The sequence below is a fragment of the Natronoarchaeum mannanilyticum genome (assembly GCF_039522665.1).
Taxonomy (GTDB): Archaea; Halobacteriota; Halobacteria; order Halobacteriales; family Natronoarchaeaceae; genus Natronoarchaeum; species Natronoarchaeum mannanilyticum.
Genome location: NZ_BAAADV010000008.1, coordinates 111,010 through 164,821, shown reverse-complemented (window position 1 = coordinate 164,821; position 53,812 = coordinate 111,010). Strand labels below are relative to the sequence as shown.

Sequence of the window (53,812 nt, the reverse complement as noted above, 5' to 3'; positions counted from 1 at the left end):
CGTCTTCGCCGACGTGGACAACGACATGACGATCGCCCAGGAGGAGATCTTCGGCCCGGTGCTGTCGATCATCGAGGTCGGCGACGAGGCGGAGGCGCTGACGGTCGCCAACGACTCGCCGTTCGGGCTGACCGCCTGCGTCTGGACCAACGACCTCTCCCGTGCACACACCGTCGCCGACCGACTGGACTACGGAATGGTCATGGTCAACGAGACGCCGAACACCTGGCCCCAGACTCCCTTCGGCGGCACCAAGCAGAGCGGCCACGGCCGCGCGCAGGGCGAGGAAGCCATCGACTCCTACACCGAAGTCAAGAACGTCCACGTCAACCTAGAGTAGACCGTCACCGGGAACGAGGGAGGGTCTGGCGGGGCGCTTGCGGCGTCGACGCCGTCGTCCGGCGGGTCCCGACGGAACCAGCAGCCGAAGATGTCTGCGGCGGGGAGACTCGTCGGCGTACGATTTGTCGAGGGCGGCGTCCGGACTGTCCCCACTCTCGGGCCGTTCCAGTTCCGCTTTCGGACGGAGATCGTCGGAACCGCCGCCCGATTCATATCGCGGCTGGTATCGTCCCCTAGAATGTCAAATTATTATCAGATTAAACGATCGTTACTGTACGGTCAAGCGGGACAGAGATTGCAGGGAGAAGGCCTTCACGGCGGAGCCGGAAGGCGACGCACGAAACCGTGCGTCACTCGAACTTCTTGAACTGCTGGAGACACTCGTTGCAGTAGTGGATGGACTGACACCGGGACGGTCCGCGGGGGTGTTCCCGTTCGGTGTCGGTCGACCCGCAGTACGGGCACTCGGCGCCCGTCAGCTCGCCGCTGGTCGTGACGCTCGGGTCGGGTTCGCTCATCACTCGAAGCTCAGTCCGAACTCGCGTAGCGCTTCCTTGCCCTGTTCGGTGACGAGGTCGATCGACCAGTCGGGCGACCAGACGAGCCGGACCTCGGCGTCGTCGACGCCGTCGACGCTCTCGGCCGCTTGCTCGACGTCGTCCAGGATGAGTTCGCGCGCGGGACAGCCGCTGTAGGTCAGCGTCATGTCGATGGTGACCGACCCGTCGTCGAGTTCCAGCCCGTAGATGAGCCCCAGGTCGACGACGCTGATGGGCATCTCGGGGTCCTCGACGTCGTACAGGGCCGCCCAGACCTCGCGCTCGAGGCCGTCGGCGCCCTCGCCGGTCGCGGGGACGTCGCCCTCGGCGCGGTCTTTCGTGTCGTACTCGGTGTACGAGCACGGTTTCGCGTTCGAATCGGCCCGGGGCCGGTCGTAGTTGCTACTCATCTTCGGCGTCCATGATGCGGGTGGCCTTGTGCCGATCCAGGTTGTGGTACGTCTCCGTCATCTCCTCGTGGAGGTCGTCCCAGTGGTCGGTGTGCTCGTTGTCCCGACCGATCGGCGTCGCCGGGTCGGCGTCCGTCGGCACCTCGAATCCGACGCCGGTGAGGAAGTCGGTGATGCGGTCGGTCCACTCCTCGCGCATCTCCGCCAGCGTCATCGTCCGGACGCCCAGTTCGTCGATGTCCTCCTCGACGTCGCCGGTGGGTTCGAAGATGGTCAGCGCGTACGGGTAGAGCCGATCGATCGCCGCCTGGACGCGCTCGCTGGCGTCGTCGTCGTTCGCCATCCGTTCCAGCCAGCTCTGGGCGTGTTCGACGTGGTAGCCTTCCTCGCCCTGGATCCGGCTGGTCCGGTCGCGGATGACCTTGTAGCTGGACCCCTCGAGCGCCGACAGGCGGACGTCCTCGGCGACGTCGTAGAGGTAGGCGCGGACCACCGCGTCGGCCCAGTCGCCCTCCTCGAAGGGGAGTTCGACCAGCGTGCTGTGCTGGAAGTCCGACGGGTCGCTCTCCCAGAGCAGCGACTCCTCGGAGTAGCCGAACTGCTGGATCGCGTCGTACCACAGGCGGGCGTGGCCCAGTTCGTCCTGCGCGTTGTTCGAGACGGCGAGGTCGGACTCCAGCGTCGGCGCGCGGACCTGCCAGTAGGTGAACCGCTCGGCCTGGATGAACTCGTCGTCGGCCAGGCGGAACAGCTGCGCCTCAACCGCGCGCTGTTCGCGCTCGGTGAGTTCGTCCGGGCCGCCGAGGTCGCTTCCGGTCGCCGCCATCAGACCTCACCTCGCTTGCGCTCGGCCTCGACCTGCTCGCTCTCGGAGGCTTCGACCTCCTCCGCGGCCGGGGTGACGTTGTACGTCTGCGCGAACCGGTAGGACTTGTCCGTCGTCCCGCCGAACGTCACGTGCTCGCCGGTGACCTCGCCGACGTACTGGCTGCGGACGACCCACAGGCTGTGTGGCTCGTCGTCGCCGTGCTCCTCCATCGCGGCGTGTTTGGCCGACTCGGCATCGGTCGCCGAAACGTCGCCACAGTGGGTGTGGTAGTCGCCGGCCTCGTCCTGACGGAACACCTCCCAGTCCGTCTCCGTCCCGTCGACGTCCGTGTCGGTCGTGTCCTCGTCGTAGGAGACGCCGCTGACTTTCTCCTGCGGGGCGACCCACAGCGCGTTCGTCGGCTTGCGCCGGCCGTGCTGGATGACCGAGAACTGCTTTGCCATCTCCCGGTCGGGAGCGTGGACGTTCCCGCAGTGGACGTAGGGCTTGTCCTCGGCTCCCTGGCGGAATACTTCCCAGATCATGGTTAGTCGGCCGCCTGTGGGGTCGGTCCGTCGCCGGTGGTCGTCTGGCTGTCCATCATGTCGCGGACCCACTCGACGGCCTCCTGCGCCCGAGCGCGGCCGTCGATCTGCTGGATGCTGCCGTCGTACTCGTTTTTCGAGACGGTGAAGAACTCGTCCCAGTCGAGATCGTCCTCAACGACCTCGTAGGTGCCGTCGCCGTTGTCGCGGATGCGGGGCTCGTCGGGGATCTCCAGCCCGTACTTCTTCGCTTTGGGCATGTAGGTGTTGAGGAAGGCGTTCCGGAGCGTGTCGTTCGTGGCGGTCTTCAGCCCCACGTCCGCGGCGAAGTCGTGGTGGGTGCTCTGATCGTCGGTCGGACCGAAGAACTGCAGGATGCGCGGCCACCACTCCTCGAAGGCCTCCTGTGTCATCTCTTGTTCCTTCTTGGAGCCACTCATCAGCTCGCGGAGGATGGACTCGCCGTGTTTGACGTGCATCCCCTCCTCGAAACAGATCTTGTCCATCGCGTGGGCGTACGGTTCCCAGCTGGACTTTTTCAGCGTCGCCTGTCGGCGCATCGCCGCGCCGTCGACGAAGAAGGCGATCATCGGGGTCTCGACGTAGCTCTCCATCGGGTAGTGGAAGCAGTTGAGGAACTTCCCGTCGCCGTTCGCCAGGTCGTCGAGCATCTCCTCCCGCGTCTTGATGCCCAGCGACTCGGCGGCCCGGTAGAGCATCTGCCCGTGACCGATTTCGTCCTGGGCCTTCGCGCTGAAGGCCATCTTCCGCTCGAGGCTCGGCGCTTTCCGGATGAACGGACGCTCGAGGTACGCGCCCATGATCTCGCTGTTGGCGTGGAACTCCAGCATGCGCGTCGCAGCTTTGCGGTACTCCTGCGGCATGTCGTCGTTCGGGTTGAACTGCCGCGGACCCGCTTGTTCTTTGACTTCGTCGATGTTCATTGTACACATATAGATAGCGCGGCTCTCCCCTTACTAATTGTGCAGCCTATAGACGGGTTTTATAAATCGGGCCGCAGTATTACGGGTCATGATAGATGAGTGTCTGATGACGGAGTTCCGCATCGAGGGCGACGACTGTCCGCTGGCGGACGCGAGTCGGGCCACGAGCGCGGTCGTCGACGTCGCGCCGCCGCTGATGCGCGACGACGGGAACGTCCTGCTCCGGTTCAGCTCGGCGCCCGACGACGAGCTATCCGACTATCTCGACGAGGACGACCGTATCCGGTATCTCTACCAGTCACACGACGGTGACCGCTACAACTACCGCTGTCTGTCCCTGCACCCCTGCGTCGTCCACGAACTGGTCAGCGCCGGGTTCATGGTCGAGTCGTTGACCTACCAGAACGGCAACGCCATCCTGACCGGGGCCGTGGTCGGTCACGAGGTCATGCGGGCGGTGATGGAAACCGCCGGGGAGACGGTCGGCGTGAAACTGGAGCGGGTCTACGCCCTCCGCGCCGAGGAGGAAAACTCCATCGCCAAGCAGTGGGACCTCACCCCCGCCCAGGAGGAGAGCCTCCGCTACGCCGTCGAGATGGGCTATTTCACCGTCCCGCGGGAAGCGACGGCCGACGACGTCGCCGCCGAGATGGGCATCAGCAAGTCCGCGTTCATCGAACGCCTCCACCGCGCCCAGCACGCCCTGTTCTCACAACTGTTCCCCGAAGGGCACGTCGACGACAACCCTGGGGACGGGGCCGACGACTGACACGTAGCGAGCGGAAGCCCACGGCGGGAACTAAGTGGTCCCCGGACACGTGTACAGTCATGCAAATCGACGACGGACCCGTCCGACGGATCACGTTCGACCGGCCAGACGTGCGGAACGCGATGACGGCCGCCGTCGCCCGCGAACTGGCCGACGCGCTCGCCGACCTCGACCCCGAGGAACACGACGCGGTGGTCATCACCGGCGAGGGCGACGCCTTCAGCGCCGGCGGCGACATCGAGGCGATGGCCGAGCGCGCGGAGACGACGCCGGAGGCCTACGAGCGCGTCCGGACCACTCTCGGCCGCGTCGCCGAGAACGCTCTCTCGGCGCCGGTCCCGATCGTCGCGAAGGTCAACGGCGACGCCGTCGGCGCCGGGATGTCGCTGACGGCTATCTCCGATTTCGCCTACGCCGGCGACTCCGCCCGCTTCGGTGCCACGTTCGTCAACGTCGGTCTCGTGCCGGATATGGGCGCGACGGCGATCCTCCCGCGGCTCATCGGGCTGCGGAAGACGAAGGAACTGGCCTTCACCGGCGACCTCGTCGACGCCAACGAGGCCGCCGAGATGGACCTCGTCAACGAGACGGTGCCCGACGACGATCTCGACGACCGCGTCGCAGATCTCGTCGAGACGCTCCGGAACCGCCCGACCGCGAACATCGGCCTCGCGAAGGAGGCCATCCACGACAACCTCGGCCAGCCGTGGCGCGACGGGCTCCGGCGGGAGGCGCGCCTCCAGTCGATGGCCTACGACACGCCCGCACACGACGAGGGCGTCGATGCGTTTCTGAACGGGCGAAAACCGGATTTCGACTGACTACGGATCGGAGACGTCCTCGGCGTTCTCGGAGCGAATCCCGACGTAGAGACATTCTCTTTTGCGGTGTGTCTTCCTGAAGACCCTCTTACATATCAACCGAAACAACTTGGTTGTTCCCTGCTCTCTATTGAACTGAGAGCATCCATGTCCGATAGCGCGAACAGTGCATCCGAGGTCGCGTACACGCCCGCCGACCGATTCGTCGAGGAGAGCAACGTCGCCGCGTTCATGGCGGAACACGACATCGAGGACTTCGAGGAACTGCACGAGCGGACGGTTCGAGAGGTAGACGGCGAACCCGCATCGGGGCTGGACTGGTTCTGGGACGAGATTATCGAGTACATGGACCTCGACTTCTTCGAGGCGTACGACCAGATCCGGGACGCGTCCGACGGCCCGCAGTTCACCGACTGGTACGTCGGCGGCGAACTCAACGTCGCCCACAACACCGTCGATCGGCACGCGGCCCCCGACTCGGAGACCCGCAACAAGATCGCGACGATCTGGGAAGGCGAGGACGGCGAGGTCCGCGAGATAACCTACCACGAACTCCACCGGCAGACCAACCGCGTCGCCAACGCCCTGGAGGTGCGCGGTATCGAGACCGGGGACACTGTCGGCCTGTACATGCCGATGGTCCCCGAGATCGTTCCCATCCTCTATGGATGTTTCAAGGTCGGCGCCGTCGCCGTCCCCATCTTCTCGGGCTTCGGCGTCGACGCCACCGCCACGCGAATCGAAGACGCCGAGTGCACGGTGCTGTTTACCGGCGACGGCTTCTACCGCCGGGGGAGCGAAGTCGCGCTGAAGGAAAGCGCCGACGAAGCGATCGAGGAAGCGGGCCACGTCGAGCACACCATCGTCTACGATCGGCTCGACTCAACCACCGAGAACCTCCCCTGGCACGACCGCGACGAGTGGTGGACCGACGCCGTCGCCACCCAGGACGACGAGTACGAGACCAAATCGCTGCCCTCCGACCAGGAGTCGATGCTGCTGTACTCGTCGGGAACCACGGGGAAGCCGAAGGGGATCGTCCACACGCACGCCGGCGCGCTGGTTCAGCCGGCCAAGGAGATCTTCTTCTCGTTCGACCACAAGCCCTCCGACCGGTTCTTCTGGGTCAGCGACATCGGCTGGATGATGGGGCCGTGGACGCTGATCGGCAATCACGCCCACGGCGGCACGGTCTTCCTCTACGAGGGCGCCCCCGACCACCCCGACCCCGACCGCTTCTGGGAGATGATCGACGACCACGGCATCACGACGTTCGGCATCTCGCCGACGGCGATTCGGGCGCTGCAGAAACACGGCGACGAGTGGCTGGAGGGCCACGACCTCTCGACGCTGCGCCTGCTCGGGTCGACGGGCGAACCCTGGGACCCCGACTCGTGGCGGTGGTTCCTCGAGAACGTCGGCAACGGCGAGGTTCCCATCATGAACATCTCCGGCGGGACCGAGATCTTCGGCTGTTTCCTCCAGCCGACGCCCCTGCACGCGCTCAAGCCCGGCACCCTGGGCGGGCCGGCGCTGGGGATGGACGTCGACATCGTCGACGCCCAGGGCGACTCCATCGCCGACGACCACGAGAAGGGCTACCTGGTCTGCAAGTCCTCGGCGCCGTCGATGACGAAATCGCTGTGGAGCGGCGACGAGCGCTACCTCGACGAGTACTGGTCGCGGTTCGACGACATGTGGGACCACGGCGACTGGGCCCAGAAGGACGAGGACGGCTTCTGGTTCCTGCACGGCCGCGCCGACGACGTGTTGAACGTCGCGGGGCGGAAAGTCGGCCCGGCGGAGGTCGAGGGCGCACTCATCGACCACGAGGCGGTCAACGCCGCGGTCGCCATCGGCGCCCCCGACGACACCACGGGGACCGCCGTCGTCACCTACGTCATCCTCAACGAGGGCTACGAGGAGTCCGTGGACCTGCGCGACCAACTGCGCGCCCGGGTCGGCGAGGAACTCGGCAAGCCGTTCCGGCCGCGCGAGGTGCTGTTCGTCGACGAGTTCCCGAAGACCCAGTCCGGGAAAATCGTCCGCCGTATCATCCAGAGCGTCTACACGGGCGAAGAGGTGGGTGATCTTTCCAGCATCGAGAACCCCGGCGCCATCGACGAGATTGAAGCGGCGCGGTGATACGAGCATTCGTGGGGACCTCCACTCGTAGGCGTCCGTTCCCGCTGCCGCTCGCACCACCCATTGGACGGGTAGACTTTTGTGGTGGTACCCGCATCCCTACGGTATGAGCGGAGCGCTACCGGGTACGGACGAGAATCGGTTGTTCGATACGCACGCCCACCAGCCCACCAGCGAGTTTCTTCACGACGCCGGCGGCGAAATGATGCAAGATGCGGCCGATCGCTTCGGAACGGACCTGGAAACGTGGGATTACGAGGAGATGATCGACGAGTACCACGAGGCGGGCGTCGGTCGCACCGTCTTGCTGGGGTGGGACGCCGAAACGAACACCGGGAATCCGCCCGTGCCGAACGACTACGTCGCCGAAGTCCGTGACGAGCACCCCGATTTCTTCGTCGGGTTCGGAAGCGTCGACCCCCTGAAAGACGACTGCGTTCGGGAGGCTATCCGATGCGTTGAGGATCTCGATCTCTCGGGGTTCAAGTTCCAGCAGATCGCACAGGGATTCGATCCGTCTGACGACCGCCACGACCATCTCTGGAGCACGATCGAAGATCTCGGCGTCCCCGTCGTGTTCCACGGCGGGAACTCCACGTTGGGCGCCTGCAGTGCCGGCGGGCGCGGTCTCAAGGTCAAGTACGGAAATCCCATGCTCATCGATGACGTCGCGGCTGAGCACCCCGACCTCCAGATTCTCATCGCTCACCCCGCCTACCCGTGGGAAAAGGAACAACTCGCAATCTGCCAGCAGAAGGGCAACGTCTACATGGACCTCTCGGGCTGGATTCCCAAGTACATCGACGACCAGGTGCTTCAGTACGCGGGATCCCTGCTCAAAGACAAGGTGATGTTCGGAACCGATTATCCGATGATCGACCCCGAGACGTGGCTCGACTCGTTTGCGCAGGATACTGACTTCAGCGAAGAGATCCAGCGGAAGATTCTCTTCGAGAACGCCGAGGAATTCTTTGGCATGTAGGAAGTCCCGCTCACACACTCTCAGACATCACATTCGAAGAGCACGACAGCACGATCCTCGACACCGAAGCGGCGTGGTTCGAGAGGCTCTCGGTGTCGGGGTTCTGTAGGGAACCTACCGATACGAGAGGTTGACCTGTAGCTCCCCCGAGATGCCGCGAACGAGATCCGTGAGTTCGTTCTCGATGCGCTCGCCGTCGAGGCGGTTGACGGGGCCCGAAATGCTGATGGCACCGTAGACGTTCCCGGAGTTGTCCTTCAGTGGAGCGCCGACGCCGGTGACCCCCTGGAGGAACTGCTCGGAACCGTACGCTACGCCACGCTCCCGTATCTCCGCGAGTTCTTCCTCGAGGTCGGAACGGGTCTGTCCATTGGCGAGCGGGAAGTCGTAGCCGTCCATGATCTCCGTACGGCGCTGTTCGGGAAGGGTCGCGAGGATCGCTTTCCCGGCAGCTAGCCGGTAGAGGTCGACGTGCTGGCCGATTCGGGCGTTGGTCTGAATGCCGTGGCGTCCTACGGATTCTGCCAAGAACACGGCCATTCCGTTCTCCTCTACGGTCCACCACACTTTTTCTTCAGTCCTGTCGGCGAGCTCGTCGAGTTTCGTCAGCACTTCGTCGGATATCTGCTGGGTCTCGCGGACCATCATTCCGATGTCCAAGAACTGCAGACTGAGCTGGTACTCCTGGGCGTCGTTCTGAACGACGTAGCCTCGATCTTTCAGTGTGGAAAGGTGCACGTGAACAGTGCTCTTCGGCATATCCAGAGTCTCAGCGAGTTCCGTCACACCTGCCGTCGTGTGTTCTTTCAACGCCTCGATGATGTCGAGCACCCGTTCATCGGAGTGCACCGTATTATCGTCTGTCATAGGAAGTGCTTCGGCTGAGGGCAAATAACTTTACTCGTATGCATTCATTGAGATCGAACGTAATCTAATGGCGTTAAATGAATCTTTGCGGTTGCTGGCCGCGGTATACGCCAAGATCTCCCCGTTCTTGTCCGTCCATTCACGTCGAATCTCTCAGGCTTTGTTTGTACACGATCCACCAATATTATCCCCGTCTGGTGATCGATCATGTTTAGTTGGGTGTGAAAAGTAGGATATGATAACTTCATAGTGCTCGTGCCAGAAATCCCTGCCTCAGCGGGCCGGAGACTGAATTCATTTCATGGAATGAGATCGGACACAATGCCGTGCGATGCAGCTCTGGTATCGGTGTTCGTGGCTGAATAATATATTTTACATAATGATAATATTATTTATGGTTAGAATGTCAACAGATCCTCAAAAGTCATCTATGACTCGGTCCAGAAGGTCCAGTACGACGCTTCGACTCGAGTTGCGATCGATCACGCAGTGAGTTCGTTTAACGATCGGCAATTCTGGCTGTACGTCGCTGCGAATCCATAGGCCAACGAAATCCTCAATTTACGGCTATTTTCGCCCGTAGAATCACTCTTTTCCGAGGAGTTCTCAGCCTTCGGCAAAAGTACGATGTCGAATTCCCTGATTTTCTTGCTAATGAGGAATTCCCGACTGTGCTACAACGACTGGACTCTGATTAAGACAGCCCATTATATAATTTAACTTATGTTTAGTACATAGTCTGAAAAGAAAAACGGTAAACCTATCTGTTTCCAAATTGCTCTAATCACGTCGAATCGAGGACCGGTCTGGCTGCAGAATCTCGATCACTGAGACAATTCTCTAAACAGCACTGTCTAGCTACGGAGTGAGCAGGTCGAAGGTGGGTGTTTATGCCACTCAGCGACTCCCTCAGGGAAATTTTAGGTATATAGTATTAATGTAAATATTATAATAACATAAACTTATAGTATACTCTACTCTCTACCTCTATACTGTTCAACGCTGAATCTTGCATAGGATGTTGCATCGATCAATCTACTTCCTCTGACTGTGTCTTGGCCTCTATTTATTCGTCTCTTGAACTGTCCTGACTGCGGCGGCATTCTCTGCAACGTCGTGAACGCGGACAATATCCGCTCCTCGCTCGGCCGCCATCGTTGTAGTCGCGATTGTCGGCGGGAGTCGCTCGTCGATACTGCAGTCGATGCGTTCGAACAGGGACTTGCGAGAATGGCCAACCATGATCGGGCAACCGAGAGCGCGCAGTTCTCCCAGTCTGTCGACTAACTCGAAACACTCTGCGGTAGACTTCCCGAAGCCGAGTCCGGGGTCGACGATGATCTGCTCACGATCGAGTCCCGCCTGTTCGGCAAGTCGTACTCGGTCATCGAGTTCGTGCGTGATGTCCTCGACGACATCGTCGTATGTTGGTGTCCGGTCTGGATTGACAGGTACATCTACGCTGTGCATGACGACGACCGGCGCGTCGTGGTCCGCAGCGACGAACCGCATATCTGGATCCGCCAGTCCGGAGACGTCGTTGATTATGTCTGCACCCGCCTCCAAAGCAGCGTCTGCGACGGCAGCCCGTCTCGTATCAACGGAGATCGACACGTCTGTATCGGCGATACGTTCGATAATCGGGACTACGCGGTCGATTTCCTCGTCGACCGAGACCGGGTCGGCACCCGGCCGAGTGCTCTCCCCCCCGATATCGATGATGTCCGCACCCGAGGTGATCATTTCGTCGACTCGTCGGACGGTATCCTCCATCTTCTCGTACTGGCCACCGTCGTAGAAACTATCCGGTGTGACATTCAGGATACCCATGATCGCCGTATCGGCGTCCCATGGATATCGGTCGGCTGCCCCACCTTCGCTGATGACCTTCCTGACTCGTTCCGAAACGTACGAAAGCCCCAGATCACTGTTTTGTATCGTATCAGCCAGCTGTTCGTACTGAGCGACAGTACCGGACAGAATGACGGATACGAGTCTCTCGGGAGAATCGTCCTCCGAGATGACACTCGTTCCGCCGATGGATTGCATCGTTTGGTGTAGAGATTCCGCCTGTGCTTCGTGTAACTGAGTCTTGAACGTGTAGGTGACGGTGTCCTTAGCGACGTGGTCAGCGACTCCCTCTTGAACGTGCATTTCGGAGAGAACAGAGCGCGCAGCATCAAGCGTGTCCGTCTGTTTCGGGATCTGGAGTCGCATCCGTCGGTCCCGGACTTCGGCAACGACGTACAGTGACCCGGTAATCAGCACGCAGTCTGTGTCGTCTGCCGAGTCGAGCGCGCGTTCGACCGCCGTCTGGACCGTTTCGTCCTGCTCGACCTGCGCTGCGCGCGTCTCGAACGCGCCCGCGAGCGTCTCGAGCGATGCGGCCCGATTCACGTCCGGTTGACAGAGGCGAACCACGTCTGACTCGGGAAGCTGTGCCGCCATCCGCGCGTGATCCTTCTCCTTCATCGCGCCGAACACGAGCTGTAGCCCGTCGAATTCGTATCGATCGACGAGGTCGGCGATCGTCGCACACGCTGCTGGGTTGTGAGCGCCGTCGAGGATCACCAGCGGCTCCGTCGACATGACCTCAAACCGGCCCGGCCAGTGAACGTTGCGGAGGCCGCGTTCGATCGTCGCGGGATCGACGTTCGCCACCTGGCGGGCGAGTGTTGCCGCAATGCCGGCGTTGGTCGCTTGGTGTTGGCCGAGCAGCGGAAGCGTTGTTGCGACATCCCAGTCCGGGCCGATTATCGATACAGTTGTTTCGACCTGCGAGGCCATTTCTTCCTCCCGGGCGATAACGTTAGCCTCCGTTTTGCCCACGGTCACGACCTCCGTTTCGTCCCGGATCGCGTCAAGCGCTTCGCCGTTCGCACTCGTCACGAGCCGTTCTCCGTCTGGAGCCACCTGTGCTTTGTCGTGGGCAATCTCTTCGACCGTTTCGCCGAGGACGTCGGTGTGTTCGAGGCTTACGTTCGTGACGGCACTAGCCACTGGATCGACGACGCTCGTCGCGTCATGGCGACCGCCGATACCGACTTCGAGGACCACAACGTCGACGTTTTCGCTCGCAAAATGCTGCAACGCGAGGACGGTCAGTACCTCGAAGTACGTGGGCCGGTCGTCGCCGCGGAGTCGGGAAATGTGGGGCTCGATCTCCTCGACGAACGACCGAATGCGTTCTTTCGGAACTTTCCGCCCGTTGACCCGGATCCGCTCGCGAAAGCTGTTGAGCTCCGGCGAGGTGTACAACCCGACGTCGAGGCCTGCTTCGCGCAGCACCCGCTCGAGCATCACCGCCGTACTCCCTTTACCGTTCGATCCCGCTATCTGAACACAGTCGACTCCCTCGTGTGGATTCCCGAGGACGGACAGCATTCTGGCGGTCGTCTCCGTGCCGAGCTTCGGGCGAGAGCGGTCCAGACTCTCTAGGTAGTCGGCTGCCTCGTGGTACTCCATATCAAATAGAGTGACCGGTAGCGATATTAATGTGTTGTCCCGTCCCGTCGCGAGAGACGCCCTCTTGTGCCGGGGCCCCGACGCAGGACGGGAAACCGTCTACTCTTTTGTCTCGGGATCGATCCTGATTTCGAGCGACTCAGCGGTGCGGTATCGGTCTAGTCATCCGCGGAACTAGAGGACTCGGCCACGGCCGGATCGGAGCCTCTGGCATCCCAGACGGCGTACATCGCGATCGGGACGATCAACGTCATGATGAGGGCGCCGACGTTGCCGGCGATCTTGAGCGTGCCGACGAAGTTGCGGAGCCCGTAGAGGTAAAGCGCCAGCGGCGGTACCGTGGTCAGGGCCCACGCGACGCTCGTTGGGAGGCCGTTGTAGTCGACGTAGTTGTTCTTCTGGGCCAGGCCGAAGCCGATGAAACTGGTCATGACGGTGATCAACGGTAAGAGGTTCCCGATGATCCGGCCGCTCGTGCCGTAGATCTGTTCGAAGGCCTGCGGTCCGATCTGCGGAACTTCGCGCCCGAAGACGAGGACGAAGGCGACAGTCAGAATCGCGTAGAGCGTGAAGATCAGGACGAAGGCCAGGCGGATGCTCCGTTTGGCCGAGTCGTAATCGCCGATGGATCTGTAGACGTCCGGAATCATCGCGTGCCCGACGAAGGCAAAGAGTGCGACGCCGATGAACGCCTGCCAGGCACCCATGTCGACGGTATCGGCGTTGGAGAGATCCCCGTGGGGGAGACTCGTGAGCGCCACGACCAGAAACAGGAGGACGATCCCGATGACGAGGGCGAACTCCGTCTTGATCGAGGCCTCTAGACCCTGGTAGATCATGAACGAGGCGACGATCCAGAAGAGGATCGCGGCCATAACCTCGCTGAGCGGCGTGATAGCGGCGATCGTCTGCCCGCCAGCGGCGGTGTACGCGAGCAGCGCACCGTAGATGTAAATCATCATCCCGCCCATCATGAGGTACCCCCCGGGACGCCCCAGTAGATCTCTGGCCAGGGTGACGATCTGGCTGCCGCCTTTCTTCGCCGAGAACCGAAGCAGGATGATGGAGGTGGCGTACAGTAACGCACCAACGATCACCATGAGAACTAACGACGGGAACAGCCCGATCTGAGCGGCAGCGTACGGTATCCCGAGAACGCCGGCACCGATGATGCTCCCGATGATGAGACTTGCGCCGCGCAGTTCCTCTGTGAAGGTCATTATTGATCAATCACCACATGATGTATCGCATGGTGGTAACACTTAACAATTCGGTTACTCAGTTTAGAATTATGTTTTCTGGTCGATCAGTGGCCGAATTTCGCGAGAGGCAAAATCGATCCGGGCCACCTACGCGTGCAGAAGTACGGTGAGCGCCAGAGGTCAGACCGGTCTTAACCTAAGAGCCCATCATCGACGCGCAGAACCTCACCGTTCACGTATGATGCAGCGTCGCTCGCCAGAAATGCGATCACATCGGCAATCTCGTCCGGCGTTGCCAGTCGTCCGCTTGCCGTGCGGTCCGCTACCTCGTCCTCGTAGCTGGTCGTATTTTCGATAAGATTCGTGTCAGTGTATCCTGGCGCAACGGCGTTGACGCGAATGCCTTTCTCGCCCAGCTCTCGCGCCGCCGCGCGGGTCAGTCCGATCAGTCCGGCCTTGCTCGCAGCGTAGTTTACCTGTCCCGGCCAGCCGCGCTGTGCCGCGACGCTCGCGACGTTCACGATCCGGCCACCGCGGTTTCGGAGCATCAGTCGAGCCGCCTCACGCGTACAATAAAACGCACCGGACAGATTGGTGTCGAGAACATGTTGCCACTGTTCAGGCGTCATGCGAACGAGTAGCCCGTTCTCCATCGTCCCCGCGTTGTTTATCAGAATCGTCGGCGAGCCGTACCGGTCTGAGATCGTCTCGAATACCGCTGCCACCTCGTCGAAGTCGGTCACGTCGCACTGCTCGACCCTGGTGTCGGTCGGATATGCTGCTAGCAGGTCGGCTGTCCGTTCGGCCGCTTCCTCGTCGTCGTGATAGGTAACGATCACTGTTGCACCGCCATCAGCGAGACGCGTCGCTACCGCACGACCGATCCCCCGCGTGCCGCCGGTAACGACGGCGACGTCGTCCTGAAAGTCGACCATCACGCAACCACCGTCCGCGCATCGGCAGGCGTCTCGAGCGTGTAGCACTCAGCGTCCGGGTGGATACGCTCGACGAGGGCTGTCAGGATGCCGGCTGGCGGAAACTCGACGTAGCGGGTGACGCCGCGCCGACGTAACTCCTCGATAGCGCCGATCCAGTCGACGGACGACGTGATCTGGTCGGTAAGATCCCGTCGGGCGATCGCCGGATCGGTGTAGACTCGCCCGGAAACGTCCGAGGCGATCGGTATCGTTGCCTCCGCCAGTGGGATATCCTCGAAAACCCTCTCGAGAGGGCCAACAGCGGGTTCCATGATCGGGGAGTGAAATGCCGAACCGACTTGAAGTTCGCGGAACCGGGCTGTCGTAGCGTTAGAGAGGGTCGCTCGAACCTCCTCGACGCCCCCGGTCGACCCGCTAATCACGGTCTGTTTGGGCCCGTTGTACAGCGCCACACTCACGTCATCACGGTCCCGACAGACGTCGGTAACCGTCTCTGGATCAGCGAGCAACACTGCCAGCATCGTCCCCGGTCCAGCCTCTCGTTCGGCCCGTTCCATACATTTCCCCCGTCGCCGAACAACATCGACCACAGAAGTCGGTGACGTCATGCCGGCGGCCGTTATGGCGGTGAAATGCCCCAAGCTGTGACCGGCGACGAAAGTGGGCTCGACAGTAAATCGTGACGTGATACCGGCGTACGTCGCGTATCCGGCGGCCAGTAGCGCCGGTTGGGCATTGCGTGGTTGCGTGAGTTCTTCCGTTCCACCCCGGAAACAGAGTTCGTGCAAGTCACTATCGAGTGCACCGTCGAGACTGTCGAACGCCGTTCGGACCTCCGGCCACGCCTCGTAGAAGGTCTTTCCCATCCCGGGGCGTTGACTCCCCTGACCGGGGAAGATGAATGCCGTGTCTGCGAGCGTCGTGGTGCAACTGTTCTGGTTCATAGAGTGCGTTGGAGAGTGTTCACTCGTCGAGTGACGAGTCGATACTGAAGACGGTCACAGAGCCGATCGCGTACCCAGCGTCCTTGTCGTGACTGAGGCTGACAGCGAGTTCGACTGTCTCGGGGGACACGTTCCGTCGGGCGAGCATCCTGCCGAAGGCCTCGGTGGCCGGCGGTTCGAGACGAAGGTGCGGGTCGGCCCGTTTACGAACAACCGCAACTGAGTCCAGCGGAATCGCAGGCGATGCAGCGTCGAGCGTTTTGCAAAACGCCTCTTTGGCCGCCCATCGAGCCGCATAGTGCTGGGCTGGCGTTCCCTGGCGGTCGCAGTACGCTCGTTCCGACTTCGTGAACGCGCGGTCGCGGAACGACTCGCCGAACTCCGCGAGAAGGGAGGCGATCCTCTCGATCGAGACGAGATCGATGCCGTGGCGAACGACGGGACTGGAGTCGCTGGAGAGGCCAGTCCTCGGCTTGGCGTCGGTGAACGTCACGCTATCGACGGTGTCGGCGGTATTCCCTCCAGCATCGCCGTCTGAAGTGCCTTCCTCACGCATGGTCATGGTCGCTCGAAGACGAGTGCGCCGTTGGTTCCGCCGAAGCCGGCCGAGGTCGTCACGGCGACGTCGAGAGACGTGTTGCGCGCTTCGGTCACGACCGGAAGATCGCATTCGGGATCCGGGTTCTCGTAGTTCACCGTCGGTGGAACTGTCCGCTCAGAGATCGCCGTAGCGACGATCGCACTCTCGATGGCCCCGGCGCCGCTGAGAGCGTGCCCGAGTGCGCCTTTGACGCTCGTGACCGGCGGGACGGCATCGAACACGGACTGGAGTGCCGTCGCTTCGCGGGCGTCACCGGTCGGGGTACTCGTCGCGTGCGCGTTGACATGATCGACGGCATCCGGATCCAGCGTTGCATCCTCAAGTGCACGCTCGAGACACCGCTGGAGCCCCCGCCCCTCTTCGGCCGGCCGCGTCGGATGGTGGGCGTCGGCGGTCAATCCGGAGCCCGTAATGGCCGCGTACGGCGTGACACCGCGCTCGGCCGCGTGGCTGCGCTCTTCGAGGACGAGAATCCCACATCCTTCCGCGAGAACGAACCCCTCTCGATCGGCGTCGAACGGACGACTCGCTCGTTCCGGCTCGTCGTTTCGCGTGCTGAGCGCCCGCATCGCGTCGAAGCCGCCGACGCCGGTCGGGGTGATTGGCGCCTCGGTTCCTCCGGCGATCACGACGTCGGCGCGCCCGGTTCGGATGTCGGCGACCGCATCGGCAATCGCGTGAGCGCCGGCTGCACAGGCCGTCGCGGGCGATCGGTTCGGTCCTTGCGCGTCGAAACACATACTGACGTGGCCGGCCGCCAGATTCGCGAGCGCGGTGATGAGAAACCGCGGCGACGGGCGTCGACCGGTGGCCGCTTCGATCTCCGAAAGTCCGCCGAACGTCGAAGCGACGCTGGTACCGACTCGCCGCGGCGTCCAGGAGGGCTCACCGGGATCGAATCCGGCATCGGTGATCGCTTCCGCGGCTGCGGCAACGGCGAGCTGCGCGTACCGGCCCATCATCCGATCGTCGACCGTCTGATCCGCCGGACGCCCGTCGATTTCGCACGCGATCTGCGATCGGACGGCCGTCTCGTCGGGGTCGAAGCGGGTGATCGTATCGGCGGCGGCGGCGCCCTCACAAACCGCTTCCCAGGTTCGGTCCGCGGTCATTCCGAGCGGTGTGACCAGACCGATACCAGTCACGACGGCATCACGGTCCATGCTCAGACGCGTTCCCTGACGTACTCTTTGAGGCCACCCACTCGCTCGATCTCCGCGAGATCCTCGTCGGGGATGTGGACACCGAGGTCCGCTTCGATCACTTCGGCGAGTTCGACCAGATCGAGCGATTCGGCGTCCAGCGTCTCTCCTTTGAGCTCGGTCGAGTCGTCGAACGACTCCGTTTCGACGCGTAGTCTGTCGGCGACGATCGTATCGATATGCTCGCCCGTGTCGGTCGAGTCGATCATGTCTCGGGCTTTTGGGTCGGCGAGTAAAATAATACCGTTTATCGACGGTGGCGACAAGATCCCCTCACGGCTCGAGGACGAGTTTGCCGACGGTCTCGCGGTTCGCCAGTTCGTCGTGGGCCGCGCTCGCCTCGGTCAGCGCGAACGTGTCGCCGAGAATAGGCTCGACTCGGCCAGCGCGCAGGTGATCGAGGAGGGCCGGGACCGCAGTACGGACGCGGTCTGGAACGTGCTCGAACGCGTGCTCGAGATGGTACCCGATGATCGACTGGTTCTCGAAGAATAGTCGAGGCGCCGCCACCGTCGGGATCGACCCGCTGGCCATCCCGAACGAGACGATTCGGCCGTTCGGCGCGAGCGCCGCTACGCTTTCGGTGAACGCAGTACCGCCGACGCCATCGAGAACGAGATCGACGCCCTCACCGTCGGTTCGTGCCGAGATCGCTTCTGCCACGCTGGTTTCGGAGTAGTTGATCGCGTGGTCGGCACCGAGGTCTTTCGCGAGGTCGAGTTTCACGTCGGTGCTCGCCGTGGCGAACACCTCCGCACCTGCAGCGGCGGCCAACTGGACCGCTATCGAGCCGACACCGCCCGCAGCAGCGTGGATCAAGACGCGCTCGTCGGAAGCTAATCGACCCCACTCGTGGAGCGTGTTGTGTGCGGTCAGGCCCTGAACCGGAATCGCCACCGCCTCGCGGGCGGAGAGCGATTCGGGGACCCGAAACGTCCGCTCGATCGGTGCCGTTGCGACCTGAGCGTACCCCCCGGTAGAGGTCAGCGCCGCAACCCGATCACCGACGTCGAGGCTCGCTTCGCTCGGAGCAGCGGCGACGGTCCCGGCGATCTCGAGCCCGGGAACGAACGGCGGGGACGGCCCGTCCGGATAGGTTCCTCGTCGCTGCTCGACGTCAGCGAAGTTTACGCCGGCAGCGGCGACGCTGATTTGAACGTCCTCTCCGTCAGTATCGATCGTCGGGGGATCGCGATCAGTTACGGACAGAACGTCGCTGTCGCCGTGTTCGACGGCCGTGACGACCTTCATCTTCGGGTTCCCCCGTCCAGTGAGGTATCAGTACGTAGTTCCATGGACTCGGCGCCTTCTGTCAATCGGTGTTGTTTCTGTTTGCTGTTCGGCCGTGTGGGCTCTGATGCATCCGCTACGAAGGTATGCGAGATTCCTCTAACTGGGCCGTGACAGGAGATCAAGCACGGTTTCCGAGAGCACGGTGACGCCGGGCAGCAGACACTCCTCGTCGATATCGAACGTCGGCGTATGGTGTCCGTCGGTGTTGCCGCCGATTCCGACGAACGTCGCTTTCCCGCCGTTCTCTTTGACGGCCCGCATAAGGTAGGTCACGTCCTCGCTGGCACCTGCGCTAGCTCGGCGACGCACCGAGGAAACGCCATCGACGCCCCGCGCGAGGTCGGCGACGAGATCGACCAGCTCCTCGTCGCTGTCCTCGCGAATCGCCTCGCCGACGAGCGAGAGTTCCGCCTCACACCCGTGGGCTTGTGCCGCTGAGTCGACGTGCCGACGAACCGAATCGCACATGTACTCCATCAGCTCGTCCGATTCTCCCCGCACCTCGACTGTCGCGGTCGCTTTTTCGGCGATCACGTTGGCGGCGTTGTCGGAGTTGAGATCGCCGACGTTTACCCGGGTTGTACCGTCTCTGTGACGGGGAATGCCGTAGACATTGCTCGTGGCGTCTGCGAGCGCCTGGACCGCGTTGCGGCCCTCGTTGGGCGCGAACCCGGCGTGGGCGGACTCGCCGGTGACGGTGATCTCGTAGCGCGAGAAGGCGAGCGCCTCGTCGATGCCCGCGACCACGGTCCCGCTCGGGTGATCGAGCCCGACGTGCGTTCCGACCAGGTAGTCCACGTCGTCGATGTGGGGGCCGGCGGCCATCGCTTTCCCGCCGCCGAGCAGTTCCTCCGACGGCTGGAAAAAGACCTTGAACGTGCCGCTAAAGTCGCTGTCGAGAACCGTCTGGAGCGTTCCCAGGCCGAACGCGATGTGCGAGTCGTGGCCGCACGCGTGCATGTATCCCTCGTTCTCGGAGCGGAATCCCGCGGCGCTCGGCTCGTGATCCTCGTCGGACGCCTCGGTGATCGGGAGCGCGTCGATATCGACGCGGAGCCCCACCGTCGGACCATCACCGCGCTCGACGACCGCGACAACCCCGGTGTGTCCGCCCGCGACCTGTTCGAGGACGTCGGTTCGGTCCGTCCGAGCTGCCGCTCGTTCGTGCCACTCGGAGAGCTCTTCTTCGTCCGGAACCCCCAATCGTTCGTCGGGATCGAGCGCTTCGGCGCCGACGTGGATCTGATCGACACCCAGGCGTTCGAGTTCGTCGACGATTCGGGCCGTGGTCCAGAACTCGCGCCAGCCGGGTTCCGGGAATTCGTGGAATTCGCGCCGGAGATCGATGAGTTCCTGTTCCGCCGGGAGGTGCATTGTCGTTGTCATAGGTGATTTGTAACGTGTACTCGTTCGTCGTGCTATATGTGCGTTATTCGTCGTCCTCGTCGGGCGGCGAGATCATGTCGTTGTACCACATCCAGCGAGCGATGAGCGTCGTGCCGAATACGGAGACGATGATCACCGCGTACAGCGGGTAACTCGGGAGGAAGGCCAGGAATCCGAGTTCCAACAGCAGCGTCATACTCAACGCGATTCCGAATCCGATACCCGCAACTTTCGGGTAGTCTCGCCCGAACTGGGCGAAGATAGCGCCGAAGACCGCCGGTACCAGATACGATTCGAGCGCGTTTCTCCACAGCTCGGGGAGCGCCTGGAAGACGGATACGAGCGCGAATGCGCCGATTCCCAGCATCGCCGTGTTGACGAAGATCGAGGCCGCTATCGCCACCGTGGAGATGATACTCGCCTGCGGCGTTCCCGTCTCGACGTCCGCGGCCTCCTGGGCCGCTGCGGCACACGGCAGTCGCAGATTCGAGATGTTCCCCGAGAGGAACGCCATGTACGTCCCGGGGATGCCCAGTACCGGGTAGTACGACAGCGGTTCGATGACCCAGGCCCACCCGAACGTGACCGCAACCGCGGCGAACGCCCCGATGATCGCCGACGAAGGAGGCAGGATGTCGAAGACGACCAGCAGCGTCACCGCCGGCCCCAGCGAGAGCGCGACCGCGAGGAGGTTGGTCAGCCTCCCCCACTTGTTGACGTAGGGGATGAACTGTTCCTCGTAAACGTCGCTACCGTCCGCCGATTGAGATTTACTGACCTGCTTGCTCTGACCTTTTGCCATATTACCACCACCCTCCGACGGTCACTTGTACCGCGACGCCGGCCAGGAGACCGACGAACATCGCTATGCCGAGCGACCACTCTCTGATCCACTGAATGTCCCGACTATCAGCGAGGTGCAACAGCGCGAGCATCGCGAGTCCGCCGACGGCGACGGACCCAGTCTCCGGAGTCCCGGCCGTGACCTCACCGCTCAAGAAGTACGCGAACGCGCCGAGCATCGCCGCGGCGCTGATAACCGGCAGGAGTTTTTCGTTGCCGTTGCTGATCTTCGTTCTGAACGTCTCCATGTGCCGCGTGCCGAACGCCGAGACGAGGAGCCAGCCGGTGCCGCCGAGCGTCATCGACCAGACTGCCGTCGCGTACGCCGTTTCGGTGATGCCCTCGTCGCCCAGGCTGTATCCGAATTGACTGACGCCTAACTCGGCGGCCGGCAGCTCGAACGCTACCGATCCGATCACCGTGAGACGCATCCACGCCACGGGACCGCCGACAGTCGCGATCAGCGCCAGCATCCCAGCTAACACTGCGACCGAAGGACCGATAGCCGATATCAGCCCGGTTTTAAAACCGGTCTTTAGTTTCTCCTCCGAGAGCCCCATCTCCCTCCCATCATTCCACGCCCGCCGGAGGAAGAGAGTGGCCTGCAGCAGTACGGCCAAAACGACCGGCACCGTCGAGAGCCACAACCAAGGGCTGTTGGCAATTTCCATATACGCCGGTGCTATCGGCGCCAGCTCGTGCCATACCATAGCATGTACCCTATGAATTAAATCAACATATATAATTATCGATGGCGACTGCGGGGCTACAGGATTCCGGTACTGTAGAAATTCATATATGAATGGTGGTTCGGGTTAGTACACTTCGGGGCGTCGGTACGCCGGTCCGCCGAATTCGGCGCGATTGTGGCGGTTACCAGCGATCCCGGTAGATGTTCACCACATCACCTGTGCCGCCACGCTGTTGGCACTGCAGCCTCGGATCTCAGACGCCGCGACCCTGCAGCTTCTCCTCCTCGGGCAGGTCGGCGTTGGCGTCGCCCTTCATGCCCGAGCCGACGTTCTTGCTGATCTCGGCCAGCGCGTCGGGGTCGTCCCAGTTGTTGACGGCCTCGACGATCGCGGTGCCCATCGCCTCGGGGTCCTCGGCGCCGAAGATGCCCGAGCCGACGAAGATGCCGTCGCAGCCGTGGTGCATCATCAGCGCGGCGTCGGCCGGCGTCGCGATGCCGCCGGCGGCGAAGTTCACGACCGGCAGGCGACCCATCTCGGCGGTCTCGTGGACCAGGTCGGCGGGCGCCTCGTGCTCGCGGGCCCACTCCTCGCGCTCCTCGTGGGCCATCCCTTCGAGCTTGCGGATTGCACTCTTGATGTTGCGCTGGTGGTGGACGGCCTGATTGACGTCGCCGGTGCCGGCTTCACCTTTCGTCCGGATCATCGCCGCGCCCTCGTCGATGCGCCGGAGCGCCTCGCCGAGGTTGCGCGCGCCGCAGACGAACGGCGCGGTGAAGTCGCGCTTGTCGATGTGGAAGCGGTCGTCCGCGGGCGTCAGCACCTCGGACTCGTCGATCATGTCGACGCCGGTCGCCTCGAGGATCTGGGCCTCCTTGGCGTGGCCGATCCGGGACTTGCCCATCACCGGGATCGACACCTCCTCGATGATCGCCTCGACGTCGGCCGGGTCGGCCATCCGCGCGACGCCGCCGCGCTTGCGGATATCGGCGGGGACGGCTTCCAGAGACATCACCGCGACCGCGCCGACGTCCTCGGCGATCCGGGCCTGCTCGCGGTTCACGACGTCCATGATCACGCCGCCCTTCTGCATCCGGGCGAAGCCGCGCTTGATCAGTTCGGTTCCGTGCTCGAGTTCCTCGAGTTCAGCGTCTTCTGGCATTTTCCGTATTTGGTTTCACGTTCGGTTTCCGAATCGGTTCACGGTTTCGCGAGTTCGTCTCACGACTGGGCCCGGGCGCGCGAACGCGCCCGTTGGATATCCTCGCCGTCGAGTATCGCTTCGACGAACAGTTCGCCGGCGCGGTACGACGAGCGGACCATCGGCCCGGAGGCGCAGTAGAGGAAGTCCAGTTCCTCTTCGGCGACGCGCTGCCAGGTGTCGAAGGCGTCCGGATGCACGTACTCGCTGACGTCGAGGTGCGAGCGGGAGGGCTGGAGATACTGCCCCAGCGTCACGATGTCGACGCCGGCCTCCCGGAGGTCCGACAGCGTCCGGTACACCTCGTGGGCGTACTCGCCGACCCCCAGCATCAGGCTCGTCTTCGTATGGATGTCGCTCTCGCGCTCGACCTGCTCGAGGACCGAGAGCGACTGCTCGTAGCCGGCGCGGCGGTCCCGAACGGGCCACTGGAGGCGCTCCACCGTCTCGACGTTGTGGGCGATCACGTCCGGCCCGGCGTCGATGATCTTGCGGACGAGATCGGGCTCGCCCTGGAAGTCGGGGATCAAGCACTCCACGAGGATCGAGGGATCCCGTTCCTTGATCTCGCGGATCGTCCGGGCGAAGTGGCCCGCGCCCAGGTCGGGCAGGTCGTCGCGGTCGACCGACGTGAGGACGACGTAATCGAGTCCGATGTCGGCGACGGCGTCCGCAACGTTCGCGGGCTCGTCGGGATCCAGCGGCTCCATCCCGCCGGTCTCGACGTCACAGAAGTTACAGCCCCGCGAGCAGCGATCGCCCATCAGCATGAACGTCGCCGTCCCGGGGCCGTCCCGTCCGCTCCAGCACTCGCCCATGTTCGGACAGTTGGCCTCCTCGCAGACCGTGTGGAGATCACGCTCGCGGAGCGACTGCTTGATCTCCGTGAAGCGCTCGCCCGATGGCGGTCGGATCTTCAGCCAATCCGGTTTACGTGCCTTGCTCATAGCGTTCGACAACTGGTCGATGATCAGTCATAGATGGGATGCTCCGCACAGAGCCGGTCCACCTCCAGCGATACTTCCTCGGCCAGGTCGTCGTCGTCCGGATCGTCGAGGAGGTCGACGATGTACTGTCCGACCTGCTCTATCTCCGACTCGGTGAACCCGCGCGTCGTCAGCGCCGGCGTCCCGACGCGGATGCCGCTGGTGACGAACGGCGACCGCGACTCGCCCGGAACCGTGTTCTTGTTGACCGTGATCCCGACACTCTCCAGTCGCTCTTCGGCGTCTTTTCCGGTGACGGACGGATGCGAGTCGCGCAGGTCGACGAGGAGGAGGTGCTTGTCGGTGCCGCCGCTGACGAGCGACAGTCCGCGATCGGTGAACACGTCCGCGAGCGCGTTCGCGTTTGCGACGACCTGTTCCGCGTACTCGCTGAACTCGTCGGTGAGCGCTTCCCCGAAGCCGACGGCCTTGCCGGCGATGTTGTGCATCAGCGGTCCGCCCTGCGCGCCGGGGAAGATCGCTTTGTCGATCGCCTCGGCGTGTTCTTCCGTCGTGAGGATCATCCCGCCGCGGCCGGCGCGAATCGTCTTGTGCGTGCTCGCCGTCACGAAGTCGGCGTCCCCGACCGGGTTCGCGTGGACGCCGCCGGCGATGAGCCCCGTCACGTGGGCGATGTCCGCCAGGTGGTACGCGTCGACGGTGTCGGCGACTTCGCCGATGCGCTCGTAATCGAACTCGCGGGGGTACGCCGACGACCCACTGACGATCAGATCCGGATCGAATCGTTCAGCGTGATCGGCGAGCTCGTCGTAGTCGATGTACCCCGTCTCCGGGTCGACGCCGTACTGCTCGACCTCGTAGTACTGCCCGGAGAAGTTGACGTGATGGCCGTGAGAGAGGTGACCGCCGTGGGTCAGGTCCAGCGAGAGGATCCGATCGCCGGGGTCCAGCATCGCGAAGTAGACGCCCATGTTGGCCTGCGTGCCGCTGTGTGGTTGAACGTTCGCGTGGTCGGCACCGAAGAGCTCTTTCGCGCGATCGATCGCCAGTTGTTCGACGGTATCGACGTGCTCGCAGCCGCCGTAGTACCGCGATCCGGGATACCCCTCGGCGTACTTGTTGGTCAGCACCGACCCCTGCGCCTCGAGGACGGCCTCGGAGACGTGGTTCTCCGACGCGATCATCTCCAAATTCGACTCCTGGCGAGTTTCCTCGCCGCTGATGGCAGCCTGGACGTCAGGATCCGTCGCTGCCAGACCGCTGTCTGGTAACATACATTGATCAACTCCACCTGATAGTATAAAAATCCTTGGGAGAGGATGGCGGGCGGAACGACAGCACACCGTCATCCCTGCCAGTGAACTCGAGAATCCCTGTCGGAAAGAGGGTCGACTCCCGCGCTCCGCTCGAGCGCCGAGAACGACCGTCCGACTACCGGTCTCACCATGTTTTAAGTCGACGTGGGGGCGTGAGTGACGTATGGTGCAAACCATAGAGACAACCGAAGCGCCGGCAGCGGTCGGTGCGTACAGCCAGGCGACCGAGACCGACGACATCGTATTTACCGCCGGACAGATCCCCGCGACGCCCGACGGCGAACTGCTAGACGATGCGCCGATCGCCGAGCAGACGGAACAATCGCTCGATAACGTCGAGGCGGTGCTGGACGAGGCGGGCCTGGACATGAGCGACGTGCTCAAAGTAACCGTCTTCCTCGACGACATCGACGACTTCGACGAGATGAACGAGGTGTACAGCGGGTACTTCGACGAGGAGCCGCCCGCCCGGAGCGCCGTCGGTGTCGACAAGCTCCCGAAAGGCGTCGGCGTCGAGATCGAAGCCGTCGCCAGCAAGTAACGCAACGCCCTCTGGCAGGCCCCGGACAGCATTTTTTGATCCAAGAGGATCGACCGCGACAGTCGACGGCGGTACCGCGTCCCCAACCGACGGCGAGCGACCGCGTCGAACTGCCCGCGGCCGGGTCACCCGGTTGCGACTCAAATCGGCAGGTGGCCAGTTACCGGTCGAAGGTGTGGATCGGATGACCGAGCGCGCAGTCGGCCGCTTCCATGATCGCTTCGGAGAGCGTGGGATGCGCGTGGACGGTCGTCGCGACGTCCGAGAGCGTCAGTTCCTGCTCGACGGCGAGTCCGATCTCGGCGATCAGTTCGGACGCCTCGGGACCGACGACTTCGCCGCCGAGGAGCGTCCCGGATTCGGCGTCCGCGACGAGTTTGACGAACCCGTCGCGCTCTCCCGCTGTCAGCGCTCGGCCGCTCGCGCGGAACGGGAACTTCCCCGTAGTGGGTTCGTGGCCCTGCTCGCTGGCCTCGGATTCGGTCAGCCCGACGGTGCCGATCTCGGGATCGGTGAACACGACGCTCGGAACGGTGCGCGGCGGAGCAGGCGCCGCGCCCGCGATCGTTTCGGCGGCAACGACGCCCGCCGCACTTCCCTCGTGGGCGAGCATCGGTTCGCCAGCGACGTCGCCCGTCGCGAAGACGTGATCGACGTTCGTCCGGCCGAGGTCGTCCGTTTCGACGAATCCTTTGTCGTCGCGCTCGACGCCGAGCGCGTCGAGGCCCGCCGTGTCAGAGACCGGTGAACGGCCGACCGCGATCAGCGCCTTGTCGGCCGTGAGCCGTTCGAGAGCGTCCTCGCCCGCGTCGTCCGCGGCGGGTTCGGTCGTGATCCGGATCCGCCCGTCGCCGGTCTGCTCCCAGTCCGCCGCGACGCGCCCGAACTGGAAGGACATGCCGAGCTTGTCGGCCTTCTTTCGCACCGGCCGAGTAAGGTCGTCCGAGTACCGCGGTAGCGGCGCGTCCAGCATCTCGACGATCGTCACGTCCGTCCCCAGTTTGGCGAACATCGTCGACAGCTCCATCCCGATATACCCCCCGCCGACGACCACCAGTTCGTCGGGGACCTCCTCGAGATCGAGCGCGGCCTTCGCGTTCAGAATCGGCTCGTCGTCGAACGAGAACCCCGGGAGTTCGATCGGTCGGCTCCCGGTGGCGACGATCGCGTGGTCGAACGCGACGGTCTCGATGTCGCCGTCGTTACTGATCTCCGCGCGGTGATCGTCGACCAGCCGGGCCGTCCCCTGTTGGAGCGTGACGCCGTTAGCCTTGCAGAGTTTCTCGACGCCCTTCGTCAGCTTCCGGACCACGCGGTCCTTCCACTGGGTGAGTTGGTCGAAGTCGACTGCGACGTCCGCCTCGATGCCGCGATCCTCCGCGTTCCGGATCGAGTGGACGTCGTCGGCCGCGTCGATCAACGCCTTCGAGGGGATGCAGCCGTGGTTCAGACACGTTCCGCCGATATCGCCCCGATCGACGAGGGTGACAGTTCGGCCGAGCTGTCCCGCGCGGATGGCCGCGACGTAGCCCGCGGGCCCACCACCGATGACAAGTACGTCTGTCTCTTGCATAGATGTGCTATCCTCGTGATGTCCTCTAGGCTGCCTCCTGTTAATAGTTCGCAGTCGCGCCGCGGTCGCCCGAAACAGCCCCCGCGCTGTCGACGGGGATAGAACGGACCGCCGGAGCGGTTCCGGCGGGACGGCGCGAGCGTCGCGCTCTCACTCGAGCGCGTGCCAGGAGAGTCGCGGACTCCGGGCAGCGCTCGTCTGGTCGATGCGACGAGCCGATGTCGACGACGGCGCCGTCGACAGCGTCGTCTCGTCTTCTTCCGCCACCGCGTTCAACGCCGCGGCGAGCTGATCGAGGGTCTTCCGACTCTCCGTCTCCGTCGGTTCGGTCATGAGCGCTTCGGAGACGATATCGGGCCACTTCGTCGTCGGCGGGTGGACGCCGTAGTCGAGCATCCGCTTCGCGAAGTCGGCGGCGTCGCGGTCACCCGCGCTGGCGACGAACTCGTGGTGGAACGGCCCGAAGGGGATGTCGAGGTCGATCTTCGATCCGAGGTAGTTCGCGTTGAGCACCGCCTTCGTGCTCGTGTCCGCCAGTCCGTCGTCGCCGAGCCGTTCGATGTAGGCGTAGGCTTTCAGCAGGACGAGCCAGTTCCCCATCGCGCCGTGGACCTTGCCGATCGAGTGCTCCGGCTCGTAGAGTTCGTACTCGTCGTCGTCGGCCCGGACCTGCGGCGAGGGGAGGAACCCGGCCAGGTCCTCCGTGACGCCGATCGGGCCGGCGCCCGGTCCGCCGCCGCCGTGGGGCGTCGCGAACGTCTTGTGGAGGTTGAAGTGCATGATGTCGAACCCCATATCGCCCGGCCGGGCCTGCCCCAGCAGCGCATTCAGGTTCGCGCCGTCGTAGTACAGCAACCCGCCCGCGTCGTGGACGATCTCGGCGATCTCCTCGATGTCCCGCTCGAACAGCCCCAGCGTGTTCGGGTTCGTCAGCATCAGCGCCGCCGTCTCGTCGCCGACGGCCTCCTCCAGAGCGTCGAGGTCGATACGGCCGTCGTCGCTCGGCGGGAGTTCGACCACGTCGTAGCCCGCCAGCGCCGCGCTCGCGAAGTTGGTCCCGTGGGCGCTCGACGGGACGATCACTTCATTGCGGTTCCCCTCGTCGTTGTGCTCGTGGTAGGCCTTCGCGACGAGGATGCCCGTGAACTCGCCGGCGGCGCCGGCGGGCGGCTGGAGCGTCACCGCGTCCATCCCGCCGATCCGCCCCAGATAATCCTGCAGGCGGCCGTAGATCTCGAGCGTGCCCTGCGTCGACTCGGCAGACCGATCCCGGTGAACGGCCGCGTCGGCGAGCGCGGCGACGTCCTCGGTGAACTTGGGGTTGTACTTCATCGTACAGGACCCCAGCGGGAACACCCCGTTTTCGATGCCGTAGTTCATCTGGGAGAGGCGCGTGTAGTGGCGCGCGATCTCGGGTTCGGAGAGCTCCGGGAGGCTCACCGATTCTCGGGTCACCTCGTCGGGGAGCGAGGTCTGCTCCGCCACGTCGACCTGCTGCTCGTTTTTCTCCGCGAGCAGAGGTTCGTACCGATCGCCGTCCGTCTCGCTCCAGGTGGCCTGATCGTAGCGCTGCATCAGGCGACCACCTCCTCGACGGCCGCCACGAACTCGTCCCGCTCGGGACGGTTCGCGTCGGTGATACAGACCTGAATCCGATGATCGTCGACGGCGTGGACTGCGAACCCGGCGCTCTCGAGGTCAGCGGCGACCTGCTCGGCGTCCTGGCGCGTCTCCGCGAGGAACTCGCGGAAGTGGTGCCGGTCGTACACGGGCGCAGTGACGCCGTCGATCTCGTCGAGATCAGCCGCCAGATCCCGAGAGAGTTCGACGCACTCCGCGGCCAGGTCGACCAGCCCGGTCGCGCCGAGCCAGGCGATGTGAATCGCGGTTCGTAGCGCGACCCACGCCTGGTTGGTACAGATGTTGGAAGTGGCCCGCTCTCGGCGGATGTGCTGTTCCCGGGTCTGCAGGGTGAGCGTGTACGCGCGGTTGTCGCTCGCGTCTTCGCTCACGCCGACGAGGCGGCCCGGCACTTGCCGGAGGTAGTCCTCACGGCAGGCGAAGAGTCCGAGCCCCATTCCGTACGCCGGCGAGAGTCCGAGGACGCTCGCGTCGCCGACGACGATGTCCGCGCCGACGGCCGCCGGCTCTTCGAGCAGTGCCAGCGCGACGGGGTCGGACCCCAGACAGAAGGCGGCGTCGTGCTCGTCGGCGACGTCGCCCGCCGCCGAGAGCTCTTCCTGGATGGAGCCGATCGCTGTCGGGTTCTCGACGTACACCATCACCGTCTCGTCGGTGACGTGCTCGGCGAGCGTCGCCGCGTCGGTCGCCCCGTTCACGGTGGGATACGTCTCGACCGTCATGTCGGCACCGGCGAGGTAGTTCTCGAGGACGGACAGCCGTTCCTCGCGGACGAGGTCCGAGACGAGCACCTGCGATCCGCTCGTTTCGCGGACTCGGTCGGCCAGCAGCGCCGCCTCGCCCAGCGCCGTCGCGGCGTCGTACATCGAGCAGTTCGCGACCCCGAGGCCGGTGAGTTCGACCAGCATCGACTGGTACTCGAACAGCGCCTGCAGGAACCCCTGTGCGATCTCGGGCTGGTACTGCGTGTAACTCGTCAGGAACTCCGATCGAAGGGAGAGGTTGTCGACGAGCGAAGGGACGTAGTGATCGTACTGGCCGCGTCCGAGGAACTCCGTGAGCTGCTCGTTTTGCGCGAGCGTGGCCGATATATCCTGGACGACCGTCTGCTCGGACGCCGACTCGATCCCGAACGAGCCCTCGAACTGGACCGACGGCGGGATGTCGAACAGCTCCTCGACGGACTCGGCGCCGATGGCGTCGAGCATCGCCTCGACGTCCGCTTCGGTGTGCGGCGTGAAGGGGTTGCCTTCGGACCGGCGCTCGCTGCTCGCGTTCTGGCTGTTCTGTGTCATTTGGGTTTGCTGTGTCATCGGTAACTCTCTCGCATACTCATTCGATCTGCTCTCGGTACTCGTCGGCAGACAGGAGCGACCCCGTATCGAGATCTCCGTCGAGCTCCAGTTCGATCAACCAGCCGTCGCCGAAGGGAGCGTCGTTGACGAGCTCCGGTTCGGACTCTGCCGCCTCGTTGACGTCGGCGACGACGCCGGAGACCGGGGCGTAGATGTCGGAGACGGCCTTGATACTCTCGACGACGGCGAATTCGTCGCCGGCGTCGAGGTCGGTGTCGACCGCCGGCAGTTCGACGAAGACGATGTCGCCGAGTTCGTCCTGCGCGAAATCGGTGATCCCGATCCTCGCGGTATCGTCGGTCAGTTCGATCCACTCGTGCGATTCGGTGTAGTACAGTTCGTCGGGGACGTCAAATTCCATTGGTGTTACTTGAAGTTCGCTCGTAGTTCACGCGCGATGCTCCTGGAGGAACCGGTGGCTCACGACCGTCGCCGCCGCCGTCCGGTCTCGTATCTCGACGCCCAGCGAGGTGCCCTCGTCGGCGTACTCCGCGTCGACGTAGCCGAGCGCGATCGGCTCCTCGAGCGTCGAACTCATCGTCCCGCTGGTCACGTGGCCGACCTGCTCGCCGTCGTGCAGGATCGAATACCCGTGGCGCGGGATGCCCCGCTCCTGCAACTCTATGCCGACGAGCAGTTCGTCAGGGTCGTCCGCGTCGCGGAGCGCCTCCTGGCCGACGAAGAATGACTTCGAGTCGTCGACGACGAAGCCCAGGCGAGCCTCGTAGGGCGTGCGCGGTTCATCCTCGGGGTGGAAGTCCTGCCCGGAGAGTAGCAGCCCGGCCTCGAGCCGGAGCGTGTCTCGCGCTCCGAGCCCGCAGGGCTGGACGTCGTCGAACGCATCCCAGATAGCTTCGGAGTCGTCGGCGTCGAAGATCAACTCGAAGCCGCCTTCGCCGGTGTAGCCGGTTCGGGCGGCGAGGCAGTCGGCGCCGTCGATCGTCGTCTCGCGAGCGCTAAACTGGGAGATATCATCGAGGGGATCGGCGGCGGCCGCCTGGACGCGCTCGACCGCATCCGGGCCCTGCACGGCGAACATCCCGAGCTCATCGGTTCGGTTGAGGACGGTCGCGTCGAGGTCGTGGGCTGTCGCGTGATCGGTCCAGCGGTCGACCATCATCTCGTCGTTCCCGGCGTTGGGGACGAAGAGGTATTCCTCGCCGTCGGGGCGGAAGTAGATCACGGTGTCGTCGATGATGATCCCGTCCTCGTTCAGGATGCAGGCGTACTGAGCGTCCCCCGGATCGAGCGCAGTCACGTCGTTGGTCGTGAGCCGGTTCATCAGTTCCGCTGCGTCCGGGCCGCTGACCGTGACTTCACCCATGTGGCTGACGTCGAAGATACCGACCGAGTCGCGGACCGCCGCGTGTTCGGTCGTGATGGAGTCGAACGAGACCGGCATATCCCAGCCGCCGAAGTCGGTAAAGTCGGCTCCGGACTGCGAGTGCTTCTCGTAGAGTGGTGGCTTTCGTGTCGACACGTTTGGGGTAATTCCTTGCAGTGGTATATAACTTACCGTGAGCGCTGCCTCCGACGGTCCGCGGCTGTGCCAGGGGCCGTGACGAGCGCCGCGACGCACGACGGCATCGTCCGATCGCGTGACTGAGACTCGAACATCAGTTGAGGCGGGTGACTTCGTAGCCCGCATCTTCGATCGCCTGGATGATGTGCTGGGTGTGTTGGCCGCCGCTCGTCTCGATGCGGAAGTCGAGGTACGCCTCGCCGACCTTGAGCTCGTCGACGGCCCTCTCGTGACTGACGTTCCGGATATTGGCGTTCTCGTCGGCGATGATGCTCGAGATGGAGCTCATCCTCCCCGGTTCGTCGATGATGCGAACCCGGAGCTGGACGAGCTGCTGTCGATAGGTGAGCTCGTGCGTGAGCGTTCGTTGGAGCATCGTCGCGCTGAGGTTGCCGCCGCTGAGGACCGGGACGACCGTCTCGCCGGCAACATCGACCTGGTCGCTCAGGAGCGCTGCCACGGTCGCCGCTCCGGCGCCCTCGACCATCTGCTTGGTCCGCTCGAGGAGATAGCGGATGCTGTGTGCGATCTCCGTGTCCGAGACCGTCACCACCTCGTCGACGTGCCGGTCGATGAGCTGGTACGTGAGTTCCGAGATGCCACCCGTCGCGATCCCGTCTGCGATCGTCTGGACCGAATCGAGCGTCTGGGGCGCACCTTTCTGGAGACTCTGGGGGACAGTCGCCGCATCTTCGGCCTGGACGCCGATGACGCGGACGGACGGATCCAGCTCCGCGACGGCGGCCGAGATGCCGCCGATGAGCCCGCCGCCGCCGATCGGTACGACGATCGTATCGACGTCCGAGACCTGATCGACGATTTCGATGCCGAGCGTCCCCTGGCCGGCGACGATGTCGGGATCGTCGTACGCGTGCACGAAGACGGCGCTCTCATCGACCAACGACTGCGCATAGTCCATCGCCGCCTGGAAATCCTGGCCGCGGAGTTCGACGTCGGCGCCGTAGTCCCGCGTCGCGTCCACCTTCGACTGCGGCGCATTCGTCGGCATGACGATCGTCGCTTCGAGGCCGGTCTCCGCCGCGGCGAGCGCGACACCCTGCGCGTGGTTGCCGGCGCTGGCGGCGATCGCCCGGTCGACCGACGATCCACCGTCGCTGTCTTCGAGCTGGACGAGTTTGTTGTACGCCCCTCGCGTCTTGAACGAGCCCGTTCGCTGGAGATGTTCCATCTTGAGGAAGATCCGGGCATCGGTATCGCGGTCTAGCGTCCGGCTCGTCTCAATCGGCGTCTCTCTGGCGACCGATTCGCCGGCGAGGCGGTTCTGTGCTCGCTGAATGTCAGTGAGTTGTACGGACATAGTGTTCCTGAACCGGTGGCTGCCTTCCGAACGCTTCCTGACGGTGAACCGTTCGGTAGCGTACCGATAGTGGGTGATGATTACACAGAGCGATTTATAGGTACTGGTAGTCGGGACGACGGACGTGATACCACTGGCCGTTCTTTACAGTCCGGAATCTGGGGAACAGTGCGCATAACCCACATGGTAGATAATTATATAGCCCCGGATAGGCTATTAATCTACGATGGACCGGCTACCGAATTATATATCTCTAGTTTTTTGCCGATGAATTGGTATATCGTCGCCCTATTTAGTCTAAAACCCAACGTATGCATTCCCCATTTTGGGTAAGATTCCGTCCCGGGGTTTAAGTCTCTGCCTTGACAGTGCTAATGCATGGCTCGCCAGAACGACGGTGAACGACGGAAGACCACGGCAACGTCGCTCCACATCGTCGATACTATCGAGGAACTCGACGGTGCAACGCTCTCCGAGATCGCCGAACACATGGAACTCTCCACGAGCACCCTGTACACGCACCTCAACACCTTAGAGGAGTGTGGATACGTCATGAAGGTCGGCGATACCTACCACCTCGGACTGAAGCTTTTCCGCCTTGGGGAAGCAGCCCGCTACCGGGACGACCGGTACCGGTTGGCGAAGAGGAAAGCTTTCGAACTCGCGAACAGGACAAACGAGGAGGTCAACTTCGCCGTCGAGGAGAACGGTCGCAGCATCATTCTGTTCGACGAAACCAACAACCCCTCGATGGAAGGTTTCCAGGTGGGTCACCGATTTTATATGCACAACTCGGCCAGCGGTAAGGCCATGCTCGCTGAGTTCGACGAGGAGCGCCGCAATGGGATCCTGGACCGGTGGGGGCTGCCACGAGAGACGGAGAACACTATCGTCAACCGGGATGAACTCTACGACGAACTCGACCGCATTCGAGAGCAGGGGTATGCCGTCAACGATCAGGAATCACTGGAAGGGCTCCGATCGGTGGCCGTTGCCATTGAAGGCCCGGACGGCGGCGTGTTCGGATCGCTCGACGTCTCCGGGCCGCCATATCGGCTGCCATCCGATGAGGAGCTGGCCGAGCTGCTACGGGATGCAGTCGACGAACTTGAAACCAAGATCGCATCGTGAGAAGCCCTTCTGTTGAATTCTGCATGAACGGCACTCCTCATCGCATACGCTGAATCGAGGGGGAATCACACGTCACCGCTAAACAGGCTCTATCACGAGACCAGGCTCAAGAACCATCTTTACACGCATATCATTGTAACTGAATTGGTCGTATTCCTGTAGCAGTGTTTGATCGCGTTGCCCCCGCTATCAGTTCTGGCTAGCTTCGTGTGACATAGCTATCAGGAGCTTCTTATTAGTAACAGTGGGCAGCTCTCCTTATTCGAGGAATATAATGTATGAGCCTTCGACACCGGGTGAGGTCTCTCCGTAAATTCCAGGCAATAGAGTGCCATATATTTCCGGACCGGTATTTGCGATCAATGGGTATTCGGGGAGTCGATCGAATCGACCACACCGCGGCCGGCGAGGCGTCAAAACAGGTCCTCTGACGATGATAGTCTCCAGTCGCAGTGTCCACCAGAAGATCGACGAAACGATCGAAGTCAACGAGAACTCTCTCTAGAGATTTGCTGAGAACGGAGTCGGTATTTGGAGGAACCTCTCTATCTGTGGTTCGCAACGAGTCTGCTGACGAAAGTGAGTCACTCACTCTGCCAACTGCCTGATCTTCTTTACTTACGACATTGAACAGGCCCATTCGAGCGCTGTGTATTACAACCATAACTATGTAATATCCAGTCACGAATCCACTGGTCTACTTGTGTCAGATGGCCGCCTCATGATCAAAGGGGGGTCCTCAAGACTGGACTTCTGGAGTTTCTTCTCAAGCCCCTCGTCCGGCAACCGCACGTCAGGTTGACTCGTATTCGGGACCGCTGTGTTCATAAACTGATGGAATTCAGTGTTCGACTCAGCACAAGTCCCAATATAGTATCTATTAAAACGAATCCTGCAAATAGCGTCTAACATTCAGGGAAGGCTCTCCCCACACCTGGATACGGAAAGCCGATTTATAGCCGGTCAGTAACGCTCTGTTCCTCTCGTTCGACGAACCGGCAATCCCAAACACTTTGTGATGACTACGACGGCTCGCTACTCAGAGATAGCCATCGTCGTTAGTGAAACGTAGTGATGGTGAGATGGGGAATCCGTTGTGTTAGCTAGTCATACCCGTACTAGTGGCCATGCCTCTCGCTGGCTCTGGTGAATCACTAGACGGCGTCGGCTTCGACCGTCAGAACTAGGACGTTGAAGCGGGAAACCGCCGATGATCCATGTCGAAGATTTCCCGCTTCACGAAGAAAGCAGTGCGATTGGCTAAAAACGCTGTTGGTGGTCGAGGCGAAGTCGCCGCCCCCGAAGGGGGTGGCGGCTTCGCCGACTACGCCGTCGTGTCGCTGCACTGTCTGCGGATTCACCTGGCGAAACCGTACCGTGACGCGCTCGATCTGCTGAGCGAGATGCCACAAATACTGGCGGAGATCGGCCTTGAGAAGCCCGATCTCCCGGATCATTCGACGCTAGTGAAGGCGTTTGACAGAATCAAGATGGCGGTGTGGCGAGTGCTGCTGCGCCTGTCGGCGCAGCTGCACGACACCTCCGGACACGCCGCGATGGACGCGACGTTTTTCGACCGCGAACACGCTAGCAAACACTACTGCCGTCGAACGAATTACCGCGTTCAGACGCTCAAAACCACCGCGCTCGTCGATACAGCGTCACAAGCTGTCCTCGACGTGCACTGTACGACCGAGAAACGTCACGACACCCAGCTCGGCTGGCAACTCGCCCGCCGCAACACGGGCGAGTTGCACAGCCTCGCCGCTGACAAAGGCTACGATTGGCAGCAATTACGCGAGAAGCTCCGGGAAGAAGGCGTGAGACCACTAATTAAGCATCGTGAGTTCCGCCCCATCGATCACGCGCACAACGCGCGGATCGATGGGGCTCTCTACGGCCAACGAGCACTGGCTGAGACCGTCTTCTCGACGATCAAGCGTACGCTTGGCCACGCGGTGCGTGCCCGAGCGTGGTACCGCGAATTTCGTGAAATCGTCCTGATGTGTGCGGTCTACAACATCAAGCGTGCCGTGAAACAGTGAATCGAACGCCTTCTGGCGATTCACCAAAGCCCTCTCGCTCGAAAAACGTTCGTTGGTCTCGTGAATCGCCTCGGGGTCAAGCCCCGAGGCTTCCCGTTTCTACGACGTGACTTGCAGACACGGACTCGAAGTGAGTTGTGTCCGTAGCGGTCACAGTCTCCACGGGCGTGTCTTCGGGCCATCCCAGCCCTAGTTCAGAAAAGCCTCTCTGCAAGACGTTCATCGCCGCGTTCGCGTCTCTGTCCGTCTCGAACCCACAACTCGGACAGGAGTGTTCTCTGACCCAGATGGGTTTCGCTGTTTCCACACCGCACGATGCACACTCTTTGGTTGTGCCTCGTGCTTCGACCTGCTTGACGTGACAGCCGTACAGGTCGGCTTTGTATTCGAGAAGGGTGATGAATTGTCGCCACGCCGCATCCTGCTTGTTGCGAGCGTTGTGCGACTGTTCGAGCATCTCCTTCACGTCCAAGTCCTCAACGAATACAGCGTCATACTCTTTGACAAGCCACGTCGTAATCTTGTGCTGGTAGTCCAGCACCTTCCGCTTGATGTGCCGCTTTACCTTCGCCACTTCCCGGCGTTGTTTCTCGTAGTTGTTCGACCCTTCTTCCTTCCGAGACAGCTTGCGTTGTTCACGGCGAAGACGCTCGTACTCGTCTTCGAGGTCGAGCCAATCCACGGTCTTGCCGTCGCTAGTGTGGATGTAGTTCTGGATGCCAAGGTCAATCCCAACGCTGTTACTTGCGTCAAGCGAGCTCAGGTCGGGTTTCTCGGGCAGATTGGCGTCGTCGGTTTCGAGGGCGAACGAGACGAACCACTCGCCGGTCGTCTCCTTCTTGAACGTGACTTCCTTGATCGAAGCGGAGTCAGGAATCGGGCGATGGTAACGGATTTTGACCCGGCCGATTTTGCTGAAGCGAACGTAAGCGAACCTGTCACGGCCCCTCTTTTCATCGAGGTCGAAACCGGACTGGTTGTACGTCACGCTTCGGTACTCGGTAGGTGATTGCCGTTTGAGACGACCAACGTTGTACCCCTTCTCCTTCTTCTTGCGGAGATTCGAGAGGTTGCGATGGAAGCGAGCGACAGTGGCTTGCGCGGCCTTCGAGTGCAGTTCACTGAACACCGGCCATTTGCGCTTCCACTCGGGGAGTTTGTTGTTCTGGTCGTACTCGGATGGTTTGTCGTCCTCTGGACTGTTCTCGTAGTCCCAGCGGACGTGGTTGTAGAGTTGGCGATGAACGTCCAGATGATGTTCCAGTCGCTCCGCTACCTCTTGTGTCGGGTAGGCGTGGTAGCGGTGACTGTGTTCCATCGCTGTCTCTTGATTACCGATGTGTTCACTTAATGGTTTGTATCCCTGCGTGTCGGCTTCATCCCCGAGGTCAAGCCTCGGGGTATTCGCCTTGTCCGCTGATAAAGTCGTGTTCAGATAAGCTGATTCCACGCAAATGCGAACGATCTGAGCCACTGATCAGCAGTTTCTGTTTTGGCGTGGCTAAAGCTATTACTAAACGAAGAGGTTCGTCGTTTTAATTCTTGAACGGTACGTTCGACGCTGTTCCGGTTTTCCGCTTCTCGTATCTGAAATCGAGGCCGTGTCGTGAGCACGCTGTTTGGAGTGAGGTCGCGCCATCGACGAGAAACACTGCGTCCTCGACGTCGTGTTTCTCCTGTAGTGTGGCGAGAAAGGACTGCACAAGAATGGTCGTAGTGGTGGATTCAAGCTGTGTATGGAGCAATTCGTTGGTTCCGGATCGACAGCAGCGTACAGCCAGTACTGCTGCCCGTTGAGCTGGATCACGGTCTCGTCAACCGCTACGTGATCTGGACAGTGTCCGCTTTCGGGCTGTAGATCGGCCTTGTGGACCCAGTTGTGAACGATCGACCGAGCCCGCTCTACACCGTATATCTCAAGAATAGAATCTGTATTCGAAATTGATAGTACAGCAAGATGGAGCTGAATACCGAGCTTCATCAACAGCTTTTGTGTTGCCTCTCGCTCCATAAACCTACCTCGATTCGGTCGACACTCCCAGTGAGGCGTGCGTTTTCGAGTATAGATCACTTTGAAAACGCTACGCCTCACCCTTCAATCATTATCTGAACACCACCGTGAGCGGACGTCTGTCAGGGTGTTCGGCGTCCGCTCACGCTGCCAACACTCAAGAATCTCCGTCTCGAAAGTTTCTCTGAACAGGTCTGAGAGTGGCATGAACACCTAGCTCTTCGGCCTGCTCATTCCGTATCTAGACAGTGGCATATAGAGATGCAACTCGAAGCGCAGATAGCATTTACTCCGTGGCGGATTCATCCGTACGGTATTCGTCTTCGGTTGTGACTTCGAGGAACACGTCTTCGAGCGTTTGTTCTTTATCGATTGCTTTGCGGCTTGTGAGCTCGCTGGGGTGGCCCTCCGCGACGAGGTCGCCATCGTAGAGGATGCCGACGCTGGTCGCAATTTCCTCGACGACGGGGAGGATGTGCGTTGAGAGGAACACGGTGGTGTCTCCTGCAGCCAAGTTCGTAATCGTCTCCCGCACTGTTCGGGCGGCACGCGGATCAAGCCCGGACGTCGGTTCGTCGAGAAAGACCACCTCAGGATCGTGCATAATCGCCTGAATTAACCCCGTTTTCTGTCGCATCCCTTTTGAGTACGTGGCGATCCGCTGGTCGGCAGCGTCGGTCAACTCGAATCGGGCGAGGAGTGTTTCGATTCGGTCGTCGATGGCATCTGGAGTCATATTGCGTAACCCACCGTGGTATTCGAGTTGCTCACGGGCGGTGAACTCCTCGTGGATCGGTGGTGACTCGGGCAGATAGCCGATATGTTCGATGAGCGCCTCGCGGTCAGCGATTGACGCTCCCGCAACGCGTCCGGTGCCACTGGTCGGTGGCAGCAATGCCGTCAACATTCGGATCGTCGTCGTTTTTCCCGCCCCATTCGGACCGAGGAACCCGTACACCGCTCCCCGTTCGACTGTGAGATTGAGGCTATCGACGGCTGTCGTGTCGCTGTACGTCTTCGTCAGATCGTCCGTGCTGATTGCTGGTTGCGTATCCATTCCAGTGCGAGGGTCTCGGTCATCCGCACTCGGTGTGTCGTTTGTTCTGTTGGTCATCGTCTGGAGGTCACCTGAGTTGATAGTCTCGGAACCGCTGTACTGCAGCCCTGAACGCGGTTCTCGTGATAATGGCGGCAAGCAACAGTGTGAGGAGAAGCGCGCCGATCTGGACGACGGCGGTCGGCACCCCGTAGGCTGTGATGGCCTCGTAGATAGGCGGAGCGGTTCCCACGAAGGCTGGTATACTGACGAACACCCCGATGGTAAGAACCAGTCCGTGACGAAGGAATGCAGCAGCGCCTACCTCTGCGTAAATCGGTACGTCGGTGAAGAAAAACGGAACTGGAGCGTAGTTGAACCGCTCGACGCCCAGCCCGACCATAGTGGCGACTGCTGCGGTACAAGTACAGACGGCACTGCCGAGGAGCGCAATCAAGAACGTTTGTCCAAACCCAACGGGACCGACGATGCCAAGTGGAACGATGATAAGGGCGATGAGCGGGATACCGACTACGGTCGCGGCGAGAAGTGAGCTACCAACGAATTGCCGGCCCGTGACCGACGTGAACAGCATCGGCAATGCGCGATATTCGGTGCCGATTGGATCCGAACTGAACGCGACACCAGTGACGAGGCCGAGCGTAACTGCGAAAAACACCAGCAGGCTGGTTGTACCACCGGCAAGTGCGACCACTGGGAACCCAACCACGCCCATGAATAGGAGGGCATAGCCCGTGGATAGAAGTCCCTGTGGAACCCGGCGTTCCATCAGCCATCGCTCCCGAGCGACGGTGTACATCGCTCGCGGGATGCGTTCACCGACAAATCGCTCGACCACCCCTGTTTTGAGAAGTGAGTGTGAACCGCGAGTCCCTGTCGAACTGGTAGAATCGTGTTCCCAGACCTGGCGAGCGAGAAGCGTCGTCCCGGCCGTGAAAATCGGGACTGTGGTACCGAGGAGAGCAAATACACGCAGCGTGTGACGAGGTGAGCTGACCGTATCAGTCGGAGTACCGATGAGCGCTAGGTCCACGAACCATGCCAGCGGTAACGCACCGAAGAGTCCGGCCAACGGAGCAAGTGAGAATGACAGCTCTTGCAGAAGCATCGCAGCGGTGATGAGCGGAATCCAGCCGAACACGATGAGGAGATCTCGATAGTACCGTGCTCGCACGAGTCGAAGCGCGACGAGTCGGGCGGCGAGTCTACTGGTGGCTCCGAGTACAGCGGCAAGCATAGCTACGCACGCGCTTGCGAGAGTGATCGTGAGTACGACCGTTGGCGACCGGAGTCCGATTGCGGTGCCGATTGCGATCCCGAGCGTCGGCACGACGAGCGTAGTGAGCAGTCGCGCGTAGACGAACCCCAACAGACCCAGAGCAGCGGTTCTGGTGGAAACAGTCGTCAACAGGAAATTCGGGTTCAGACGTTCGAACCGAACGTGCGTGTACTTCGAACTTCGCCAAACCATCCAGACAAACGCAGCACTGACAAAGAGACTTACCACGCCATCTGGAAGTGGCTGTCCGGCGATGAGGTCGCGGCCCAGTGAGTACCCACACCACCCGAGAGTGCTGGCGATTCCGACCAGGATGACAAGTATGACCGGACGACCAGTCAGTGGAGTTTCGAATTCACGATGATGGCGTATCCACTCCGCCCGCGCGATTTTCATTCCCTGCCGGACATCCGTGGGTATGTGAGTTAGTCGGAGCATCGTATCTCAAAGCCCGCAGTTGAGCGGAACCAGTCGTTCGATTCGCCCGTTCCCCGGACCGCCGAACCGATCTCCAAACCCGTGGGTGGACGCTGAGTTGTCACCGCCAAGCGCACTGAAGTCAATGTCGTCGACAAATCCCGACGCAGTGCGTTCGGTCGCGTAGACGTACAGCGCGGTCTTGGCGACGCCATCATTTGTCAGTTACCCCACCAATAAGTCGGAACAGGTCTCGCCGCCCGTAATCCCAGACAGCGATATACAACAGGAACCCAGTCACGAACATCCCCGTTCCGACCCTATATGAATCAAGTGCCGGAAGTGTATCTAGAGCGACAAAGACACCGACCAACGCTGCCGCCACGCCGACACCACAAACTGTTTCGAGAGACTCGAGACGGACTCGGTCACCGTTCACGAGGCCTTGCCCGACCTGATACACGAGTCCGAGACCGGCAAGTCCTGCGAGCGCGGGTGCAATCGTCTGTAACGACGGCACGACAAACCCCGCGAGGACGGTGACGAAGCCGCCGATGGAGACACCCGTAGCGACCCGTCCAAGCGTCCGGACGCGACTGAGTCCTGCGGAAGCCGTCACCTCGGACGGACCAGCTATGTCCTCGGATCGATGCGGCTCACCGTCGGTAGTATGTGCCACCTGCTGGCCGACGTGAATGTAGCGACCAGAACCATCCGGTTCCGTCCAGCCAGTCTCTTCAACAACATCTACCCCCTGCGTGTCCACGTCAATGTCGTCGAACCGGATCGGTAATCCCGCCGAGATCTCGAACGTCGGGTGATCCTGGAGCTGGAAGTGGAGATGTGGCTCTGCGGAGTTCCCCGAATGCCCACACCGACCGATCTGCTCGCCGCGCGTTACGCGATCTCCGGGTTCAACCTTGATGCTACCCGGGACGAGGTGAATGAGACTGCTATACTCGTCTTCCGCGTGACGGATCGTGACGGCGTTCCCGGTCATACTCCGTTTGAGCGGATGGGAAAATCCACCGGCTCGCCCGAGTTCCGGGTCATCGTCGTGGACATCGATGACGACGCCGTCGGCAGGTGCGAGGACAGGCTGGTCGTAGCAGTAGTAGTTTTCGATGCTCGTATCTGTGCCTGCTGGACGGCTACGCCCCTCGTCGTCGGTGATCACGAGGTCGTAGGCGTAGCGCTGGGTCGCCGGAAACCACGAGTGGGAGTACTCTTTGATCGGACTCCCGTTCACGACTGTCCACGTTCCCTCGACGGGCAGTCGATAGCTCGTCGACTGGTCGTGGGTTTCTGGATTGGGGAGCGACCCACGGTGTCTCCCGATAGCGACGAGGCTTCCCAGAAGTTGCATCGCGTCCTGGCGAAACACGAGTGGATTGAAAAACGATAGAGGAACACCCAGAAGAAAGGCGACGTGACCTCGCCATCCATTATCCATTTCGAGCCAGTCCCGCGGTCCCTCGTCGCCAGTGTCGAATCCGAGCGATTGCTTGCTGTCGCGTAGTAGTATCGACACGAGCGGCCATAATGCAAAGAACCAGAACACATGGAACAGCTTGAGGATCTCCAGTGACGGGAACCAACTCCCGATGATTCCGAGTAGTCCCAGCAGCGTCAGGGAAAGCGGGCTCATAGACTGTATCCGCTCGCGGAGACGCGAACCCAGAGACGGTGACGTAGCTTGATTCGACATACGTAGTTACTACGCAAGAAATGGGCGTGCCGGGCTGTAAGCGTTCTGTGAACCTAACTTCACGAGAAAGACCCACACACTTCGGAGAGGCCAGCACTCAATGGGACCTCGGTTCAACGGGTACGTATGACTAACGATGAACGGAATCGAACGGCGCCTGAGGAGGCGTTCGCGTTGCTCGGCCACGAGATCAGACTTGCCATTCTTCGTGCGTTCTTCGACAACTACGTCCCACTCGATCCGGATTCACTTCACGAGGTACGGAAGGAGCGCACACTTTCGTACGCGGAGCTGATGGCAGCAACAGATATGGAAGACAGCGGGAAATTCAACTATCACTTGGAGAAACTCCGCGGCGTCTACGTCGAAGAAGTCGAGAGCGGGTATGTTCCAACGGCGAGCGCTATCGCCCTCTACGAAGCCGTCATGGCGAACCGGCCGATGAAGTCGGTCCCGGTCGAATTCGAGATCGAAGAGTCGTGCCCGAACTGTACGTCTGGACTCCGAGGGAAGTACGAACAGGAGTTTCTAACCGTTGAATGCCCCGCGTGTGACCTGTTTTGGGGTGCCACGTACCGGTTTCCGAAAAACGGGCTCGCTGTCCGCGAGGGCGAGGGGATCTACAAAGCACTCTACGACCGGATGATGCACCACGTCGGACTGGCCCGCACGGGGCAATGCCCGTCGTGTGCTGGCATCACCAGCATCACTGTGCCGCGAGAGCGGCTCGATAGGGACTCGACACCGACTGCGGAGATGACTTGTGAGACATGCTCGTGGTTCGTCACTGTCGATATCATCAGTGCACTACAGTTCGAACCGCAGGTGACGAAGGCGCTGATCGAACTCGATGTTCCGCTCAGTGAGTCGAGTAGCATGCGAGCGACGGAGCAAGTGCTCCCCGATGTCACCGGTTGGGTCAGCTCCGATGACCCGTTCTATGCCACGATCTCCATCTCGTATGACGACGCAGTTGCTGAAATTACTGTTACCGACGAGCTCAAAATCTGTTCTGCTGCCGTTGAATAACTGGTTTAGTTAATTCTGCCACCATTCTAATCATCTGTTGGCTGTTGCTCCGTTATCCGATTGGGCAATCGACTCCGAACGCTTGAGATCATTTTGTCGTCCATATCGTCTGTCTCTTCCAATAGAACTGGGGCGTGGCGTTCGAGTTGAATGATCATCCCGACTAGAGCGATCAGACATAACCCGGCAGCGGGGATTCCGGCAAGGACAGTAAATGAGCGGAGCACCGAAATGCCGCCAGCAAGACTGAGTGCGATCGTCAGGGCTGCCAGCACTATACCCCATGTGATCCGGTTGAGAGTTGAGGGCGACGGCTCGCCTTTGTTGGCGATCATAGAGAAGCTAAACGTCGCCGAATCGAGGGTCGTTATGAGGAAGCTCAACACGAGGAGCAATAGGATCGCAGAAAATAGATTGGCAAATGGAAGCAACTGATCGAACAGGGCAAAGCTGACACCGGCTAGGCCAACTTCGGAGTATACACCTAGCAGATCAGCCTGACCAGTGGTTTGTAGCCAGAGTGCCGACCCGCCGGTCGCGACGTACCACGGTACGGTGAGTGCGAACGAGCCAAGCATCCCGGCGAACACGAGTTGTCGAAGAGTTCGCCCACGGGAGATTCGCGCCATGAACACGCCGACCATGGGCGCAAACGTGAGCCACCACGCCCAGAAGAACACCGTCCACGATCCATACCAACTGGTGGCAGCCGGTGTGAAGTACAGACTCATACCGACGAAGTCAGTCATGTATCCTTTGATTGCCTGTGTCCCGACATTGAGAAGAAATGACATCGGGCCGAACACCAGCGCTACTGCCATGAGCACCAAGAGGACGATCACGTTCAGATTTGCAAACCGCTGGATTCCTTCCTGTATTCCGGCGGTAACCGATAGCAGGAATACCACTGTGATGAGGAGGATGAACAGGACTTCGCCGAGTGTCCCAACATGGACTCCCCAGTTGTACGACAGGCCAGCCAAGAACTGATTGACGCCGAGCCCGAACGAGATCGTGATTCCACTCACCGAAACGACCACGGCAAGCGTATCGACTGTTTTGCCGAGCCATCCATCGACATTGTCTGTGCCGACAAATGGGGCGAGGATGACTGCGGGCCGAAACGGCATGTCTTTACGATATGCAAAGTAGGAGACGGCAATGCCGAACACCAAATACACGGACCATGCTGAGGTCCCGTAGTGGAAGATCGCATATTGGAGTGCATTCGTCATTCCTGCCCATGTACCGACATTGGACCCGAAGAATGGAGGTGCAGTTTGATAATGGACCAGCGGCTCCACTGGGCCCCAGTACTCGAGACCGCCAGAGGACAGGCCTGCAGTAAAGATCATCACAAGGTACCCGGCATATGAGAGATCAGGCTCTTCATCTGGACTGCCCAACTTGATGTTCCCCCACGGTCCGAGCAAGATATACATCAAGAAACAAAATGAAACGAAGACGAGCCAGAGGAAGAGCCAACTAACATTCGATACGACGGCGGTATTAACGGTCGCTAGGTGCGAAGCCGTCGCTTCTGGCCATGCGATGATGACTGCTGCGATGACAAGGAGGATGGACAGTGATCCGAAAAATATCGCTGAATCTGTCCCCTCTAAAGCCTCGTGTACTAGACTCATGAGTTCAAGTAAACAATCCGTCCGCCGTGCTGTGCTGTTGCGACGCTGGGATCATTCCATCGGTACCCGCTCCTAGCGAGTTTTCAACCTTGCGACTCCTATAAATATAAAATACTTTATATCTAACTGTCTACTGCGAGAGAACTTTCGTAAACTAAAATCGCGGGCGCTGTTGAAATCCTATTGGTTCGACACCTTCCCGCTGAAACAGCCGTTAGTTAGAACTGCGAACCTAACAATTTGTGGAGTACCCCATACCAACAGTAGGTGGGTTCTCTAAAAACCGAAGGCTAACAGAGATAGACTCCTCAGCGTATTCTGGAAGGAACCACTCTTTCCAATCGTATCCGTCTATCTTCACCTGAATGGTAAACCGACCTTCGCGGTCTGGAAGGTCAGACCCTTCAATTTCAAATCCTCCTTGAGGTCCGATTTCATACGGCTCCTCGTAGACTATCTCTTCCGCGTCAGAGAGTCGTAGCTGTATCTCGTGGCTTGTTTCGTATGTAGTCCATGCGAATATCTCGCAGATTCGTACTGACTTCTTTGATAAATCAAGGCAGCCGCTTCCCAAAGAGAGTGTGCTGACCCCACAATACTGGAGAAGAGAACGGCGATTCATGAGTTATATTCTGTTATGAATAGATAAATGTTTTATCAATCTCAGGTGGCTATCTGTGAAGGGTTTCATCTGTACTGAGCACACCCCTGTTGTCGTAGATGGCAGGTTCTTTCACAACGACGGTTTCTACTGATGATACGACACAGCGAGGGCGCTGATCTCCTACCGCACAACGTGCGGGATGTAGTTGACAATACTCGTCAAGGCGGATCCTCAGAATTCATGAGATCCGGTTATTTAAACCGCCCATATGAGCTTGTGATATCTTATCAAAGATTTTAACACATATAACTAGTAACTCCGAAGCCGAAGTATGCCCTCCATTCAGACGAACGAATTGACGAAACGATTCGGTGACGGCACGGTCGCGGTCGAAGATCTAGACCTGACCGTCGACACCGGGGAGATATTCGGGTTCCTCGGTCCAAACGGCGCGGGCAAGTCGACGACGATCAACATGCTGCTCGACTTCATCAGGCCGACCGACGGCTCCGCAGAGATCCTCGGAATGGATACGCAGACGGAGATCACCGCGATCCGGGAGCGTATCGGTGTCCTTCCGGAAGGATACGAGTTCGACGAGTACCTGACCGGACGCGAATACGTCGAGTGGGCTATCGAGACCAAGGGAGCTGACGACGACCCAGATGAGATACTTGAGACAGTCGGCATCCATGACGATGCAGACCGAACGGCCGCCAGCTATTCTACGGGGATGGCCCAGCGACTCGCCTTTGGGATGGCGCTAGTTGACGATCCTGATCTCCTCATTCTCGACGAACCCTCAGCGGGACTCGATCCAAATGGTATCCAGCGGATGCGGTCGATTCTCCGTGACCGAGCCGATGACGGAACGACCGTGTTCTTCTCGAGTCACCTTCTCTCGGAGGTCGAAGCCGTTTGCGATCGAGTCGGCGTCATGAGCGACGGCCAACTTGTCGCGGAAGATACTATTGAGGGGCTTCGAAAGAAAGCAGGTGGTCGTTCCAGCATCGAACTCGAATGTGCAGGACAGCCAACGGTCGACAATGTCGAAACGTTGGATGGCGTCGCAGAAGTGGTCCTCAAGGAGACGACGCTGACCGCTTACTGCACTGATTCGTCCGTTAAGGCGGACGTAGTCAGGCTGGTCGACGATCAGGCCGATGTCGTCGACATCTTCGTCGAGGAAACCTCGCTTGAGGAACTGTTCAACCGGTATACGAGCGGTGGCCGCGACGGATCGGGCACGGACGAAACGGAGAGAGCGTCTCAAGGGGTCTCCGCATGAGTGTGCTCACCGTCGCAAAAAAGGACTTCAAAGGTGCCCGGCGGTCCCGGACGCTCTGGGTCGCTGCTGTCCTCCTCGGACAGATTGCAGTCCTCCTCGGGTTTACGGCTCGAGGCTACCGATTGACCGGGATCGAGACTGTCCAGAGTTCGTTCCGGATGTTAACGCAGCTACTGGCGGTACTGCTACCTATCATCGCGTTGGCCGCGACGTACATGGCTATCGCCGGGGAACGCGAAGGCGGCGGGATCAAGTTCTTGCTGTCGTTCCCGAACACCCGTCGGGACGTCTTCGTCGGGAAGCTTCTAAGCCGACTCGGGATCGTCGCATCGGGCGTCGTATTCATGTACATCGCCGCGATCAGCATTTCGCTGGCCAAATTCGGTGTGTTCCCCGCTGGTGTTATTCTTGGGACGCTTCTGCTAACGATCATCTATGGTTCGGTGTTCGTGAGCATCGCCATCGCAGTGTCGGCGGCGGCGGCGACGCGAAGCCGAGCGATCGCCAGTTCGCTGACGTCGTACTTCGTCCTCGTCATCCTCTACGTATTTCCCCTGATCCAGATCAAAAACCTGGTCCGTGGGATTCACACGTCCATACTTGGTATGAAGAGCAATCCGGATCTCTACAATGCAGTTCAGTACACAAGCCCGTTCCTCGCGTACCGGAAGTCGATCAACCTCGTCTTGCCCGACAGGCTGCAACAGCAACTCTTCCGCGATAGCGCCACGAACGCGGCAGCGAGTACGCGCACGCAGGCAGCGACGACCGATCTTAATCTTCCGGTGTACCTTACCGACGAGTTTTCTCTCGTCATCCTCGCGTTTTGGCTCGTGATCCCGTTGTTCGCTGGATATTGGGCGTTTAATCGAGCTGATCTAGAATGAGATCGATGGATCGACGCACTGCGGTCGGAACGGCGCTCCTCGCTCTTGCGATCATCCTGTTCACAGTGCCCACACTGTTTCCCGTTCAGGCGGTGCTCACGCACGACACGACGGCAGTCACCTTCGACGGCCGAGACAAACTTGAGGAAGACGGTGTGACGATTATCCCGTACGAGAATCTTTCCGATCGAGGGCAAGAGCTGTACGTTCGAACGCTCGAAAATGGTGGGACGTACCGCACTTCGCCGGGACAAGGAGCGCCCGAATTTGACTACATGACCGGCGCGGAGCGGTCACAGGCTCGGAGAGAGAACCCGGATACGAGACCCGGGTATGTTGCGATCGAACGTCCCGAGAACGCGACCCTTCCGACGGCAGACGAACCGTTCAATCAGGATCGTCGAGCACGAGATGAAGGAGCTGAGAGCCACCACAAAACGGTGATGCGCTACGATATGATGGAGGTCTCGAAGGGACCACCTCCGCTTGGATCGACGCCACAATTGCTGCGCCTCGCGGCGTCGCTGCTCGCGGTCCTCTCGGCTGGAATCGGCGGATATTTGGCCTCCTCACAGTAAGGGAGTCGACAAAATCAGCTTATTTGACTACAATCGGGAGGTCAAAGAGATGCTGAAAGCGGCACTGTCTAGCTAAGGAGTGAGCAGGTCGAAGAGGTAGGTGTCTATGCCACTCTCAGACCTGCTCAAAGAGAGTTTCGCGACGGATGATCTTGAGTGTTGGCAGCGTGAGCGGACGCCGACGCCCGTCAGGGCGTTCGGCGTCCGGCTCACCGCTGCCGGCTTATCGATCAGGGAAACAACCGCGGTGTTACGGCTGCTGGGCGTTGACCGCTCGCACGGAGCGGTTTGGCAGTGGATTCACCGGCTGGCCGACAGCCTGGCAGACCCGCCGACGGCAACGCCGTCGCGGGTCGCTGTCGATGAGCTGGCTGTCAGGATTAACGGTGAGCTCCACTGGCTCTACGCCGCGATCGACACCGACACAAAACTCGTACTGGGCGCTGAACTCTTCGAACACCGTGGCACCGACGCTGCAACGGCGTTTCTGCGCTCCCTCGACCGGAAACACGAGTTTACAGACACCGTGTTTCTGGTCGATGACTACGGCTATTTGACTGCCCTCGCGCGCCTCGATCTCAGCGGTCGGCTCGACTACTCGTTCCGAAACCACATCGAAAAGTGGTTTCAGACCCTCAGAATGCGGATCGACCGCTTTCACGCCTCATGGGTGGGCAGTCGGGCTAGCGCCCAGCAGTGGCTCGCTGTCTTCGTCAAGTATTACAATCGACAGCGACCGCATCAGGCACTCAACCACCGCACGCCGGCTGAGGAGGTGCTAAACTAGACGGTGCCGATTCATCCAACGGAGCGAGACCGCAGGCGAACAGTCCGATACCGACCGCATTGCACAAATCTACCGCCACTCGGACGGGTATCCCGATAGCGTCCCCCGTGACCTGGACCAGCTGAAGCAGCTGCTCGACGAGACACGAACAGAGCGCAGGCCTGCGTACGCCGCTGCCCAGTTCCTCGACACGCTCTCGACGATGACCCTCTACGTGGATGAAGGTCGTGATCGGAGCATCCACGCTGACCAACCCTCGGGTCTCCTCGACCCGGACAATATGGGGCATCTCGACCAGCCGCTGTTCCTGCTCGGTCACGGCGTCGAAAATCCAGCAGACGGCATTCACGGCGACGAGGAGTATCTCTACGTCGTCGAACTCCCCGCACGGAATCCGTTCGAGGAGCCATCCGAGTGGACCGTCAAGGTGAGCGGTCATTCTGCGTTCCCCCGGTGGGATGGCCCCACTGAGGAAGCCTTCGAGCAGGCGTCCTGGCAGTTTCGAAGGTTCGTTGACGGCCGCTCTCGACAAACGGCTCGTTAAACCTGCGTAGGAAATGGTCTGATCGGCACTTCAGGAATTCTCGAAGGCAGATGAGGGTTCGAGAATGTTCCCGAGGTTGTCCATGGCCACGTCTAGAGAGCGTCCAGACAGTCCGTAAGCGTCGTGTAGGTCTGTTCGACTTTACCGATCGTTCTCCCCTTTCCCAACCCCTCGCCAGTGTGCTGGACGATCAGTTGTGAGTGAGCGACGGAGTTTCGCAACTCGGTCAGATCGTCGAGTTGGCTCGACGCTCGGTGATCGCTCGAAAAGCCACAGGCGTCCCAGCAGACCTCGATATTACTGATGATCGTCGCAAGCGTTGAGAACTGAGCGTAATGGATTTCATCGAGTTCGATGTTTGATTGCCGGGCGTCAGCGTGTCTCTCTTCGATATCTTCCACAATATTTGGATCGAGAGATATACGCTCCTTCCAGTCAGGGACCTCGTCAAGAATGAGCTCACGGAAGCGCTCTTCGAGTAGTGTGATGCGGTCGAAGAGGTGGATCAGCGCGGGCGACGTGTTCAGGTCCGCGCGCGTCAGGATGCCCGTCAGCCGATTCCGCCCGCCCAGAAAATAAAACGGGGACTCGTAGAGTGCCGAGAGTACCTCATCGAACGTGGCGTCGGTACTGATGATCTCCTCGAACGTTACTGGGTTCGTGTGCGCTGCAATTTGATCGTCAGCCGCTGCATCCTGCAGGTGGTCGAGTTCGACGTATCCGACAACTGTCTCTCCGTCGATGACAGGTGCTACATCATATCCCTCCGACTCAAGCCAGTCAGTGGTCGCAGCGACCGTGGCATCCGGTGATTGTGACGCAATCGACCGCGTAGCGAGATCACCCGCGGTACAGACGTAGAGGTCTCGTCCCATTATCCCAGCCTCCGGCTTCGCGGCGAATAATCCTTTGGCCAGCATAAGAAATAAGTAGAAGTAATTAATTAGTATAGCTTGATGAGCATAAGGCATTTCTCCGATGCGGGCGGTTATCTCGACTACGGAGATGCGACTCCGTTGTTGCCGGTGGAAGAGCTACAGGCGAGAGTTTACACCCACCGAGATGCGGAATGTGCGCTCGGGGACGCGCCAGCCGATTCCGTGCTCGCTATCAGACCAACAGGGTTGGCGAGCAGTTACGCGTTGACTCAGCGGACACTAACAGCGATCGAGGTCGCATCGCTGGACGACGAGCTTCGGAACCAAATCGGCGGAGCGGTCGATGTCGATCTGGCGCAGTTCGAACTCATCCAGGTAGGGAGAGCGACGACGCCAGCACAGAACCGAAGTCTCGCAGAGTTTTGACGGCTACTGGCGGCACCTAGATCATCCCCGATATAACAAGGAGGCCGAGGATCACCAGCAGCGTCGTCACAATACCACCACCGACTAGCAGTGTATTCTCCATCGCCCTCTCGTGAATCGACATATCCGCGTACTCTTCGCGGAACGCTTCGAGATTCTCCTCGTCGTAGAAGTACTTCGTCTTCAGCGCGAACCGCTCGGTGACTGCACAGCCCGTACAGATCGGCTCGCCTTCCAGCCGCTCCGTTTTGATGTGGCTGGAGCAGGCGATTGCCCCGCAGTTCGAACAGTAGGTGTACGTCTCGTCGCCGCCGCTCGTGTCACAGTGGACGCACTGATGGATGCCGTCCTCGGCAGTCACCCTTGATGGTCCTGCCGCGTAGTACTCGTAGGGGTAGGTGTACGCTTGGATGTCGGTGGTGTGCCGAACTTCGGGGAGGTACACTGGTTCAATTGATTGGACGGAGATGTCCGAGCGGTTCGGCTCGCAGGTCTTGTTGTAGGTGACGTTATTGTCGCCCGTGTAGGAGACCGTCGTCGTGTGGTGCTGCTGGAGCCGCTCGACGGCCCATTCCTTGTACTCCGTTTGGGTCTGCCCGAACCGTCGCTCCTCGACGTCGTCGAACACCGCTCCGAACTGCTCGGTGTCGAGGTCGACCGTCGCGTGGAGATTCTCGGTGACCAGCGTCCCGACGTCCTCGTCGACGACCTGGGGCTGCCCGCGTTCGGCGTGGGCAACGAATCGGGGCCGGTCGTTGATCCGGTGAATGACGCCTACCGACGTCTCGAAGACGGCGTTCGTGTCCGCGGTAACCGCGACCACCGGGCGGAACGTCACCGATGAGTGTGGGTCTGGGAGGTCGGCAGCCTCGATGTTCTCGATGTCGCGGAACGCCTCCGCGACGGCCGCGTCGACGTCGGCGGCCGGGTCGTACGGGCGCAAGGTCTCGTCGCAGAGAATCTCGATGCGCCCGTTGTAGAGGTCGAGCCCGATCTCGTCGGCAATCTCCCGGAGATCCTCGCCGTCGAGCAACTCGATTGGGTGCGGGTCGTCGTTCTGCTGGAGGCGGTCGGCGTACTCCTGAGCAGGGTTCGTGAACCGGCCGGTCGTGACGACCATTCCGCGTTTGGGGCCGTCGAAGTCGAACGTCGCGATCGCCGAGTGGAGCTTCTGGACGACCGGCCGCCCGACCGTCCCTGTATGCTTGCATTCTACAATGATCGCGCGGCGGGTACCGTCGACAACCTCCTCCATGATGACGTCGCGGCCCTCGTCGGCCGTCCGCGCTGCCTGGCGGACGTTCTCGTAGCCGAGATTACGGAAGACGTCCTCTATTACATCTTCGAACTCGAACCCTGAGAGATCATCCAGTACAGCCATCCCGATATACCTGGACAGTACGTTGCAACTGTCAAATACGTTGCCGAACGCAGCTCCGTCCTGTTTTTGGACCCACGAGAGGGGTACGGGGGTGATCGAACGAGCCTCCCGCGAACCAACCTATGAGTGGAATCAGCGACGCACGCTCACACGTACAGTCACGAACCTCGGCTGATCCCGACGTCATCTACGTCGGTTCCCGTCGTCGAGGCCGCGCCATTGTCGAGAGGCAATCGGACCAAGAACAGCTCACGCCAGAGCGGAGCCTCGAGCTGGCGAATCACAGTCCTTCGGGCTTCGAATGGGGAGATGGTGGCAGCGGGCCAGCCCAACTCGCACTCGCCCTCCTGCTCGATTACACTGATAATGAGGAGGTGGCGCTTGCGGAGTACAAGGCGTTCAAGACCGAAGTAGTGAGCCAGCTAGAGTTGCTACAGGACCCGACGGCTGCTGGCGACTCACGGGACGCGAGATAGATGCAGTCCTTCGTGAGAGAGTCGACGATCCAGTCGCACCGTCCGTCAACTAACGATCACAGGAGCGATCAATGTCAGAACACAGCCAGCAGCCTCGTACGGGCGCAGAATCGCCGCAGAACCGTGAGCGTCAGGCACCAACCGAGTACGTCGAGCGAAGCGATGTCGGCGTCTCACTCACCGTCAAACTCACTCGCGGTACTGGTACTCGCGATCAAGACAAGATCACGGCCAAAGTGAGGGTAAGACGCTCGAAGGCGCCCGCGAGGATATGGAAACCCTCCGCGAGTATATCCACGACCTTGCTGAGGACACTCGTCAGATCTATCCGCCGAATCAGACGGTCTCACACCGGAACAGCGTCTCGAACCGCCAAATACCCGGCTCATCAACGCTGGTATCGCGACGATTCACGACGTGGAGACGCTCCGAGCCTGCGTCGCCTATGAGAACGCGAATCAGCAGCGCATCCAGATTCTCCGCCGGCTTGA

General features: G+C 61.0%; 48 protein-coding genes and 6 pseudogenes (1 of these 54 cut by a window edge). 18 read left to right on the top strand and 36 right to left on the bottom strand.

What is annotated here, in order from left to right; genetic code table 11:
• Positions 1 to 340, top strand: a 340-nt coding sequence (locus tag ABDZ81_RS17510; protein ID WP_343775735.1) for an aldehyde dehydrogenase family protein, incomplete at its 5' end; no start/stop codon positions are given.
• 352 nt (positions 341 to 692) lie between these two features.
• On the opposite strand, the gene paaE is transcribed toward ABDZ81_RS17510, so the two are convergent.
• The 6 genes and pseudogenes from paaE to ABDZ81_RS17485 form a co-directional block, all read right to left on the bottom strand.
• Complete coding sequence (gene paaE / locus ABDZ81_RS17505) at positions 693 to 860, bottom strand: 1,2-phenylacetyl-CoA epoxidase subunit PaaE (protein ID WP_343775732.1); 168 nt, start codon at positions 858 to 860, stop codon at positions 693 to 695.
• Positions 860 to 1,291: a 1,2-phenylacetyl-CoA epoxidase subunit PaaD gene (gene paaD, locus ABDZ81_RS17500; protein WP_343775729.1), complete on the bottom strand. Its 432-nt coding sequence runs from the start codon at positions 1,289 to 1,291 to the stop codon at positions 860 to 862. Before paaD ends, paaE begins: the two co-directional genes overlap by 1 nt.
• On the bottom strand, positions 1,284 to 2,117 hold the full coding sequence (gene paaC, locus ABDZ81_RS17495) for a 1,2-phenylacetyl-CoA epoxidase subunit PaaC (protein ID WP_343775727.1): 834 nt from the start codon (positions 2,115 to 2,117) through the stop codon (positions 1,284 to 1,286). The genes paaD and paaC overlap by 8 nt, the downstream gene beginning before the upstream one ends.
• Entirely contained in the window at positions 2,117 to 2,416 is a 300-nt protein-coding gene (locus ABDZ81_RS18185) for a 1,2-phenylacetyl-CoA epoxidase subunit PaaB (protein WP_425541921.1), read from the bottom strand. The genes paaC and ABDZ81_RS18185 overlap by 1 nt, the downstream gene beginning before the upstream one ends.
• 45 nt (positions 2,417 to 2,461) lie before the next feature.
• Positions 2,462 to 2,644 (bottom strand): annotated as a pseudogene (locus ABDZ81_RS18180) (PacF protein); the annotation flags it as partial.
• A gap of 2 nt (positions 2,645 to 2,646) precedes the next feature.
• The gene (locus ABDZ81_RS17485; RefSeq protein WP_343775722.1) at positions 2,647 to 3,588 is read right to left on the bottom strand and encodes a Phenylacetic acid catabolic protein; all 942 of its coding nucleotides are present in this window, start codon (positions 3,586 to 3,588) and stop codon (positions 2,647 to 2,649) included.
• Positions 3,589 to 3,694: 106 nt separating this feature from the next.
• On the opposite strand from ABDZ81_RS17485, the gene ABDZ81_RS17480 reads away from it, so the two are divergent.
• The 4 genes from ABDZ81_RS17480 (at position 3,695) to ABDZ81_RS17465 (ending at position 8,305) form a co-directional block, all read left to right on the top strand.
• Positions 3,695 to 4,357, top strand: coding sequence for a helix-turn-helix domain-containing protein (locus tag ABDZ81_RS17480; RefSeq protein ID WP_343776037.1), 663 nt, complete (start codon positions 3,695 to 3,697; stop codon positions 4,355 to 4,357).
• 59 nt (positions 4,358 to 4,416) lie between these two features.
• Positions 4,417 to 5,178 carry an enoyl-CoA hydratase/isomerase family protein gene (locus ABDZ81_RS17475; RefSeq protein ID WP_343775719.1) on the top strand — a complete coding sequence of 254 codons (762 nt, stop codon included), beginning with the start codon at positions 4,417 to 4,419 and terminating at the stop codon, positions 5,176 to 5,178.
• Positions 5,179 to 5,325: 147 nt separating this feature from the next.
• Positions 5,326 to 7,323, top strand: a complete 1,998-nt coding sequence (locus ABDZ81_RS17470) for an AMP-binding protein (protein ID WP_343775716.1) — start codon at positions 5,326 to 5,328, stop codon at positions 7,321 to 7,323.
• Positions 7,324 to 7,429: 106 nt separating this feature from the next.
• A complete protein-coding gene (locus tag ABDZ81_RS17465; protein WP_343776034.1) occupies positions 7,430 to 8,305 on the top strand; it encodes an amidohydrolase family protein in 876 nt (291 codons plus the stop codon).
• 114 nt (positions 8,306 to 8,419) lie between these two features.
• On the opposite strand, the gene ABDZ81_RS17460 is transcribed toward ABDZ81_RS17465, so the two are convergent.
• From ABDZ81_RS17460 to ABDZ81_RS17390, 15 genes are all read right to left on the bottom strand, one after another.
• A complete protein-coding gene (locus tag ABDZ81_RS17460; protein WP_343775713.1) occupies positions 8,420 to 9,172 on the bottom strand; it encodes an IclR family transcriptional regulator in 753 nt (250 codons plus the stop codon).
• Positions 9,173 to 10,234: 1,062 nt separating this feature from the next.
• Positions 10,235 to 12,637 carry a dihydropteroate synthase gene (folP, locus tag ABDZ81_RS17455; RefSeq protein ID WP_343775710.1) on the bottom strand — a complete coding sequence of 801 codons (2,403 nt, stop codon included), beginning with the start codon at positions 12,635 to 12,637 and terminating at the stop codon, positions 10,235 to 10,237.
• Positions 12,638 to 12,795: 158 nt separating this feature from the next.
• The gene (locus ABDZ81_RS17450) at positions 12,796 to 13,857 is read right to left on the bottom strand and encodes an aromatic amino acid transport family protein (RefSeq protein WP_343775708.1); all 1,062 of its coding nucleotides are present in this window, start codon (positions 13,855 to 13,857) and stop codon (positions 12,796 to 12,798) included.
• A 173-nt stretch (positions 13,858 to 14,030) separates the two neighbouring features.
• On the bottom strand, positions 14,031 to 14,774 hold the full coding sequence (locus ABDZ81_RS17445; protein ID WP_343775705.1) for an SDR family NAD(P)-dependent oxidoreductase: 744 nt from the start codon (positions 14,772 to 14,774) through the stop codon (positions 14,031 to 14,033).
• A complete protein-coding gene (locus ABDZ81_RS17440; RefSeq protein ID WP_343775702.1) occupies positions 14,774 to 15,721 on the bottom strand; it encodes an ACP S-malonyltransferase in 948 nt (315 codons plus the stop codon). The genes ABDZ81_RS17445 and ABDZ81_RS17440 overlap by 1 nt, the downstream gene beginning before the upstream one ends.
• A 19-nt stretch (positions 15,722 to 15,740) precedes the next feature.
• Positions 15,741 to 16,283, bottom strand: a complete 543-nt coding sequence (locus ABDZ81_RS17435) for a holo-ACP synthase (protein WP_343775699.1) — start codon at positions 16,281 to 16,283, stop codon at positions 15,741 to 15,743.
• Entirely contained in the window at positions 16,280 to 17,485 is a 1,206-nt protein-coding gene (locus tag ABDZ81_RS17430; protein ID WP_343775696.1) for a beta-ketoacyl-[acyl-carrier-protein] synthase family protein, read from the bottom strand. The genes ABDZ81_RS17435 and ABDZ81_RS17430 overlap by 4 nt, the downstream gene beginning before the upstream one ends.
• Positions 17,486 to 17,487: 2 nt before the next feature.
• The gene (locus tag ABDZ81_RS17425) at positions 17,488 to 17,733 is read right to left on the bottom strand and encodes an acyl carrier protein (protein ID WP_343775693.1); all 246 of its coding nucleotides are present in this window, start codon (positions 17,731 to 17,733) and stop codon (positions 17,488 to 17,490) included.
• Positions 17,734 to 17,797: 64 nt separating this feature from the next.
• A complete protein-coding gene (locus tag ABDZ81_RS17420; RefSeq protein WP_343775690.1) occupies positions 17,798 to 18,775 on the bottom strand; it encodes a quinone oxidoreductase family protein in 978 nt (325 codons plus the stop codon).
• A 138-nt stretch (positions 18,776 to 18,913) separates the two neighbouring features.
• A complete protein-coding gene (locus ABDZ81_RS17415) occupies positions 18,914 to 20,191 on the bottom strand; it encodes an amidohydrolase (RefSeq protein ID WP_343775688.1) in 1,278 nt (425 codons plus the stop codon).
• A gap of 55 nt (positions 20,192 to 20,246) precedes the next feature.
• Positions 20,247 to 21,005: a hypothetical protein gene (locus ABDZ81_RS17410; RefSeq protein WP_343775686.1), complete on the bottom strand. Its 759-nt coding sequence runs from the start codon at positions 21,003 to 21,005 to the stop codon at positions 20,247 to 20,249.
• Position 21,006: 1 nt separating this feature from the next.
• Positions 21,007 to 21,756, bottom strand: a complete 750-nt coding sequence (locus tag ABDZ81_RS17405; protein ID WP_343775684.1) for a DUF5058 family protein — start codon at positions 21,754 to 21,756, stop codon at positions 21,007 to 21,009.
• A gap of 235 nt (positions 21,757 to 21,991) precedes the next feature.
• Positions 21,992 to 22,900 (bottom strand): pyridoxal 5'-phosphate synthase lyase subunit PdxS, encoded by a 909-nt coding sequence (pdxS, locus tag ABDZ81_RS17400; RefSeq protein WP_343775682.1) that lies wholly within the window; start codon positions 22,898 to 22,900, stop codon positions 21,992 to 21,994.
• A gap of 59 nt (positions 22,901 to 22,959) precedes the next feature.
• Positions 22,960 to 23,886, bottom strand: a complete 927-nt coding sequence (gene lipA / locus ABDZ81_RS17395; RefSeq protein WP_343775680.1) for a lipoyl synthase — start codon at positions 23,884 to 23,886, stop codon at positions 22,960 to 22,962.
• A 23-nt stretch (positions 23,887 to 23,909) separates the two neighbouring features.
• Positions 23,910 to 25,160: a serine hydroxymethyltransferase gene (locus ABDZ81_RS17390; protein WP_343775677.1), complete on the bottom strand. Its 1,251-nt coding sequence runs from the start codon at positions 25,158 to 25,160 to the stop codon at positions 23,910 to 23,912.
• A 205-nt stretch (positions 25,161 to 25,365) separates the two neighbouring features.
• On the opposite strand from ABDZ81_RS17390, the gene ABDZ81_RS17385 reads away from it, so the two are divergent.
• Positions 25,366 to 25,743, top strand: a complete 378-nt coding sequence (locus ABDZ81_RS17385; RefSeq protein WP_343775674.1) for a Rid family detoxifying hydrolase — start codon at positions 25,366 to 25,368, stop codon at positions 25,741 to 25,743.
• A 160-nt stretch (positions 25,744 to 25,903) separates the two neighbouring features.
• Here ABDZ81_RS17385 and lpdA read toward each other — a convergent pair whose 3' ends face one another.
• The 6 genes from lpdA to ilvA all read right to left on the bottom strand — a co-directional run bounded on the left by lpdA (position 25,904) and on the right by ilvA (position 33,152).
• A complete protein-coding gene (lpdA, locus tag ABDZ81_RS17380) occupies positions 25,904 to 27,316 on the bottom strand; it encodes a dihydrolipoyl dehydrogenase (RefSeq protein ID WP_343775671.1) in 1,413 nt (470 codons plus the stop codon).
• Positions 27,317 to 27,466: 150 nt separating this feature from the next.
• Positions 27,467 to 28,891 carry an aminomethyl-transferring glycine dehydrogenase subunit GcvPB gene (gene gcvPB, locus ABDZ81_RS17375; RefSeq protein WP_343775668.1) on the bottom strand — a complete coding sequence of 475 codons (1,425 nt, stop codon included), beginning with the start codon at positions 28,889 to 28,891 and terminating at the stop codon, positions 27,467 to 27,469.
• Complete coding sequence (gene gcvPA / locus ABDZ81_RS17370) at positions 28,891 to 30,270, bottom strand: aminomethyl-transferring glycine dehydrogenase subunit GcvPA (protein WP_343775665.1); 1,380 nt, start codon at positions 30,268 to 30,270, stop codon at positions 28,891 to 28,893. The genes gcvPB and gcvPA overlap by 1 nt, the downstream gene beginning before the upstream one ends.
• Before the next feature lie 19 nt (positions 30,271 to 30,289).
• Positions 30,290 to 30,673 carry a glycine cleavage system protein GcvH gene (gene gcvH / locus ABDZ81_RS17365; RefSeq protein WP_343775662.1) on the bottom strand — a complete coding sequence of 128 codons (384 nt, stop codon included), beginning with the start codon at positions 30,671 to 30,673 and terminating at the stop codon, positions 30,290 to 30,292.
• Positions 30,674 to 30,700: 27 nt separating this feature from the next.
• The gene (gene gcvT, locus ABDZ81_RS17360) at positions 30,701 to 31,792 is read right to left on the bottom strand and encodes a glycine cleavage system aminomethyltransferase GcvT (RefSeq protein WP_343775659.1); all 1,092 of its coding nucleotides are present in this window, start codon (positions 31,790 to 31,792) and stop codon (positions 30,701 to 30,703) included.
• Positions 31,793 to 31,928: 136 nt separating this feature from the next.
• A complete protein-coding gene (gene ilvA / locus ABDZ81_RS17355; RefSeq protein ID WP_343775657.1) occupies positions 31,929 to 33,152 on the bottom strand; it encodes a threonine ammonia-lyase in 1,224 nt (407 codons plus the stop codon).
• Positions 33,153 to 33,530: 378 nt separating this feature from the next.
• On the opposite strand from ilvA, the gene ABDZ81_RS17350 reads away from it, so the two are divergent.
• Together ABDZ81_RS17350 and ABDZ81_RS17345 are read left to right on the top strand one after the other, a co-directional pair.
• Positions 33,531 to 34,283, top strand: coding sequence for an IclR family transcriptional regulator (locus ABDZ81_RS17350; RefSeq protein WP_343775655.1), 753 nt, complete (start codon positions 33,531 to 33,533; stop codon positions 34,281 to 34,283).
• Between the two features lie 1,217 nt (positions 34,284 to 35,500).
• Positions 35,501 to 36,328 (top strand): IS5 family transposase, encoded by an 828-nt coding sequence (locus ABDZ81_RS17345; RefSeq protein WP_343775652.1) that lies wholly within the window; start codon positions 35,501 to 35,503, stop codon positions 36,326 to 36,328.
• 76 nt (positions 36,329 to 36,404) lie between these two features.
• Here ABDZ81_RS17345 and ABDZ81_RS17340 read toward each other — a convergent pair whose 3' ends face one another.
• The 5 genes and pseudogenes from ABDZ81_RS17340 to ABDZ81_RS17320 form a co-directional block, all read right to left on the bottom strand.
• A complete protein-coding gene (locus ABDZ81_RS17340) occupies positions 36,405 to 37,646 on the bottom strand; it encodes an RNA-guided endonuclease InsQ/TnpB family protein (RefSeq protein WP_343775649.1) in 1,242 nt (413 codons plus the stop codon).
• A gap of 113 nt (positions 37,647 to 37,759) precedes the next feature.
• Positions 37,760 to 38,392, bottom strand: a pseudogene (locus ABDZ81_RS17335) (IS6 family transposase).
• 233 nt (positions 38,393 to 38,625) lie between these two features.
• Complete coding sequence (locus ABDZ81_RS17330) at positions 38,626 to 39,396, bottom strand: ABC transporter ATP-binding protein (protein ID WP_343775646.1); 771 nt, start codon at positions 39,394 to 39,396, stop codon at positions 38,626 to 38,628.
• 67 nt (positions 39,397 to 39,463) lie between these two features.
• The gene (locus ABDZ81_RS17325; protein ID WP_343775643.1) at positions 39,464 to 41,113 is read right to left on the bottom strand and encodes a hypothetical protein; all 1,650 of its coding nucleotides are present in this window, start codon (positions 41,111 to 41,113) and stop codon (positions 39,464 to 39,466) included.
• Positions 41,114 to 41,306: 193 nt separating this feature from the next.
• Entirely contained in the window at positions 41,307 to 42,800 is a 1,494-nt protein-coding gene (locus tag ABDZ81_RS17320) for a M23 family metallopeptidase (RefSeq protein ID WP_343775640.1), read from the bottom strand.
• Positions 42,801 to 42,926: 126 nt separating this feature from the next.
• On the opposite strand from ABDZ81_RS17320, the gene ABDZ81_RS17315 reads away from it, so the two are divergent.
• On the top strand, positions 42,927 to 43,829 hold the full coding sequence (locus ABDZ81_RS17315) for a DUF7351 domain-containing protein (protein WP_343775637.1): 903 nt from the start codon (positions 42,927 to 42,929) through the stop codon (positions 43,827 to 43,829).
• A 26-nt stretch (positions 43,830 to 43,855) separates the two neighbouring features.
• On the opposite strand, the gene ABDZ81_RS17310 is transcribed toward ABDZ81_RS17315, so the two are convergent.
• Together ABDZ81_RS17310 and ABDZ81_RS17305 are read right to left on the bottom strand one after the other, a co-directional pair.
• Positions 43,856 to 45,472 carry a BCCT family transporter gene (locus ABDZ81_RS17310; RefSeq protein WP_343775634.1) on the bottom strand — a complete coding sequence of 539 codons (1,617 nt, stop codon included), beginning with the start codon at positions 45,470 to 45,472 and terminating at the stop codon, positions 43,856 to 43,858.
• Positions 45,473 to 45,704: 232 nt separating this feature from the next.
• Entirely contained in the window at positions 45,705 to 46,094 is a 390-nt protein-coding gene (locus ABDZ81_RS17305) for a hypothetical protein (protein ID WP_343775631.1), read from the bottom strand.
• 313 nt (positions 46,095 to 46,407) lie between these two features.
• Here ABDZ81_RS17305 and ABDZ81_RS17300 point away from each other — a divergent pair, with 313 nt between their 5' ends.
• The 5 genes and pseudogenes from ABDZ81_RS17300 (at position 46,408) to ABDZ81_RS18175 (ending at position 50,170) form a co-directional block, all read left to right on the top strand.
• Positions 46,408 to 47,364, top strand: a complete 957-nt coding sequence (locus ABDZ81_RS17300) for an ABC transporter ATP-binding protein (protein ID WP_343775628.1) — start codon at positions 46,408 to 46,410, stop codon at positions 47,362 to 47,364.
• Positions 47,361 to 48,251 (top strand): ABC transporter permease, encoded by an 891-nt coding sequence (locus ABDZ81_RS17295; protein ID WP_343775625.1) that lies wholly within the window; start codon positions 47,361 to 47,363, stop codon positions 48,249 to 48,251. The genes ABDZ81_RS17300 and ABDZ81_RS17295 overlap by 4 nt, the downstream gene beginning before the upstream one ends.
• Positions 48,252 to 48,256: 5 nt before the next feature.
• Positions 48,257 to 48,829 (top strand): hypothetical protein, encoded by a 573-nt coding sequence (locus tag ABDZ81_RS17290; RefSeq protein WP_343775623.1) that lies wholly within the window; start codon positions 48,257 to 48,259, stop codon positions 48,827 to 48,829.
• Positions 48,830 to 48,935: 106 nt separating this feature from the next.
• Complete coding sequence (locus tag ABDZ81_RS17285) at positions 48,936 to 49,616, top strand: IS6 family transposase (protein ID WP_343775621.1); 681 nt, start codon at positions 48,936 to 48,938, stop codon at positions 49,614 to 49,616.
• Positions 49,617 to 49,629: 13 nt separating this feature from the next.
• Positions 49,630 to 50,170, top strand: a pseudogene (locus ABDZ81_RS18175) (hypothetical protein).
• A gap of 82 nt (positions 50,171 to 50,252) precedes the next feature.
• Here ABDZ81_RS18175 and ABDZ81_RS17275 read toward each other — a convergent pair.
• Positions 50,253 to 51,035 carry a CBS domain-containing protein gene (locus ABDZ81_RS17275; RefSeq protein WP_343775616.1) on the bottom strand — a complete coding sequence of 261 codons (783 nt, stop codon included), beginning with the start codon at positions 51,033 to 51,035 and terminating at the stop codon, positions 50,253 to 50,255.
• Between the two features lie 81 nt (positions 51,036 to 51,116).
• Between ABDZ81_RS17275 and ABDZ81_RS17270 the strand changes: the two genes are divergently transcribed.
• Positions 51,117 to 51,464: a DUF8165 family protein gene (locus tag ABDZ81_RS17270; RefSeq protein ID WP_343775614.1), complete on the top strand. Its 348-nt coding sequence runs from the start codon at positions 51,117 to 51,119 to the stop codon at positions 51,462 to 51,464.
• A gap of 16 nt (positions 51,465 to 51,480) precedes the next feature.
• On the opposite strand, the gene ABDZ81_RS17265 is transcribed toward ABDZ81_RS17270, so the two are convergent.
• Positions 51,481 to 52,845, bottom strand: coding sequence for a restriction endonuclease (locus tag ABDZ81_RS17265; RefSeq protein WP_343775611.1), 1,365 nt, complete (start codon positions 52,843 to 52,845; stop codon positions 51,481 to 51,483).
• Positions 52,846 to 52,967: 122 nt separating this feature from the next.
• On the opposite strand from ABDZ81_RS17265, the pseudogene ABDZ81_RS17260 reads away from it, so the two are divergent.
• From ABDZ81_RS17260 to ABDZ81_RS17250, 3 pseudogenes are all read left to right on the top strand, one after another.
• Positions 52,968 to 53,374, top strand: a pseudogene (locus ABDZ81_RS17260) (DUF6166 domain-containing protein).
• Positions 53,375 to 53,392: 18 nt separating this feature from the next.
• Positions 53,393 to 53,652, top strand: a pseudogene (locus ABDZ81_RS17255) (DUF7389 domain-containing protein); the annotation flags it as partial.
• Positions 53,653 to 53,654: 2 nt separating this feature from the next.
• Positions 53,655 to 53,812 (top strand): annotated as a pseudogene (locus ABDZ81_RS17250) (DUF8129 domain-containing protein); its annotated part runs 37 nt beyond the window's last position; the annotation flags it as partial.

Bases quoted from the DNA above. Each gene is read 5' to 3' on its own strand.
- gcvPA (WP_343775665.1), bottom strand. From the start codon at position 30,270: ATGACACAGCAAACCCAAATGACACAGAACAGCCAGAACGCGAGCAGC.
- ABDZ81_RS17265 (WP_343775611.1), bottom strand. From the start codon at position 52,845: ATGGCTGTACTGGATGATCTCTCAGGGTTCGAGTTCGAAGATGTAATA.
- ABDZ81_RS17415 (WP_343775688.1), bottom strand. From the start codon at position 20,191: ATGCACCTCCCGGCGGAACAGGAACTCATCGATCTCCGGCGCGAATTC.
- ABDZ81_RS17290 (WP_343775623.1), top strand. From the start codon at position 48,257: ATGGATCGACGCACTGCGGTCGGAACGGCGCTCCTCGCTCTTGCGATC.
- ABDZ81_RS17475 (WP_343775719.1), top strand. From the start codon at position 4,417: ATGCAAATCGACGACGGACCCGTCCGACGGATCACGTTCGACCGGCCA.
- gcvPB (WP_343775668.1), bottom strand. From the start codon at position 28,891: ATGCAGCGCTACGATCAGGCCACCTGGAGCGAGACGGACGGCGATCGG.
- ABDZ81_RS17425 (WP_343775693.1), bottom strand. From the start codon at position 17,733: ATGATCGACTCGACCGACACGGGCGAGCATATCGATACGATCGTCGCC.
- lpdA (WP_343775671.1), bottom strand. From the start codon at position 27,316: ATGCAAGAGACAGACGTACTTGTCATCGGTGGTGGGCCCGCGGGCTAC.
- ABDZ81_RS17450 (WP_343775708.1), bottom strand. From the start codon at position 13,857: ATGACCTTCACAGAGGAACTGCGCGGCGCAAGTCTCATCATCGGGAGC.
- ABDZ81_RS17410 (WP_343775686.1), bottom strand. From the start codon at position 21,005: ATGGCAAAAGGTCAGAGCAAGCAGGTCAGTAAATCTCAATCGGCGGAC.
- ABDZ81_RS17485 (WP_343775722.1), bottom strand. From the start codon at position 3,588: ATGAACATCGACGAAGTCAAAGAACAAGCGGGTCCGCGGCAGTTCAAC.
- ABDZ81_RS17310 (WP_343775634.1), bottom strand. From the start codon at position 45,472: ATGAGTCTAGTACACGAGGCTTTAGAGGGGACAGATTCAGCGATATTT.
- paaC (WP_343775727.1), bottom strand. From the start codon at position 2,117: ATGGCGGCGACCGGAAGCGACCTCGGCGGCCCGGACGAACTCACCGAG.
- ABDZ81_RS17295 (WP_343775625.1), top strand. From the start codon at position 47,361: ATGAGTGTGCTCACCGTCGCAAAAAAGGACTTCAAAGGTGCCCGGCGG.
- ABDZ81_RS17325 (WP_343775643.1), bottom strand. From the start codon at position 41,113: ATGCTCCGACTAACTCACATACCCACGGATGTCCGGCAGGGAATGAAA.
- ABDZ81_RS17445 (WP_343775705.1), bottom strand. From the start codon at position 14,774: ATGGTCGACTTTCAGGACGACGTCGCCGTCGTTACCGGCGGCACGCGG.
- ABDZ81_RS17405 (WP_343775684.1), bottom strand. From the start codon at position 21,756: ATGGTATGGCACGAGCTGGCGCCGATAGCACCGGCGTATATGGAAATT.
- paaE (WP_343775732.1), bottom strand. From the start codon at position 860: ATGAGCGAACCCGACCCGAGCGTCACGACCAGCGGCGAGCTGACGGGC.
- gcvH (WP_343775662.1), bottom strand. From the start codon at position 30,673: ATGGAATTTGACGTCCCCGACGAACTGTACTACACCGAATCGCACGAG.
- lipA (WP_343775680.1), bottom strand. From the start codon at position 23,886: ATGAGCAAGGCACGTAAACCGGATTGGCTGAAGATCCGACCGCCATCG.
- pdxS (WP_343775682.1), bottom strand. From the start codon at position 22,900: ATGCCAGAAGACGCTGAACTCGAGGAACTCGAGCACGGAACCGAACTG.
- ABDZ81_RS17300 (WP_343775628.1), top strand. From the start codon at position 46,408: ATGCCCTCCATTCAGACGAACGAATTGACGAAACGATTCGGTGACGGC.
- ABDZ81_RS17470 (WP_343775716.1), top strand. From the start codon at position 5,326: ATGTCCGATAGCGCGAACAGTGCATCCGAGGTCGCGTACACGCCCGCC.
- ABDZ81_RS17305 (WP_343775631.1), bottom strand. From the start codon at position 46,094: ATGAATCGCCGTTCTCTTCTCCAGTATTGTGGGGTCAGCACACTCTCT.
- ilvA (WP_343775657.1), bottom strand. From the start codon at position 33,152: ATGTCCGTACAACTCACTGACATTCAGCGAGCACAGAACCGCCTCGCC.
- ABDZ81_RS17275 (WP_343775616.1), bottom strand. From the start codon at position 51,035: ATGGGACGAGACCTCTACGTCTGTACCGCGGGTGATCTCGCTACGCGG.
- ABDZ81_RS17465 (WP_343776034.1), top strand. From the start codon at position 7,430: ATGAGCGGAGCGCTACCGGGTACGGACGAGAATCGGTTGTTCGATACG.
- ABDZ81_RS17385 (WP_343775674.1), top strand. From the start codon at position 25,366: ATGGTGCAAACCATAGAGACAACCGAAGCGCCGGCAGCGGTCGGTGCG.
- ABDZ81_RS17350 (WP_343775655.1), top strand. From the start codon at position 33,531: ATGGCTCGCCAGAACGACGGTGAACGACGGAAGACCACGGCAACGTCG.
- ABDZ81_RS17430 (WP_343775696.1), bottom strand. From the start codon at position 17,485: ATGGACCGTGATGCCGTCGTGACTGGTATCGGTCTGGTCACACCGCTC.
- folP (WP_343775710.1), bottom strand. From the start codon at position 12,637: ATGGAGTACCACGAGGCAGCCGACTACCTAGAGAGTCTGGACCGCTCT.
- ABDZ81_RS17270 (WP_343775614.1), top strand. From the start codon at position 51,117: ATGAGCATAAGGCATTTCTCCGATGCGGGCGGTTATCTCGACTACGGA.
- ABDZ81_RS17320 (WP_343775640.1), bottom strand. From the start codon at position 42,800: ATGTCGAATCAAGCTACGTCACCGTCTCTGGGTTCGCGTCTCCGCGAG.
- ABDZ81_RS17390 (WP_343775677.1), bottom strand. From the start codon at position 25,160: ATGTTACCAGACAGCGGTCTGGCAGCGACGGATCCTGACGTCCAGGCT.
- ABDZ81_RS17345 (WP_343775652.1), top strand. From the start codon at position 35,501: ATGTCGAAGATTTCCCGCTTCACGAAGAAAGCAGTGCGATTGGCTAAA.
- ABDZ81_RS17330 (WP_343775646.1), bottom strand. From the start codon at position 39,396: ATGGATACGCAACCAGCAATCAGCACGGACGATCTGACGAAGACGTAC.
- ABDZ81_RS17315 (WP_343775637.1), top strand. From the start codon at position 42,927: ATGACTAACGATGAACGGAATCGAACGGCGCCTGAGGAGGCGTTCGCG.
- ABDZ81_RS17440 (WP_343775702.1), bottom strand. From the start codon at position 15,721: ATGAACCAGAACAGTTGCACCACGACGCTCGCAGACACGGCATTCATC.
- ABDZ81_RS17435 (WP_343775699.1), bottom strand. From the start codon at position 16,283: ATGACCATGCGTGAGGAAGGCACTTCAGACGGCGATGCTGGAGGGAAT.
- ABDZ81_RS17340 (WP_343775649.1), bottom strand. From the start codon at position 37,646: ATGGAACACAGTCACCGCTACCACGCCTACCCGACACAAGAGGTAGCG.
- paaD (WP_343775729.1), bottom strand. From the start codon at position 1,291: ATGAGTAGCAACTACGACCGGCCCCGGGCCGATTCGAACGCGAAACCG.
- ABDZ81_RS17460 (WP_343775713.1), bottom strand. From the start codon at position 9,172: ATGACAGACGATAATACGGTGCACTCCGATGAACGGGTGCTCGACATC.
- ABDZ81_RS17480 (WP_343776037.1), top strand. From the start codon at position 3,695: ATGACGGAGTTCCGCATCGAGGGCGACGACTGTCCGCTGGCGGACGCG.
- ABDZ81_RS17285 (WP_343775621.1), top strand. From the start codon at position 48,936: ATGCCACTCTCAGACCTGCTCAAAGAGAGTTTCGCGACGGATGATCTT.
- ABDZ81_RS17420 (WP_343775690.1), bottom strand. From the start codon at position 18,775: ATGAAGGTCGTCACGGCCGTCGAACACGGCGACAGCGACGTTCTGTCC.